This window comes from Aestuariimicrobium sp. G57, assembly GCF_050110855.1.
In the GTDB taxonomy this organism is placed as follows: Bacteria; Actinomycetota; Actinomycetes; order Propionibacteriales; family Propionibacteriaceae; genus Aestuariimicrobium.
Genome location: NZ_JBNINW010000008.1, coordinates 1 through 56188 on the forward strand (window position 1 = coordinate 1; position 56188 = coordinate 56188).

Here is a 56188-nt window from a genome sequence, read left to right on the forward strand (position 1 = left end):
GAGCTTGTCAAGATGTCTGTGTAAGTGTTGTGGGTCGGGTTGGGTTTAGAGGTGGGCGTTGATGCGGTCGGGGTAGACGAGGGCGAGCTCGCCGAGGGCTGCTTTCCAGCCGGTGACGAGTTGGCCTTCGACGAGCTTGCCTGGGGCCTTGCGTTTGGTGGGGGGCAGGCCTGCTTCCTTGGCGCGTTGCCGGGCCCTCTTGTCCTCGATGTTGCGGATCGCGAGCCAGAGCAGCTTGATCGCGGCGGCGTCGTTGGGGAAGTGGCCGCGGTTCTTGATGATCTTGCGTAGCTGGTAGTTCAGCGACTCGATGCTGTTGGTGGTGTAGATGACCTTGCGCAGCGCGGGCCCGAACGCGAGGAACGGGGTGAACCGGTCCCAGGCGTCTTCCCAGGAGCGGACCGCGGCCGGGTACTTCTTGCCCAGGTTGGAGTCGGCGAACGTGGTCAGCGCCATCAGCGCGGCGTCCTCGTTGGCAGCGGTGTAGATCGGGCGCAGCATCGCCGCGACGGCCTTGCGGTCGCTGTAGGACACGAACCGCATCGAGGCCCGGATCAGGTGGACCACGCAGGTCTGGACCAGCGCCCCGGACCAGGTCGCCTCGATCGCCTCGGGGAAACCGGTCAGTCCGTCGCAGCAGACGATCAGGACGTCCTTGAGGCCGCGGTTGGCGAGCTCGGCGCACACGCTCGCCCAGAACCTCGCACCCTCGGAGGCCTGGACCCAGATGCCCAGGACGTGCTTGACCCCGTCCATGTCGACACCGACGCCGATGTGCGCGGCACGGTTGGCCACGTGCGCGCCGTCGCGGATCTTGACCACCAGCGCGTCGAGGTAGATCACCGGGTAGAACCCCTCCAGCGGGCGGGTCTGCCACGCGGTGACCTCCTCGGCCACGGCGTCGGTGACCTTGCTGATCGTCTCGTGCGACAGCTCGGTGCCCAGCGTCGCCTCGAGGTGGTGCTGGATGTCACGGATCGTCATCCCGCCGGCATACAGGGAGATGATCATGTCCTCCAGCCCGCCCAGCCGCCGGCTGCCCTTGGGGACCAGCTTCGGGGCGAACGTGGAGTTGCGGTCCCGCGGCTGGTCCAGGGCGATGTCGCCGATCTCCGACCCGACGGTCTTGGGCGTGGTCCCGTTGCGCGAGTTGCCCGACCCGTGCCCGGCCCGGTCGCCCCTCTCGTACCCGAGATGGTCGCTCAACTCGGCGTCCATCCCGCGCTCGAGGACGGCCTTGATCATCTCCGGCAGGAAACCGCCCTCACCGGTCAGCGCAACGCCACGCTCGTCCGTCGCGGCCATCAACTTGTCGAGCATGTCGTCGTCGAACAGCTCCCGCCGCAGCTTCCGAGCCTCCGGCTCAACCCCGGAATCCTTCTTCGGATTGGTCATGGTCACAGTCAATCTCCTTCAAGTAGGGAGACCCTCACTTACACAGACCATCTGACACGTCCCGGCCCCACACCCCGGCACCCCCAGTGGACCAGCACGGGCTCGTCCACCCGGTCTGCCTGAGGTGGCGGAACCTGCACTCGTGACACCAGCGTCACCACCGCAACCCGAACCCGCGCCGCCGGCTGCAGAACTGGCACCAGTGCCAGTTCCGCAACATCACCCCCCACCCGGTGTCCGGCCCAGAGCTGGACGAGGCAACCGCCCGGCCCTAACCCCTGGACCGACCCCGTCCGGCCCCGCAGCTCACCAGCCGCCGCCACCACCGCCGCCGGCGCCGCCACCACCGCCAAAGCCCGATCCAGAACTCGACTGGTTCGCCGCATTGACCGACGACTGCATGGCCGACTGCATCGACTGCGTCACAGAATTCACGGTCGAGGCAATGCCGTACATGTACCCATGCCCGTAGGCATTGCCGACATACCACGAGGTATCGCCGTAGTAGCGGCCCTCGGCGGCCAGCTTCTCGAAGATCCTGGCCCACCGGTCGGCCACCCCGAAGGCGATCGCATAGGGCAGGTAGCGCGAGAAGACATCGATGTCCTCTTCGAACCTGATCTGCTCTGCGTCGGCCGTCTTCAGGTAGAGCTCGAATCCCTTTGCCTCGGCATACACCGCCGAGCCTGCCGGCGTGCGTGAGGGGATGCGTCCACTCAGGACCATCAACACGACACCTGCGACGACCACGCCCAGCGGCACGATGCCCCAGCCCACCAGTCCACCCAGGAACATCAACCCGCCGCCGGCCAGCACCAGCAGCATGCCCGCCAGCACCGCCACTGTCCGCGCGGTGTTCGGGTTCTCGCGGAACCACTTCTTGGGTTCCGTCGAGACGGTCCGGTACAGGTTCGCCTGGGCCTCCATGAAGACTTTGCCGCGCTTGTCCTTCTTCAACTGTTCCGTGGTGACCACCCGCGCCCCGCTGAACAGCCCGTTCAGCAGCTGCGTCTCGACACTGTTCAGCTGGTCACGCCCGGGCGTGCGGTGGTAGATCTGGTTCTTCGGGTCGCTCTGCTCGATCTTCACGTGCCCACGCACCGCCAGGTCGATCAGCGTTGCGGTGACATCCTTGAGGTCGGCCTTCTCGTCGACCAGGGTGCCCACCTCACCGGGTGTGGCCCCCTTCGGCGGGCGGAACGCCACCGCCACGGTCTCGTTACGCCGGTTGACGACAGGCGCCGACTGCCCAGCGAGCGGCATGGTGCCGGGGGTCAGCCCCGCCCACGCCTTGTCAGCGCCCCTGCGCCGGACGAGCACGCCGACGCCACCAATGGCTGCGGCGCCCACGACGCCGGCGCCACCGAGGGTCACCGGGGTGACCGGGAACATGTTGCCGACGTGGTAGCGCTTGGTGGTGCGGAACTCGGCATTGGTGAACGTGCCCACGGGGTATCCGGCGACCACCTGCAGGCCCTGGCCCTTGGCCAGCCGGTCACGCTGCCACACCATGGTCGTCGAGGGGGCGGGTGCCTCGCACTCGGTCTGGTACGAGCTGCCCCACCAGCAGGCGGTGCGCCGTGGCTCGGCCGGGCTCTTCAACGTCACCTGCACATTCGACATCGGCACCTGCCACGCGTTGCCCACGGCATTCCAGTTGAACTCGTCCATCTTCGAGGTCGGGTGGTCGGGGTAGAGGATGCCATGCACCGTGTACGTGATGCGGTAGTTCTGCACACCCCGGAAGGTACGTCCCTCAGTGCCGAGGCGCAGCAGCATCGCGCCGTTCTCGTGGGTGATCTGCTGGGCAACGTTGGCGCCGGTGCCGCTGCTGACCGAGATGATCTTCGTGTCGAGCATGCGCCAGACGTCGGGGTCATCGAGTCGTTGGCGCTCGACCAGCACGATGAACGGCCCGTGGCCGGGGTCATTGGCGAAGTCGAAGTCCATGTCGATCTCGACGGTGGTGGTGCCGCCGTCCTTGGACGGGGTCGCGGTGACGTGGTACTTCGAGATCCGCCACGATGAGGGCGTGTCATCCTCGGCATGGGCGGTGGGGACGGCCGCGACCGACCAGCCCACTGCAAGCAGAAGGGCCGCCAGGCCCAGCACGAGACGCCGAACAGCACTGCGCAGGTCGTTCATGCATCAAGGCTAGTCCGCAGCCGTGGCACCCGGATCAGCCGCACGGATGAATTGCGCACCTGCCGCGGCCCCGCCGCTTCAGGCCTCGACCCCCAGCACGGCGGCGACCTCGCCGCGCAACCGCGTCAGGTCGGCGTCCACCTCGGCCCTCGCCGCGGCCAGGTCAGCCTGCGCTGCCTGGGCCGTGCCGCGCACCTCGAGGTAGCACTTGAGCTTCGGCTCGGTGCCCGAGGGGCGCACGACCAGGTGCAGCCGTCGTCCCGAGATCTCGACCGCGTCGGTGGGCGGCAGGTGCGAGCCCGGCGCCGGCGTCGACAGGTCGACCACCTCGACCGGCTCGTCCAGCAGCATGCTCGGCGGGTTGGCCCGCAGCCGGGCCATCGCCTCACCGATCAGCGACAGGTCGGTCACCCGCACCGTCAGCGGCCGGGTGGCGTGAACCCCGAACCGGCGCGTGATCTCGTCGAGCCGGTCGGCGACCGTGAGCCCTTCGGCCCGCAGGCCCGCGACCAGCCGCAGCACGTTGACCAGCGCCGTGATGCCGTCCTTGTCGGGCACCCGTGCAGGGTCGGTGCAGTAGCCGATGGCCTCTTCGTAGCCATAGGCCAGCCCGGGCACCCGCCCGATCCACTTGAAACCGGTCAGCGTCGTGGTGAAGTCGCGTCCGGCGGCAGCGGCCATTCGCCCCAGCAGCGTGGACGAGACCACCGAGTTGGCGTAGACACCTTCAACACCCCGGCGCAGGAAGTCATCGCCCAGCAACGCACCCAGCTCGTCGCCGCTGAGCATGCGCCAGCCGCCGTCGACCCTGGCCGCCACCGCACACCGGTCGGCATCGGGGTCGTTGGCCACGACCACGTCGACGTCGTGCTCGGCCGCGAGCGCCAGCGCCAGGTCGATGGCCCCCGGCTCTTCGGGGTTCGGGAACGCCACCGTCGGGAACGCCGGGTCGGGCTCATCCTGCTGCGCCACCGCGATGCCCTGGGCGAACCCTGCGGCCGCCACCGCCCGGGTCACCACCCGCGCCCCGACGCCGTGCATCGCCGTGTACACCCAGCGCACGTCGCGCGGCGCGCCCGCGGGCACGATCTCGGCGCAGCGTTGCACGTAGCCGGTGACCAGTTCGTCACCCAGCAGCGTGAAGTTCTCGTCGTGATCGATGTCGTCGAGCGGACGCTGCGCAACCTCGTCGATGCAGGCGGCGATCTCGGCGTCGGCCGGCGGCACGATCTGTGAGCCGTCGCCCAGGTAGACCTTGTAGCCGTTGTCCTGAGGCGGGTTGTGCGAGGCCGTGACCACGACAGCCGCGACGCAGTCGAACAGCCCGATGCCGAACGCCACCACCGGCGTCGGGGTGGGCTGGTCGGTCAGCAGGGCCTCGAAGCCGGCAGCCTGCATGATCTCGGCGGTGTCGCGGGCGAAGATGTCGGAGTTGTAGCGCGCGTCATATCCGATCACCACCCGGCCACCCTGCTTGCCCTGCCGCTGCAACCACAGCGCGAACCCGGCTGCCGCCTGCTGCACCACCACCCGGTTCATGCGGTTCGGGCCGGGGCCGAGCGCTGCCCGCAGCCCGGCGGTGCCGAACGTGAGGCGCCCGGCGAAGGAGTCGGCCAGCGTGGCCAGGGCATCGTCCTCGCCTGCCCGCGCGCGGTCGACGAGCTGGTCGAGTGCGGCCGCGGTCGCCTCGTCCGGGTCTTGCGCGCGCCACGCCTGCGCGGCGCGGAAGAGTGCGTCGTTCACAGCACACCCACCAGGTCGCGCACCAACCCAGCGAGCCGCGGGGCCGCAGCCTCACCGGCGGCGATCACCTCGGCATGGTCGAGCGGTTGGTCGGTCACGCCCGCGGCCGCGTTGGTCACCAGCGAGATGCCGAGCACGTCCATGCCGGCTTCGCGGGCAGCGATCGCCTCGAGCGCGGTCGACATGCCGACCAGGTCGCCACCGAGCACGCGCGCCATGCGCACCTCGGCGGGGGTCTCATACTGGGGGCCACGGAACTGGACGTAGACGCCGGTGGGCAACGAGGGGTCAACCTGCTGGGCGAGCGCGACCAGCGCCGGCGTCCAAGTGGTGCTCATGTCGATGAACGTGGGGCCGTGCAGCGGCGAGGCGCCGGTCAGGTTGATGTGGTCGCTGATGATCACCGGCTGACCGGGGGCCCATGCGGGGTTCACCCCGCCGGCCCCGTTGGTGAGCACCAGTGTCGTGACGCCCAGTTCGGCGGCGGTGCGCACCCCGTGGACGACCGCGTCGACACCGCGTTCCTCATAGAAATGCGTGCGGCCCGTGAAGACCAAGGCGGTCTTGCCGGTGGGGGTGGTCAACACCAGCAGTCGTCCACCGTGCCCGGCGACAGCCGGGATGTGGAAACCGGGCAGGTCGCCCAGCGGCAGGTCTGCAACCGGCGTGCCGAGCTGGTCGGCCCCGGACTTCCAACCGGAGCCGAGCACGAGCGCCAGGTCGGCGGACGCAGTGCCTGCTTGGGTGCGAATCTGGGCGGCGGCCTCGAGGGCCAGGGAGGTGGGGTCGTCGACGGTGGCGTTCACATCACCACTCTAGGGCGCTGACAAGGCTGGCGAGACACTTTGGGGGCGCTGTCCTGTGACAGAATGAGGGCCGTGACCAGCGTGGTGATTCTTGGTGGTGGACCCGGCGGCTACGAGGCAGCACTGGTGGCTGCACAGCTGGGCGGGCAGGTGACCCTGATTGAACGTGATGGGCTCGGCGGTGCGGCCGTGCTCACCGACTGCGTCCCGTCCAAGACGCTGATCGCGACCGCCGAGGTGATGAGCAGCCTGCGACGCGCCGACGAACTCGGCCTGCGCATCGTCTCGAACGGGGACGATTCGGTGCTCTCGAGCATCCAGGTGGACCTGGCCCGCATCAACCAGCGGGTCATGGACCTCGCGAGCGCGCAGAGTCGCGACATCACCGCCAAGCTGACCGCGCAGGGCATCCGCCTCATGAACGGCAATGGGCGCCTCGACGGCACCGAACGGGTAGTGGTGCAGCACGCGAACGGGACGGTCGAGTCGATCGACGCCGACATCATCCTGGTGGCGACGGGGACGACGCCGCGCGAACTGCCGACCGCGAAGTGCGACGGCGAACGCATCCTCAACTGGAAGCAGGTCTACGGGCTCACGGAACTGCCGAAGAAGCTGATCGTCGTCGGCTCGGGTGTGACCGGTGCCGAATTCGCCAGCGCCTATGACGAACTCGACGTCGACGTGGTGCTGGTCTCGTCGCGCGACAAGGTGCTGCCGGGCGAGGACGCCGATGCGGCCGAAGTGCTGCAGGACGTCTTCGAGCGCCGCGGCATGCAGATCCTGTCGCGCTCCCGGGCGGTGGCCGCCACCCGCGACGGTGACGAGGTCGTTGTCACGCTTGAGGACGGCCGCGAGGTGCGCGGGTCGCACTGCCTGATGGCGGTCGGGGCCACGCCCAACACCGCCGACATGGGGCTCGAGCAGGCCGGCGTCGCGCTGACCGCGAGCGGGCACATCGTGACCGACCGGGTCTCGCGCACCAGCGCGCGCGGCGTCTACGCAGCTGGTGACTGCACCGGCGTGTTTGCGCTCGCCTCGGTCGCCGCCATGCAGGGGCGCATCGCCATGTGGCACGCACTCGGCGACGCGGTGGCACCGCTTGACCTCAAGCGGGTCAGCTCAAACGTGTTCACCACCCCCGAGATCGCCACAGTCGGCATGAGCCAGGACGAATGTGACAAGTCAGAATTGCGCATCGCCCAGATCACGCTGCCGCTGTTCACCAATGCCCGCGCCAAGATGCAGGGTCTGCGAGACGGATTTGTGAAGCTGTTCTGCCTGCCCGTGACGGGCATCATCGTCGGCGGTGTCGTGGTGGCGCCGCACGCCTCAGAACTGATCCACCCCATCGCCGTGGCCGTGGGGGAGCGGCTGACCGTTGACCAGTTCAGCCACGACTTCACCGTCTACCCGTCGCTGTCGGGCTCGATCGCCGAGGCTGCGCGCCAATTGCACACCCACGACCAGATCGCCGACCTGACGGTCTAGGTGTTGCGGGTCTAGGACGCCTGCTGCCCGGCGTCGGGTGGGGTGACGGACTCACCGAGGCTGGGGAACGCCGTCTGGGCCTCGCGCCCGCTGGAGGAGTCGAGCCACGTGCGGTACCAGCCCCGGGCCCACGGCCGCACCGGCGAGCCGGCCTCCCACCAGGCCACCCGCGCGCCATCACGGGCGACGGTGCGCGAATAGGGGCTCGCCCCGGACCGCAGGCGCTCGGCGTCGGCGTCACAGCTGGGTACGCGCACCGACGATCCCGACGACGCCGTCCAGGCCACGACGGTCGAACTGGGGCCATGGTTGGGGTTGAAGAAGCAGGGTGGGCGGGTGCCGGGCAGGGCCTCGCCACTCACGCGGGCGGTGATCAGGCACAGCCCGCGACGGATGTCGGCCAGGGTGGCAGTGACGGCCTGTACGGCGGCCGGGTTCTCGGCTGCTGCCAGGTCGCCGGCCAGGCCGTCCGCCAGCCCGTTGAGGTGGGTGAGTTCCTGGTCGAGGTTCGCGGCGAGGTCGTTGTCGCCGAGATCGCGCACCGTGTCGATGAGCACTGGTTGGGCGTTGAGGTCGCTGTGCACCAGCGCGAGGTCTGCCTCGGCCAGCGACCGCGCGAGGGCAAGATCGTCATGCGGGCCGACCAGTTCATGTTCGGCCCGCATCTCTTGGCGTCGATACGCCACCAGGACGGCGGCAAGGCCCACCAATCCCAGCAACATCACGCCGAAAAGCACACCAGGCACAACCGCCAGTCTGAACGATCCCGGTCCCACAGGACAACCCCCTGGGTCGTTCTCACACGGTATTCACAGATTGACTGTGAATACCGCGTGAAAACTGAAATTTCCTCAGGATTCGGCGAGTGCGCCGTCCGCGATCTCGCCATCGACGATCTCGCAGAGCAACTGCCCGTTCGTGACGCTGGTGCCGGCCTCGACCGACAGCGCCTTGATGAAGCCCGTGCGGTGGGCATTGATCGGCTGTTCCATCTTCATGGCCTCGAGCACCACGACGAGCGCGCCTTCTTCGACCCGGTCGCCTTCAGCGACTGCGGTCTTGACGATGGTGCCCTGCATGGGTGCCACCAGCGAGTTGCCCGACGGGGCCGCCACCTTCGCGCCACCACGGTCGCGCTTGGTCGGCTTCTTCGTCTTGGCGGGGGCGGCACCGCGCGAGGCCACCAGGTCACCCGGCAGCTTCACCTCGATGCGTCGACCGTTGACCTCGACGGGCACGATGCGGGGCTCGACGCTGTCCTCGTCCTCACCCAGCAGGCCCGAGTAGGGGGCGATCTGGTTGTCGAACTCGGTCTCGATCCAGCGGGTGTGCACGCCGAACGTGCCGTCGGCCGCGGTGTAGGCGGGGTCGTTGATCACGGCCTGGTGGAACGGCACCACCGTGGGCATGCCGTCGATGACCAGTTCACCGAGCGCGCGGCGTGAGCGCTGCAGCGCCTCGCCGCGGTTCGACCCCGTGACGATGACCTTGGCGACCAGCGAGTCGAAGGTGCCCGGCACGGTCATGCCGGCGTGGTAGCCCTCGTCGACGCGCACGCCGGGGCCGGTGGGGGCATGCCATGTCAGCAGCGTGCCGGGGGCCGGCATGAAATTGCGGCCCGCGTCCTCGGCGTTGATGCGGTACTCGATCGAGTGGCCGCGGATCACCGGGTCGTCGAAGCCGAGCTCTTCGCCGGCCGCGATGCGGAACTGCTCGCGCACCAGATCCAGGCCGGTGACCTCTTCAGAGACGGGATGCTCGACCTGCAGGCGGGTGTTCACCTCGAGGAACGAGATGAGGCCGTCCTGGGCGACGAGGAACTCGCACGTGCCGGCGCCGATGTAGCCGGCTTCGGTGAGGATGGCCTTCGACGACGAATAGAGCGTGGCCAGCTGCTCATCGGTCAGGAACGGGGCCGGGGCTTCTTCGACCAGCTTCTGGTGGCGGCGCTGCAGCGAGCAGTCGCGGGTCGAGACGACCACGACATTGCCGTGGGCATCGGCCAGGCACTGGGTCTCGACATGGCGCGGCTTGTCGAGGTAGCGCTCGACGAAGCATTCGCCGCGGCCGAACGCGGTGACGGCCTCACGGGTGGCCGACTCGAACAGCTCGGGCACCTCGTCCATGGTGCGGGCGACCTTCAGGCCGCGACCGCCGCCGCCGAAGGCAGCCTTGATCGCAATCGGCAGGCCATGCTGCTCGGCGAACGCGATCACCTCGTCGGCTCCGGCGACCGGGTCGGGGGTGCCGGGCACCAGCGGCGCGCCCACCTTGAGCGCGATGTGGCGGGCCTTCACCTTGTCGCCGAGTGCGTCGATGGCGGCAGGCGGCGGGCCGATCCAGGTGAGCCCGGCGTCGATGACCGCCTGGGCGAACTGGGCGTTCTCGGCGAGGAAGCCGTAGCCGGGGTGGATGGCGTCAGCGCCGGAGCGCTCGGCGACGCCGAGGATCTTGGGGATGTTCAGGTAGGTCTCGGCCGGGGTGGCGCCCTCAAGCGAGAAGGCCTCGTCGGCCATCTTGACGAACAGCGACTTGGCATCCGTGTCTGCGTAGATGGCGACCGAGGCAATGCCGGCGTCGCGAGCGGCGCGGATCACGCGTACGGCGATCTCGCCCCGGTTGGCAATCAAAACCTTGCTGATGGCACCCATGTGTGGACCTCCACTCAACCCGAGCTCGGGGAGGCAACCGTCGTTGGTCGCCTGCTGGGATTCTAAATGGCGCCCATCCATCAGACCCCGGCATTGGACGCCGCTGGACGCGCAATCGTTGTGAAATGCCTCACAATCTTGCACAATGCAGGGATGTCCGACGCAACCCTGTTCGACCGCGACCTGCTCGCCCACCCCTCGATCGAGGTGGCGCCGCTGCTGTTGGGTGCCCGACTGACCTCGACCATCGACGGCGAACGGGTGGTTGTCGAGTTGACCGAGGTCGAGGCCTACCAGGGGGCGGACGACCCGGGCTCGCATGCCTACCGCGGCAGGACGGCGCGCAACGAGGTGATGTTCGGTGAGGCCGGGCACCTCTATGTCTATTTCACCTATGGCATGCACTGGTGCGCGAACATCGTGACCGACCGGCCGGGCGTGGCCTCGGGCATCCTGCTGCGCGGTGGACGCGTGGTCGCCGGTCTCGAGGCGGCCAGACGACGGCGTCCGGCGGCGAGGACCGACCGTGACCTGGCCCGTGGACCGGCGAGGTTGGCGTCCGCGCTCGGGATCGACAGCGCCCAGCTGGGGCACGACGTGGCGCTGCCGCCGGTGCGACTCGAAGTGGGTACCCCGCTCGACCCCGCCGTCATCAGCACCGGCCCGCGGGTCGGTGTCGCCGGCCAAGGTGGTGACCCGGTCGCCTTTCCCTGGCGGTTCTGGATCACGGGTGATGCGGGTGTCTCGGTGTACCGTCCGGCGGCCCCGCGCCGCAGGGGTGAGGGCAGGCGTGTGCGACAGTGAATGCCGTGCAGACCCCCGCCGTCGCGACCACGCTGGCCACCCTGATCCGTTTCGCCCCCGTGAACCACGGGGGTGGCCGCAGCGACGGTGAACGCGCCATCGCCGAATGGATCGCCGACCAGCTGCGGGCGGCCGGGTGGGCGCCGCTGCTGTTGCACCGTGCCGGTGGGCGTGACCGACTCAACGTGGTGCTGCGGGTGCCCGGGGCTGACCGCAGCCTGCCGGGCCTGCTGGTGCATGCCCACACCGATGTCGTGCCGGTCGAACCCGACCAGTGGACGGTGCCGCCGTTCGAGGGGCTGGTGCGTGCTGGCTATGTGTACGGCCGTGGGGCCATGGACATGCTCGGCACTGTCGCCGTCCTGGTCGAGACCCTGGTGGCGTGGGGCCGGGATGGCACCCGCCCACGCCGCGACGTGCTGTTCTGTTTCGTGGCCGATGAAGAGGACGCCGGGCACTGGGGCGCGGAATGGTTGGTGGGTGAGCACCCCGAGCTGTTCGAGGGCATCGAGGTCGCGATCGGCGAAGAGGGCGGCATGGGCGAGCTGATGCCGCACCGTGACGGCAGCACCCGGCGCGTCTACACGATCCAAGCCGGTGAACGCGGCACCCAGCACATCGCACTGACGGCGCGTGGCGATTCCGGCCACGGGTCGAGGCCCACCGGTGACGACGCCATCACGAGGCTGCTGCACGCCCTGGTGCGCATCAGCGACCACGAGTGGCCGTTGGCCGTCGGCGACGTCGTGCGGGGGCAGTACGAGGGCCTGGCTGCGGCGCTCGGGTTCACCGTCGACATCACCGACGAGGCCAGCATGCTGGCGCTGGTCGACCACCTGGGTCCGTTGGCAGGGCCCATGCGCTGGACGATCCGGCCCTCGGCCACACCGACGGTGGTGCAGGCCGGCTACAAGATGAACGTGGTCCCCGGCCAGGCCAGTGCCCAGGTCGACGTGCGCTGCCCGCCCGGCACGGTTGACCTGGTCGATGCGACGCTGCATGAGCTCATCGGGGACGGCGTCGAGTGGCACTACCTCGTCAACGGGGCGCCGCTCGCCTCGCCCACCAGCGGGCCCTGGTGGCAGGCGATGTGCGCCACGATCATGGCCCACGACCCCGCAGCGGTGGTCGTCCCCGGGTGCATGGGCGGTGGCACCGACGCCAAGGCGTTCGCCACACTCGGCATCACGACCTATGGGTTCACGCCGGCGCCGCCGGATGCCAGTGGCCGTTTTGCTGCGGGTTACCATGGAAGCGATGAGCGCTATCCGGTGGCCTCGCTCGTCGGGGCCCAGACGATGATGCGCCACTTTCTGGCAACAGTCTGAGGTACTGAATGAACATCTGGGGACTCGCAGGGGCAGCCGTCGGCATGGCCGGGCTGGCTGTGGCCGGCACCAACTTCGTGCGTGGGCGCATGGCCATCCAGTCACATGTGAAGGTCTATGCCGAGCACTGGGGGCTGCACCCCGACGAGGCACCAGACGATGCGCTGCGCTATGTGGCGCTCGGCGATTCGGCGGCCCAGGGCGTGGGTGCCTCGAGCGTCGACAAGAGCTATGTGTCGCTGCTGGGCGCCAGGCTGGCTGAGCAGTCGGGTCGTCCGGTCGTGATCACGAACCTGTCGGTCTCGGGCGCGGCCAGCGACGACCTGGTGCGCGACCAGCTCGACAAGTTCGAGAAGCTGCCGTTCGAACCCGACCTGGTCACCATGGCGATCGGTGGCAACGACGTGGTCTTCCCGCGGTGCACCCTCGACTCGTTCACCACCTCGATGAACACCATCCTGGGTGCCCTGCCCGCCGGCAGCTATGTCGGCGACGTGCCGTGGTTCACGGTGCCGGGGCTCGCCCAGCAGTCGACGAAGATGGCCCAACGGGCCGCCGAGTTGGTCGAGGGGTCCGACCATCACCTCGTGCCGATCCACCACGCTTCGCGTGAACTCGGCTACCTGAAGTACTTCAGCAATGTGGCGGGCGACCTGTTCCACCCCAACGACATCGGTTATGCCAAGTGGGCGCGGGTGTTCTGGCAGGTCATCGAGCAGACCTCGGGACTCGAGCGGTGGGTGCGCGCCGCGTGACCAGCCGTACCCGGCGCCCGGCCCCGATCATGGGGGCGGTCGCCATGGTGGCGCTGTCCGGGCTGGTGCTGTCGGGTTGTGCAGCCGCCGATTCGCAGGCGACGTCGAGCACCCATGCCGTGGCGACCAGCGCCCCGGCAGGCGGGCAACTGTTGCGTGAGCGGGGCATCGTCCACGGGCCGGCCGGCTTTTCACTGCCGGCCCGGGTGACACCGACCCGGGTGATCGACCAGCCGAACGTGGTGACGCTGGTGTTCCGGCCGGACGATGCACAGGCCGTGCTCGACTGGTTGTTGACCCACGGCGCGGGCATGGGCATCCAGGGCGTCGAGACCGGCAACGGTTCGATGGTCTTCACCGTGCAGGGCTGGGACGGCGGGTTCACGACCTCGACAGAGATCGCGGGGCTCACGCTGCGCCGGCAGCAGTAGCCAGCGCCGCCGCGCAGACCTCGGCCCGCAGCCGGTGCACCTGGTCGTCGCGGCGTCGCGGGTGCACCCGGTTGGCCAGCACCACCACTGACAGTTCGCGGTCCCTGTCGACCATGATCGAGGTGCCCGTGAACCCCGTGTGCCCCACGGCGGATGCGCTGCCCATCCAGTCCTGGCCGATGCGCAGCCCCAGCGAGTGGCCCCACGGGGCATCGGCCTCGTCGGCCAGGGGTCGTCCAAGAATGCCCGGCAGGGCATTGGCGACCAACGCCTCGCTGCGGCACGGCAGTTCGTCGGTGCGCAGCGCCTCGGCGAACGTCGCCAGCGCATCGACCGTGCCGAACAGCCCGGCGTTCGCACAGCGTCCGCCGAGCGCCCACGCCGTTTCGTCATGGACGATGCCCTGGACCACGCCACGACCGAACTCGGGCTCGTACTCGGTGGCGGCCACCGGACCGGCTGGCGAGAACGCGATGCCGGCGGACAGGTCGAGCGGGGCCAGCACGAGGTCTTCGACCAGGTCGCCCCATTCCCGGCCGGTCACGGTCTCGGCCAGCGCCATGGCGGTGTTGTAGCCGACGCAGGAGTACTGCCAGGCCGTCGCGGGGGAGTGGTCGAGCGGCAGCTGCAGCAGGTCGTCGAGCAGGTCATCGCGGGTGCGCCCGGGCGCGGCCGAGGTCTCGACATCGACGGCACCGAACCAGCCCATCCAGGTCGGGGGCAGGCCGGCGGTGTGGGTGAGCAGCATCCGCAGGGTGATGCGCTGCCGGTCGGGGTTGGTGGCGAATGACGGCAGGTGTGTCGCGATGGGCTCGTCGAGGTCGAGGCGGCCCGATTCGACCAGCGACAACAACGTGACGGCTGAGAAGACCTTGGTCACCGAGGCCAGGTCGAACCAGGTCAGCGCATCGGCGGCGACAGGGTTGGCGATCAGTCGTCCGCCCACCGGCGTGGCGGTGCCGTCGGGGTCGTGCTCGATGCGGCCCAGCACCCCGGCGCCGACACGCGCCAGCGTGCGTCCGGACTGCTTGACCACCACGGCGGCCGCGCTGCACCACTGGTCGTCAATTGCCCGCTCGACACGGTCGAGCACCACTTGCTGCAGGTCAGCTGCCATGGGACGACCCTAGCCGGTCGCTCAGGCAACCCGACCGCGGGTCTGGTGGCGGCAGGTGATTTCGCTAGTGTCGGCAGCATGAAACCTGCGGCAGCGTTGCCCGACCTCACCGATGACCAGCGCGCGGCGGCCCTGGGTGTGCTGATGCCCGGATTCGCCGGCACGAGCGTGCCCGCCTGGCTCGCAGCCCACGTGCGTGACGGGCTCGGCGGGGTGTGCCTGTTCGCGATGAACACCCCCGACATCGTCACGACGCGGGCACTGTGCGACGAGTTGTCGGCGCTCAACCCTGACCTTTGCATCACGACCGACGAAGAGGGTGGCGACGTCAGCAGGTTGCAGGCCGCCACCGGCTCGTGGCTGCCCGGCAACGAGGCGCTCGGGGCGCTCGACGATGCCGCGGTGACCCGCAGCGTCGGTGCCGCCATCGGGTCGCTGGTGCGGGCCGCGGGGGTGCACCTGACGATCGCTCCGGTGCTCGATGTCGCCTCGAACAAGCACAACCCGGTGATCTCGGTGCGGGCGTTCGGTGCCACGCCCGACCTGGTCGCCCGCCACGGCCGGGCCTTCATCGACGGGCTGCACCAGGCCGGTGTCGGCGGCTGCGCCAAGCACTTCCCGGGGCACGGTGACACTGCCGTCGACTCGCATGTGGGGTTGCCGGTCATCGACGTCGCGCAGGCGGTGCTGGCCGACCGCGACGTCGCTCCCTTCGCGGCGGTCGCCGATGCGGTCGATGCGGTGATGACGGCCCACATCGTGGTGCCCGCCCACGGGCCGCACCCGGCGACGCTGTCGGCCTGGGCCTATGACCTGCTGCGCAGCACCGGTTTCGACGGCCCCGTGATCACCGATGCGCTGGGCATGGCTGCGATCGCCGCCGGCGACGCCGACCACAGGGCGGGCATGGGCGAGGGCTGCGTGCGTGCCCTGGAGGCCGGCGCCGACCTGCTGTGCCTCGACGCGCCCCAGAACCGTGATGGCGAAGACCAGTTCGCCGAGGCCTACGCTGCCATCGGTGCGGCGTTGCTGTCGGGCCGGTTGTCGGTCGAACGGCTGCGGGCATCGGCCGGGCGCACCAGGGCATGCGTGCGGACGATCACGGCGCGGCCGGGGTGGCGTGCCGATGCCCCGGCCGACCTCGGTGCGATCCGCGACCTGGGTGACCGCGTCGCCGTTGCGGCCCTGGCCGTCACCGGCGACGTCCTCGTCCGCAACCGGGGCTGGCTGGTCGACCTGCGACGATCGACGAACTGGGCCGCCGGCGACCTGGGCTCAGTGGTGCTCGACACCCTCAACGAGGCCGCCGACGCCGCCGGGACGCCGCGGTTCACCCCGATCACCGCCTCGCACGTGCGCGAGGTGCCCGCCGATGACACGGTGGTGGTGGTCACCCGGCAGCCGTTGGTCGACGGGCACGAGTCGGCGGGGCTCGAGTCGCTGCTCGCGCTGCGTCCGGACGCCGTGGTGCTGCACACCGGCATGGCCCATGCGGCGCCCGCGGCCCGCCATGTGGTCTGCACGCACGGGTTGGGGCTGCCGAACCTGCGCGCCGCCGCCGCAGCACTGCAGAATCGAGGCAAGGATGGCAGGCATGACTGAGCAGCTCACCTGGAGCACCGAACAGCGCAACCCCGACACGATGGCCATCGACACCCTGCCGAGCGAGGGCATCGTCGAACTGGTCGTGGCCGCCGATGCCGGCGTGGCCGCCGCGGTGGCGGCACAGACGGCGCACATCGCTGCGGCGGTTGACCTGGCGGTGGCGGCGCTGTCGGCGGGCGGGCGCATCCACTATGTGGGGGCCGGCACGTCGGGGCGCCTCGGTGTGCTCGACGCCGTCGAGCTCTACCCGACCTACCGCGCCGGCGATGAGACCGTGGTGGCGCACCTGGCCGGTGGGCTCGACGCGATGATGCGTGCTGCCGAGGGTGCCGAAGACGACGTCGACGCCGGTGCCGCGCTGGTCGACGACGCTGGGGACCACGACCTGTTCGTCGGTATCGCCGCCAGCGGGCGCACGCCGTTCGTGCGCGGCGCGCTCGAGGCGGCCCGTGCGCGTGGGTTGGCGACGGTGCTGGTGGCCAACAACCCGGCCGCGCCGATCGCCGAGTTCGCCGACGTGGCGGTGCTCGTCGACACCGGCCCCGAGGTGGTCACCGGGTCGACGCGGATGAAGGCGGCCACCGCCCAGAAGATGGTGCTCAACACGTTCTCGACGGCCACGATGATCCGGCTGGGGCGCACGTACGAGAACCTCATGGTCAACGTGGTCGCCACCAACGCCAAGCTCGAGAAGCGCATGGTCAAACTGGTGGTGCAGGCCGCGGGGGTGGACGAGGCACTCGCCGAGCGACTGGTCAGTGAGGCGGGCGACCTGCGCGTGGCCGTCATCGCGGCGCTGTCGGGTGCTGAGGTCGTCCAGGCCCGTGCGGCGGCGGAGCAGTTCGGCCCCGACCCGCAACGGCTGGGCGACCCGTCGGGCATCCGGGCCGCGGTGGCGGCGTTGCAGGGCTGAGGTCGCGGCAGCGTCGTCCGGTTTGCCTGCTGGCGGGAAGTTTGCCGCCCGGCGCCGCACGGCAAAGTTCCCGTCGTGGGGCACGGTTCCCATGGGGCGGCAAACACTGGCGTTGGACGAGGCCCCGGCGCGGCCCTTCAGCAGCCAGCGCTCGTCCACGAACGCCGCAGGTTCAGTCGAGCGCGACCTTTGCCCACAGCGTCTGCCATGGCACCCCGAGGTCGAGCAGCATCTGGCGCACCAGCGGCAACGAGATGCCGACCACGTTGTGGGGGTCGCCCTGCATGCTGGTGACGAAGGCGCCGCCGTAGCCGTCGGTGGTGAAGCCGCCGGCGACGCGCTGCGGTTCGCCGGTGGCGGCATAGGCGGCGATCTCGGCGTCGGTGAGGTCGGCGAAGGTCACGACAGTCGAGGCGAGCCGGTTCATGGTGCGTGGTGCCCCCACCTCGTCCCAGACGGCCACGAAGTGGCCGGTGTGCAGCACACCGCGCTGGCCGCGGATGCGGTACCAGTGAGAGATGGCGGCCTCGGCAGTGCCGGGCTTGCCGTGCACCTGGCCGTTGAACTCCAGCACGGAGTCGCAGGCGATGAGCGCCGTCGGGGCGGTGATGGCCAGCCGCTCCATCACCGATTCGGCCTTCAATTGCGCGAGCACCTGGGCCAGGTCGCTGGGCTTGTCGGCGGTGACCGCGTCTTCATCGATGCCCGAGACGATGATCTCGGGACGCAGACCGGCCCGCCGGAGGGTCTCCTTGCGGGCCGGTGACTTGGAAGCGAGGATCAGGCGCACAGGGGCACCTTAGCCGCTCGTCGGGACTGCGGTTCAGCGCCCGCCGAAGATGCCCCCCAGGATGTCGCCGATGATGCCGCCGCCCTGCTGCTGCGTGGGCTGCTGCTGCGTGGATCGCTGCTGCTCGGAGCCCGCGCCGGGGTCCATGGTGAGGCCGCCGTCGCCGGTCCCGGGGGTGTTGAAGGTGCCGCCACCGGTCTGGGGCTGGGTCTGGGGCTGCTGCTGGGTCTGGGTGGGCTGCTCGGGCTGACCACCGCCGAGGATGCCGCCGCCCAGGATGCCGCCGAGGATCTGGCCCAGGATGCCGCCACCACCCTGCTCGCCCTGGCCGCCACCGGCCTGGTCGAGCACATCGCCCTTCTTCTTGGTGATCTGCTGGGCGATGTAGGCCAGCACGATCGGGGCCAGCAGCTTCAGCAGCTTGCCCATCATGCCCTGGTCGATGCCGGCAGCCTGCGCGCCGCCGAATTGGGCGATGCCGGCTTCAGCGTTGTCGCCGAGCACATGGCCCACGATGGCCTCGCCGTCCCGGGTGTCGACGTCGTCCAGGTTGACCTGGCCGCCCTCGAACAGGTTCGAGGCGGCGTGGTCGCTGAGTGCGCCGGCCAGCGAGGCTTCGCCACCGCCCGCCTGCACGTTCTGGTGCATGCCGCCGACCAGCGCGCGGATGGCCTGGGCCGCACCGGCCTCGGCCGTGGCGGGGTCGGTGCCCAACTGGGCCGCGAGCTGCTGGGTGTCGATCTGGCTGAGGATTTCGGATTCGAGGCTCATCGGTGTGCTCCTTGGCTGCGAACGAACATGGATTGAGCCCAATCTGGCACACAACGCCGTGGTGCCGGGCCGAAACCGACCCGGCACCACAGCAGTTCTGCAGCGTTGCTGCCTCAGTTGCGGGCTGTCCACGCCCCGAACCCGGGGCGGTGGTCGCGGCGCAGCGTGCGCCAGTAGGACGACCAACCCCCGGCCACCGGACGGTCCTTGGCAGCCTGCGGGTTCGGCAGCGGCGCCGTGACCACGCTCAGCACGGCGATCGCCGCCGCCAACTCGTCATCGGTGGGGTTGCCCTTGGCCACGCCGATGGGCTTCTGCGCGGGCGGGGTGGTCTGCTCGGTGTCGTCCATGATGTCCTTCCCGATCACAGCGGAATGTTGCCGTGCTTCTTGGGCGGCAGCGTCTCGCGCTTGTTGCGCAGCAGGCGCAGCACGCGGATGATTTCGGCGCGGGTCTCGTGTGGGTAGATCACCTGGTCGATGTAGCCGCGTTCGCTGGCGACGTAGGGGTTGGCGAGTTCATCGTTGTACTCCTGGACAAGCTCGGCGCGGCGGGCGGTCGGGTCGTCCATCTCGGCAAGTTCGCGCTTGTAGAGGATGTTGACCGCACCCTCGGCACCCATGACGGCGATCTGGGCGGTCGGCCAGGCCAGGTTGACATCGGCACCAAGGTGCTTGGAGCCCATGACGTCATACGCGCCGCCGTAGGCCTTGCGGGTGATGACGGTGACCAGAGGCACGGTGGCCTCGGCATAGGCATAGATCAGCTTGGCGCCGCGGCGGATGATGCCGTTGTACTCCTGGTCGGTGCCGGGCAGGAAGCCGGGGACGTCGACGAACGTCAGCACGGGGATGTTGAAGGCATCACAGGTGCGGATGAACCGCGCGGCCTTCTCGGACGCGTTGATGTCGAGGCAGCCGGCAAAGACCTGCGGCTGGTTCGCAACCACGCCGATCGGGCGGCCCTCGATGCGACCGAATCCGCAGATGATGTTGCCGGCGTAGAGCTCCTGCACCTCGAGGAACTCGTCATCGTCCAGCACCGTCTCGATGACCGTGCGCATGTCATAGGGCTGGTTCGGCGAGTCGGGAATGATCGTGTCGAGCTGGCGGTCGTGGTCGGTGATCGTCAGGTCGACCTCGGCGTCCTCATAGATCGGGGGCTCTTCGAGGTTGTTCTGCGGCAGGTAGCTGAGCAGGTCGCGCACGTATTCGAGGGCGTCGCGCTCGTCGGCGGCCAGGTAACTGGCAGTGCCCGACTTCGTCGAGTGGGTGCGGCCGCCGCCCAGTTCTTCGAGGGTGACGTCTTCACCGGTGACGGTCTTGATGACGTCGGGGCCCGTGATGAACATCTGCGAGGTCTGGTCGACCATGACGATGAAGTCGGTCAGTGCGGGGGAGTAGACATGCCCACCGGCCGCCGCACCCATGATCAGGCTGATCTGCGGGATCACGCCCGAGGCGTGGGTGTTGCGACGGAAGATCTCGCCGTACAGGCCGAGCGAGACCACGCCTTCCTGGATGCGGGCACCGCCGCCCTCGTTGATGCCGATCAGCGGGCAGCCGGTCTTGATGGCGAAGTCGATGATCTTGACGATCTTCTCGCCGTAGACCTGGCCCAGCGCGCCCCCGAAGATGGCGACGTCCTGGCTGAACACGCAGACCGGGCGGCCGTGCACCGAACCCATGCCGATGACCACGCCGTCACCGTAGGGGCGCTTCTTGTCCATGCCGAAGGCGGTCGAACGGTGGCGAGAGAACTGGTCCAGTTCAGCGAACGATCCCTCGTCCAGCAGGGCGAGCACCCGCTCCCTCGCGGTCATCTTGCCCTTGGCATGCTGCTTCTCGACGGCGGCCGGTGAGGCGGCATTGACTGCTTCGTCGATGCGGCGCCCCAGGTCGGCAAGCTTGCCGGAGGTGGTGTGGATGTCGATGTCCATGACGTGACCTTAGCTTTGGGGCAGCAGCGTGGACGAGCTGATGTGCAGCGATGGAACAGAGTTGCTGCACGCTTGTGAGAAATATCTCAACATCGAGAGAGTTTCGGTTCAGTCCGGCGCGGCACCCGGGTTGATCTGGCGCCAATCCGCACGCCGACACTGGCCGGGCGCTGTGATCGCCATCGGGCAACTACTCTGATCCCATGCCCGCCACCCCACCCGCCGATGCCGCCGCGATCACTGCACTGCTGTCCGGCAGCCGCAACGTGTGGCACGTCATCCGCACCACCCCCGAGACGGGCTCGACCAATGCCGACGTGGCCACCCTCGCGTCGACCGCTGCGGACGAGGGCCTCGTCCTCATCGCTGAACACCAGACCAGCGGCCGGGGCAGGCTCGACCGCACCTGGACGGCGCCGCCGGGGTCATCGCTGGCCATTTCTGCGTTGCTGCGCCCCGGCCGTCCGTTGCAGGACTGGACCTGGCTGCCGCTGCTGACCGGACTGGCGGTGAGCCGGGCCGTCCGACGGGCGGCACCCACGCCAGAACTGGCCAATCGCGTGCTGGTGAAGTGGCCGAACGACGTGCTGGTGACCGACGCGGCCGGGCCCGGCGTGCCGGGCAAGCTGTGCGGCATCCTGCTGGAGCGCCACGAAACGCCAACCGGGCCTGCGGCCATCATCGGGCTCGGGCTCAACATCGACCTCGCCCCGGACGACCTGCCCGTGCCCACCGCCACCTCTCTGGCCGGTGTCGGCTTTGATGCCGACAAGAACCGCATCGTGGCCGCGCTGCTCGACGAACTGGCCGAGCTGTACGGGCTGTGGCAGCGCCGGGGCCACCTGGTCGAGGCCTACCAGCGCGAATGCGGCACCATCGGCCAGCAGGTGCGGGTCGAACTGAGCCCCACCCAGTCGGTGCACGGCACCGCGACAGGCGTGGACGAGCAGGGCCGACTGCTGGTGCGTACGCCGGACGGGCTGCAGGCGTTCTCGGCCGGTGACGTGTACCACCTGCGTCCGTCCGGGTCGCAGTAACAGGCAGGACTACTTCGGCGGCAGCACCTGCATCACGCGGCGGGCGTGCTCGTCGAACTCGGCCATGAACGCCGCCAGGAAGTCACGGCTGGCGTCGTTGGCGTTGCCATCAGCGTCGATGAGGTCGTCGGTGAAGTGGATGTAGGCCTCGGGCGCAGTCATCAGGCGGGCATTGCAGAAGGCCATCACGGCGCGCAGGCTCTGCTGGGCCACGGCGGTGCCGATCACGCCGATCGAGGCGCCGATGATGGCGGTCGGCTTGTGGTCAAACGAGTTCTGGCCCCACGGGCGGCTGGCCCAGTCGATGGCGTTCTTGAGGGCGCCGGGGATCGAGCGGTTGTACTCGGGGGTGACGAACAGGATCGCCTGGGCCGAGGCGACGGCGTCCTTCAGCGCGCGGCCCTCGGCCGGGTAGTCGGCGTCGTGGTCGGGGGAGTACAGCGGCAGGTCCTTGATCGGGATCTCGAAGAACTCGACCCCCTCGGCGCCGAGCTTGACCAGGGCTTCGGCGAGCTTGCGGTTGATCGAGGTGCTGGACAGGCTGCCAACGAAATAGCCAACGCGGTACGACATGGAACAACTCCTCACTGAGCAGGTTGCCGGCGGCGGGCCGTCGCGCGGTGACTCAAGCGTAGGACCGCGCCACTGCTGGTGGAGGGGAGTCGTCGAAGGTGACCTGGGTCACTCGTCCCGGTCGAGTTCGCGTTCCTCCGGATCGCCGAAGAGCAACTCGGTCATCTGCACGTGCACGCGCTCGACATCGGGCACATCAGGCAGGGTCACGGGCGTCTCCGCGGCCGTGGTGAAGACCAGCGAGCCGCAGCCCAGCATGCGGTCGGTCAGGCTGCGCTCGTAGCTCACGTTGTTGATACGGCGCAGGGGCAGGTCGTGGCCGACCTTGTTGAAGACGCCCTTGCGGGTGATGATGCGCCGGTTCGTCATGGTGTAGGTGGTGGTGTTCCAGCGCGCGAACGGCACGAGCACCAGGGCAACCAGCGCGACCAGGGCGACCGCGATGAGCGCCCACGTGCCCCAGGGGTTCCAGGACGCCGGGATGAAGGCGAGCCCGACGCCGAGCGCGGCGGCGATGACAATGAGCCACATGGCCGGGAAGATCAGGGCCTTCGGGTGGGTGCGCATGTGCCGCACCACATGCTCGCCGTCGCCGAGCAACTTCGGGTCAAATCCCATGGGGCCAAGTCTGGCACGGTCGGGGCCGAGCCGGCGTCAAGGAAGCAGGCCGATGGGCGATCCGTCGGCCCGCACAAACCGCCGCGAGCCCAGTGGCTCGGCCAGGGTGAACCGGCTGTGGATCAGGGTACCGACCGGGGCCTGGTCCTTGCCCTGGTCCGGGTCTGGTGGGGCGTACGCGCGCAGGGTCACCGTGTCATTCGTCGCGGTCACAGTGAGCCGCACCTGCATTCCCTGGTAGCCATCGACGTAGGCAGTCCAATCGCGTTGCTGCCCTGCGACGTTTCTCACCTCGAACTCCTTCTCGGACGGCGTGCAGGCGCTCGCCGCGGTGAGGGGGAGGAAAGTTGCTGCCAGTACCGCTCGTCGAGGAATCATGGTCACTCCGATGGGGCGAATGCCGCGATGGCTGGTCTGCCGAGAGTAGGCAGCGGAAGGACGCAAGTCAAGGGGGGCGGCGAGACTGATGTGAAGTCCCCGGACCTGAGTTGGACCTCTCGGGCGTGATGTCGCTGCACCACGCCGGGTCAGGGCCGGTAGTCTCTCGTCCGTGAACGACACCCCCATCGGACGAAATGGTCGCTACGTCGTCGGCATCATCGGCGGGGGCCAGCTGGCCCGCATGATGCACCAGGCCGCCATCAGTCTGGGCATCACCGTGCGCCTGCTGGCCGAGGGCCCGGACGTGTCGGCCGCGCAGGTCATCGCCGACGTCACGGTCGGCGACTACACCGACCCCGCCACGGTTGAGGCGTTCGCCACCGGCTGCGATGTCATCACGTTCGACCACGAGCACGTGCCGACCACGATCCTGCACCACCTCGAAGAGCGCGGCATCGCCGTACGCCCCGGGCCGGATGCGCTCGTCCACGCCCAGGACAAGGCGATCATGCGGGCCCGGATGGAAGCCATCGGGGCACCCAACCCGACCTGGCGGGTCTGCGCCGACGCCGCCGAGTTGCGGGCATTCGGGGACGAAATCGGCTGGCCGATCATCGCCAAGACCAGCCGCGGCGGCTACGACGGCAAGGGCGTCTGGAAGATCGCCGGCCCCGACGGGGTCGATGAGCCGTTCGAGAACATGAAAGCGGTCTCGGCCGGTGAGCAGGTCGTGATCGTGGCCGAGGAGTTCGTGCCGTTCACCCGCGAACTCTCGGCGCTGGTCGTGCGCAGCCCCTCGGGCCAGGCCGCCGCGTACCCCATTTCTGAGTCGCTGCAGACCGGTGGCATCTGCGTCGAGACGCTGACGCCCGCTCCCGGGCTGTCGGACGAGGCTGCCGTGGCCGCCCAGCAATTGGCGCTGCGCATCGCCCACGAACTGGGCGTGGTGGGCATGCTCGCCGTGGAGCTGATGGAGCGCGCCGACGGCGCGGTGGTCGTCAACGAGCTCGCGATGCGTCCGCACAACACGGGCCACTGGACCATCGACGCGGCCGGCACGAGCCAGTTCGAGAACCACATTCGTGCGGTGCTCGACCTGCCGCTGGGCGAACCCGGGCTGCGGGCCCCGGTCGCGGTGATGGCCAATGTGCTGGGCGGCGACGAGGCCGACCTGACCGGGGCGCTGCTGCACTGCTTTGCCCGCGACCGCGAACTGCGGGCGCACCTGTACGGCAAAGAGGTCAAGCCGGGCCGTAAGGTCGGCCATGTGACGGCCTATGGCGACGACCTCGACGTGGTGCGCCGCCGGGCTGCGCACGCAGCCGGCTACTTGATGGGAGATCGCGATGCGTGAGGACAATCAGAAACGCGTCGGCATCGTCATGGGCTCGGATTCCGACTGGCCCGTGATGGAGGCCGCCGCCGCCGCCCTGGCCGAGTTCGGCATCGGCTACGAGGCCGACGTCGTCAGCGCCCACCGCATGCCGGAGGACATGGTGCGTTACGGCCGCGAGGCCCACACCCGAGGGCTGCGGGTGATCATCGCCGGCGCCGGTGGGGCAGCACACCTGCCCGGCATGCTGGCCGCGCTGACGCCGCTGCCGGTGATCGGCGTGCCGGTGCCGCTGAAGTACCTCGACGGCATGGACTCGCTGCTGTCGATCGTGCAGATGCCTGCCGGGGTGCCGGTGGCCACGGTCTCGATCGGCAATGCCCGCAATGCCGGGTTGCTGGCGGTGCGCATGCTGGCCTCGGGTGACCCTGAGCTGACCCAGAAGGTGCTCGACTTCCAGGCCTCGCTGCGTGATGTGGCCCTGGCCAAGGGCGAGGCGGTGCGGGCGTTCAACCCGTGAACCAGCCAGGGCCTCGTCCTATTTGACGAACTGCTCGATGCCGGCGCTGTTGCCCGATTTCACGATCGTGAACAGCTCCAGTGCCTTCTCCGTGTCCCAGAGCATGGACGAACCCGCGCTGGTGGTGGCGTTCGCGTTGGCGATGGGCACCATCAGCTGGTAGCCCCCGCCGCCCGAGACGGTCACGAATGCCCGGCCGGCGTCGGCGACGTCGAGCATCGACGTGCCCTGGTCGCGCACCAGCAGCTGGCCGGCCACCGAGTTCATCTGCCACCACGTCGGCGGCCACAGGGTGCGCGGTGACAGTGCCTTGTCGGCCACTTTGCCGATGACCTCTCGCTGGCGCGCCATGCGGCCGATGTCGCCGGTCGGGTCGGCCTTGCGCATGCGCACATAGGCCAATGCGTCGACGCCGTCGAACTGCTGGCAGCCGGCGGGGAAGTCCGCGTGGGAGTCCTTGTCCTTCATGGGCTTGTCCAGGCAGACCTCGATGCCGCCGACGGCGTCAACCATCTCGGCGAACCCGACCATGCCGACCTGCAGGTACTCGTCGACCCGCACGCCGGTGACCTGCTCGACGGTCTGCACCAGCAGCTTGGGCCCGCCGAAGGCATACGCGGCATTGAGCTTGTTGCGGCCGTGCCCCGGGATCGGCACGTAGGAGTCGCGCGGCAGGCTGATCAGTGCCGGCTTGCCGGTTTCGGGAATGAACAGCATCAGGATCGTGTCGGTGCGGGCACCCTCGGTGGTGCCGGTGCCGTACTTGGCCTGCTGTTCGGGCGTCAGGTTTTCGCGGGAGTCGCTGCCGACCAGCAGCACCACCTTGCCGGGCTGCTCGGCCGGGCGCTCACCAGCAGGCATGGCGTCGATCTTGCTGGCCACCCCGAAGTGGTAGACCGGCGTGGCCACCATGAACACGATGTAGGCGAGCACCAGGCCCAGGATGAGGCGTCCCAGCAGGAACCCCCGACGACGACGTGGACGACGCCCGCGCGGGGTCGGTGCGGCTGGGGGAGCGGCTGGCGGTGGGGTGTACTGCGGGGCCTTGTACTGCGGGGCGCCCTGGTACGGCGGCTGGTTGCCCGCCCTGGGCTCGTCCATGAACGCGGGCATCACCTGCGTCGGCTCGTGGGCCGGCGGGGGTGTGGCCTGCTCGCGGCGGTAGAGCCAGTCGAGGTCAGCCTTGTCGTCGTTCGGGTCGCTCACGCGTCCAAGGGTACGTGGGGCCGGGGGACCAGGGCCCGGGCGCGCCGCTGCGCCGCGGGGGCGATGACGCGTCCGGAGCGATGCAGCCACCGGGCACACGCGATCGTGAAGCAGGTGATCACCACGACAGTGACCAGGCTGGCCTCGATGCCGAAGCCGCCGCCGGACAGCAGCACGGGGCCGTGCGGGTGGCTGAGCAGGACGCTCGGGCTGTCCGCCGTGGCGCCAGAGACGACCGAACCAAAAATCGGGCCCTGCAGCGTGTTCCACGCGGCGTGGATGCCGATCACCAGCGCCAGGTTGCGGGTGGCGGCATAGACGATGCCGAACATGAGCCCGGCCTCGATGGCACAAGGTGGCGTCGGGGTTGATCAGGTGCACGGCGCCGAAGAGCACGCCGCTGGCGGCGACCGAGCCCCAGGTGCCCAACCAGCGTTCCAGCAGGCGGAAGACCACGCCGCGGAAGATGATCTCTTCAGAGACGCCGGCGACCAGGCCGACTTGCACCACCAGCGGCGCCAGCCCGGCCATCTCGGGGTTCGGGCCGTCGAAGACCCGCAGGCCGAAGACCGTGAGCAGCCCGGTGCAGACCACCATCATCGCCGTGCCGACCAACAGCCCCACCCAGGTGCCGTGCAGCGCGCGCCGGGGCAGCAGTTCGAACGGGGCAGGCAGGCGCCGCTCGACGGCCAGCATCGCGACGTAGCCGCCGAGCGAGCCGACGAGCTGGCCGAGCGCCAGCACCGTGGTGCGGGCCGGGCCCTCGGGCAGGGTGAAGCTGATCGCACCCCCGATGAGCGCCCCGATCAGCAGCACGCCGACGAACGCGATCCAACTGAGGTGGGTGCGGGCAGCGCCGAGGCTGCGTGGGTGGTCGGCGCTGAGGCCGTCGGCGGGTCGCAGGGCTGGTGCAAGCAGTGGGTCTCTGAGGTTCATGGTGTGACGCTTTCGTACGCCCAGCCCCGTTGGCCAGAGCAGCGGCCGACAATCAGGGTCGGCCCCGGGATGCATGGGGGTCGATCGGCCCACTGAAGCCGGCCACGGCGTGCCGTGCCCAGCCCTGGCCGTGTTGGCACACATACTGGATCAACGTCCTTTCTGCCTCGCCGACCGTGAGGTGCTTCCCCAGCCGGAAAGGCCATTCGTTGTGTCCCAGTCGTTGAAAGCCGCCGCGTCACAAGCTGTCGCCGACGCGCGCCGGCGTCGTCCACGCCCCGAGGTGGCGGCCCAACCTGCCGCCGACCGCGCCGAGCAGGTGGCGTTCCGCCGCGGCGTCGGCATGCTGTTGGCGACCCTGCTGCTGCCCGGTTCGGCGCAGCTGCAGGCCGGCAACAAGACGGTCGGCCGGGTGGCGCTGCGCACCTGGGGGGTGGTCATCGGGCTGGTGGTGCTGGCGCTGGTCGTCGGGCTCATCTCGCGTGGTGCGTTGGTGACCGTGCTTGCCAGCGGCGTCTTCTACAAGTTGATGCAGCCGGTGCTGGTGGCGCTGGCGATCGGCTGGGCGCTGCTGCTGCTCGATGCGTGGCGGCTCTCACAGCCCTTGCGGATGCCGCAGCGCAGTCGCCTGGGGTTCGGCGTGGCATCGCTCGGGCTGGCGGTCTGCGTGGCCTGGGCGGGCATCGGGCTGGGCTCGGCCGCCCATGCGCAGGGTGAGCTGCTGGGCAAGGTGCTGGGCGGGGGTGGCATTTCCAAGCCGCATGCGGGCCGCTACAACGTGCTGATGCTCGGGGCTGATTCGGGGGCTGACCGGGTGGGGCTTCGTCCGGACTCGATCATGGTCGCCTCGGTGGCGGCCGACACGGGCCGTGCGGTCATGTTCAGCCTGCCCCGCAACCTCGAGGGGGCGAGGTTCCCCGAGGGCAGCCCGCTGCGCGACCTGTACCCGGATGGGTACGAGTGCCCCGACCACTCATGCATGCTGAACGCGGTCTACACACTCGGGCAGCAGCACAAGGACCTCTACCCGGGTGTCGAGGACCCGGGGTTGCAGGCAATGCGCGAGGTGGTCACCGAACTGCTGGGGCTGCCGATCAACTACACGGTCATGGTCGACCTGCAGGGCTTCACGGCAGTCATCGACGCGGTGGGTGGCATCACCATGGACGTCGGCAGGCGCGTGCCCATCGGCGGCGGCACCTCGCCGATCACCGGCTGGATCGAGCCGGGCAAGGGCAAGAAGCTGGACGGCTACCACGCGCTGTGGTTCGCGCGCTCCCGGACGGGGGCCAGCGACTATGAGCGCATGCTGCGCCAGAAGTGCGTGGTCAATGCCATGCTGCAACAGCTCGACCCCGTGACCGTGCTGACCAAGTTCAACGACATCGCGGCCGCCGGGGGCAATGTGGCGTTCACCGATGTGCCGTCCAAGGATGTCAACAAACTGGCCACCCTGGCGCTGAAAACGCGGGCGCTGCCGATGAAGTCGATCTCGTTCACCCCGCCGCTGCTGTACCCGGGCAACCCGAAGCTCGAGGTCATTCGTGACACGGTGAAGACGACGATCGCGCAGTCGCGGGCGTTGGACGACGGCGCCGGGCAGCCGACGACGGCACCGGCGACGACCGCGGCACCGAAGACCGCAGCTACGGCGACGCCGAGCAGGGCGGCGAGCAGGGCGGCGAGCAAGGCGCCGGTGGCGACGCCGACGTCGCAGCCCACGAATGACGCCACGCCCGCGCCGCAGAACGAGGACCTCGGGGCGGTGTGCTCGGTCTGAGCCGGGTTGGTCTGAGCCGGGTTGGGCGGCGGCAGGCGTCGGCTGTAGACGTCAACGTGCGGCGCGGCGGGGCTTCCGGGCGGGTGTGCGTGGGGCGGGTGTGCCCTGCACCGTGCGCTGGGCCCGGCGGGGCGGTGCCGGTCGGGGGCCGATGAACCGCTCCTCGGCGAGTTCGAGCGTTCGCTTCTCGATCTGCCGGATGCGTTCGCGGGTGACCCCGAGCCGTTGCCCGATCACGTCGAGGGTCTCGGGTTGCCCGGTCAGCAGGCCATGACGGGCCCTGAGCACGAAGGCACCCTTGGGGTCCTCATGATCGAGCACGGCCATGACGGTCTCATAGCGTTCGCGCAGGTGCAGTGCCTCGATGATCTCGTCGGCGGTGGTGGGTCCATCGCCGAGGATGTCGTGCATGACGACGGAATCGTCCAGTTGTTCCTGGAGGGCCTGGGAGCTGATGATCGGTTGGGAGAGGGCTGCGGCGCGCTTCAGGTCGTCCCGACTCACGTTGAGTGCTTCGATGCCCTGCGGGTGGCGGATCAGGAGTTCGGACCAGGTCAGGTCGGCCGTGCGCCGGAACCGGTTGATGGTCGCCATGGCCTCATGGAAGTGGACCGGGACGCGGATGGTGCTGCCCTGGTCGGCGATGGCGCGGGTGATGGACTGCTTGATCCACCACGTCGCGTAGGTCGAGAACTTGTTGCCGATGCGGTAGTCAAACTTCTGCAGGGCGCGGATCAGGCCCAGGTTCCCTTCCTGGATGCGGTCGAGAAGTTCCAGGCCGCAGGTCGGGGGATACCGTTTGGCCAGGCTGACCACGAGCCGCAGGTTCGCGCAGACGAATTGCTCGCGGGCCTCGGCACCGTCGCGGGCGATGGCCTGCAGGCGCGCACGCGGAAAGCGGGCGTCGTCGGCGGCCAGCAGGTGTTCCGCGTACAGGCCTGCCTCGATGGCTTTGGCGAGTTCGACCTCCTGCTCAGCCGTCAGCAATGGGAAGCGGGCGATTTCCTGCAGGTACTGCTTCACGGGGTCGTCCGTCAGCGCCGCATCGCCGAGCTGGGGCAGGGGCTCGGCGTCACCTTCCTGCGCTGCGATCGCGGGGGCATTTTGTTGCCGTCGAACCTTCGGGGTAGTGACATCGGCTGGGGCTGGGGGCGCCACCGCGACGTCCGGGGTGCGGAACTCGCTCGCAATCGTGGCCGCAGCCTCGGTCGTACCGACGCCGAGAAACGCCAGGAGCCGCTCGTGGTCCGACTCGTCGGCAAGGTTGAACCGGGCCGTGGCCCGGGCATGCGGCAGGCATTCGCCGTAGAAGTCGGGAACCTGGTCGCGGGCGAACGGGTCCTCGACCGTGTCCGTCGCGTACAGCACGACGAAACGGGCGACCTTGTCGGGGCGCTTGCGCAGCACCCGGCCGAGCCGCTGGATCATCTGGCGTTTGCTGCGGTTCGAGGCGAGCGTGATTCCAAGGTCGGCTTCGGGGACGTCCACGCCCTCGTCCAGGATGCGCGGGGCGGCGAGCGCGCGCACCGAACCGTCCCGGAACAGGTCGATGCGTTCCTCGCGATCCTCCTTGTCCAATTCCCCGTGGACGGCGGCGGCGGTGCAGCCCTGCTGCTGCAGCACCTCGGCCGCCTGGGTGCTCGACGACTGGGTCTGGGTGAAGACGATGGTGCCCGAGGACGCCTCGATCGCCGGGGTCAGGCTGGCGAGGGCGACGCGTTTGACGGTGGTTTCAGCCAGGAGCGCTTTGCGCCGCGAGAACCGGGCCATGTATCGGCGGGCAAGGCGGACCCCACGGTTGCCGGTCGGGCCGTCGGCGAGGTTGCTGACGGCGGCAAGGAACTTCTGCACGGGGTCAGCGACGATGCCGTGGTTGAGCACCAGGTAGCCACGTGTTTCGCGCAATTCCTGGGTCAGGGTGTCGTACTCGGCCCGCTCAGCGGGGGTCAGCGGCACCCCCACCTGGGCGAACGTGAACGGTGCGATGAGGTCATCGGCGAGTGCTTGGCCATAGCCCAGGTCATGCACAACGCCCCCGAAGTACGCGGCGAGGATCTCGTCGCCGTCATCGCCACGGTGCAACGTGGCCGACAGGCCGAGGCGCCAGTCAAAGCCCGGCCGCAGGGCCAGCGAGAACTGCTCGGCCCCGTAGCGATGGCATTCGTCGGCCACGAGCAGGGCAGTCTCGCCGGGCGCCAGCGGGGAGCGTCGGCTCGCGGACTGCACGGTGGTGACCAGCACCTGCCATCCCCGACCCGCGCGAATCGCGTCGACGACGTCGACGCCGGGCAGCAGTTCAGTGATCGTGGCGACCCATTGCCGTGCCAGGACCAGGGATGGGACCATCACCACCGCGCGTCGTCCCGCGGCCAGGGCTTCGGCGACAGCGGCCACGCCGACGCGCGTCTTGCCGGCGCCGGTCACCGCCTGGACCACGCCGCGTCGATCCGCTGCCTGCCAGGATTCCAACGCGGCCGACTGCCAGCGGTAGAGGTCGACGGTGGGTGGGGGTGGTGCGCTTGCCCGGGCGCTCTGGGCCCACGAGCGCTTCGCCTGCAGGGCTTCGAGGTGTGCCATCGTGGCCGCGATGTCGGCATCCAACTTCGCCAGCGCTGCCCCGGCGGGCAGCCCGGGCCCCGCGGGCCGGGCAATGTGTGGGTTCATGAAGCATCCTCGTCGAGCCATCCATCGGTGGACGGTCCATCGGTGGAGGGTGATGCAGCAAACGCTAGCTGCCCCCACTGACAAAACTTCATGACGTCCTTCTGCGGACTGATATCGAAAACTCGTCCGAAAAATCTCGCATGAGGCCTTGTCTGTGCTATCGAACGAACGTACGATTGACTCATGGATGCGACAGAGTGGACCCGGCTCACCCGGGCAGCCGGAAACCTGGCTGGGCAACTGGCCCAGGTGCAGGCCGAGCTTGTCGCGCTCACGGCCGAGATCCTCGAGACCCACGGGTGGGCCGGTGATGGCGTCCGCTCGCCTGAACACTGGTTGCAGGTCTACACCGGGCTGTCGCTCACGCAGGCCCGTGAACTGGTGCGGGTGGCCGAGCGCGGCGAGGGTCTCGCGCCCGTCACCGAGATGATGGCCGAGGGTCGGTTGACGCTCGACCAGGCTGCGCTGGTCGCGGCCCACGTGCCCGACAACTCGGTCGCCGAGGTGGCGAAGCTGGCCGAGGCCGTCACGGTCACGCAGCTGCGCAGGGTGACCTCGCGCTATCCCTTTGACCGCGAGCAACCGCCCCACGAAGAGCCGCGTCGCAAACCCGAGCAGGTCGAGGCCACGCTGACCATGGGCGTGCGCAACGGCCGGTTCGAGCTGCGGTTCAGCGCCGACCCGCTGCAGGGGGCGCTCGTCGAACAGGCCTTCCGCGAGGCGAAGGACGCCCTGTTCACCGCGGGCCATGCTGCAGCCACCCTGGCTGACGGTTTCATCGAGGTCGCGTCCCGATCGTTGGCGGCCGTCGTGTCGACCTCGCGGCGCGACCAGTACCGCGTGCAGTTGCACCTGTCGACCGATGGGTCGGGTTGGCTCGGTGGTGGTGGTCACGTGCCGCCGGTGCTGATGGACCGCTTCGTGTGCGACGGTGCCGTGCGCCCCGTCTGGCTCACCGAGGGTGTGCCGGTGGCCGTCGGTCGCTCCCAGCGGATCGTCCCCGACCGCACCCGTCGGCTGGTCGAGGATCGTGACCAGGGCTGCCGGTTCCCCGGCTGTGCGGCGACGGGCTTCCTCGAGAACCACCACATCATCCCGTGGAGCCAGGGCGGGCCCACGGACCCGCAGAACCTGGTCTCACTGTGCCCGCACCACCACCGCGTCCACCACCTCGGCGACTTCGCCATCAGCGGTGACCCTTCCACGCCGGACGGGCTCGAGTTCACCGATCGCGGCGGCTGGGTGCTCGGCCGGGTCTTCGAGCCGCCGGACCCACCCATCAGACCCCTGCCCCTGCGGCAGGTCGAACTGGGTCACCGGCTCGACATGGGATCAGTGTGGTTCGCCAGCGCGGAACCCCAGCATGTGATGGCGGGACAGTATGGATGAGCCTGTCATGATGGTCAGCATGCACACCACCACCCGTCCCCGGATCAACGTCCTGGACCCCGTCAGCGTGATCATGCCGGTGCGCAACGAGGAAAGGCACCTGGAGACGTCGGTGCAAGGTGTGCTTGACCAGGCCTACCCCGGTGAGCTCGAGATCCTGCTGTCGGTGGGGCCAAGCCACGACCGGACCATCCAGATCGCTGAGCGGCTGGCTGCTGACAACCCGCACATTCGGGTGATCCACAACCCGAGCGGGACTACGCCGGACGCGCTCAACCTCGCGATCGCGGCGAGCCGATTCCCCGTGATCGTGCGGGTGGACGCGCACGGCGAGCTGACCCCCGGTTACATCGAGACGGCCGTCGAGCTGCTGCATGCCACGGACGCCGCCAACGTCGGTGGGCGCATGGATGCACAGGGCTCGACCAGCTTTGAGAAGGCCGTCGCCCTGGCCTACAACTCCCGGCTTGGGCTCGGCGGCGGCGGGTTCCACCTGGCCGAAACACCCCAGGGGCCGGCCGAGACCGTGTTCCTCGGCAGCTTCCGGCGTGATGCGCTGATCGCGGTCGGCGGCTACGACCCAGACCTGCTGCGCGCCCAGGACTGGGAACTCAACATGCGGCTGCGGCAGGCGGGTGAGAAGGTCATCTACTCCCCGAAGCTGTCAGTGACCTACCGGCCGCGCAGCACGGTGCGGGCGCTGGCCAGGCAGTTCTTCGCCACGGGGCGGTGGCGCCGTGAAGTCATCCGCCGCCACCCCGAGACAGCCAGCCTGCGATACCTCGCCCCGCCGCTCGCGGTCAGTGGCATCGGGGTCGGCATCGGGCTGGCCGTGGCGCCCCGGGTGCCGACGTGGTTGCGGGTGGTCGGGTTGATGGCACCGCTGGGCTACGCCGCGGTGGTCGGCATCGGCAGCCAGGTGCGGCTCGAGGGTGCTGAGGGGCAACACGTGGACGCGCCCACCCGGGCATGGCTGCCTGTGGTGCTCGCCGTGATGCACATGTGCTGGGGGGCCGGGTTCCTGCGGGGGCTGGCGCCGCATGAGCGTCACCGCACCGACGCTGCGCCCCGTCCGAGCTAGGGCGTTACGGCCTTCTCGGCCGCCGCAATTGCCGCGAGGCGTGCCGGGTCGATCGTGCCTTCGACGACGACGGCCGAACCACCGCCGGCAAGGGGGCCGAGCAACGCGTGGGTGATGATCGTCCACGGATCGAGGCCGTGGGTCGACACCAGCACCCGCCTGCTGTCGCCGCCGGCGGAGCCTGCGGCCGCGACCAGTTCCGCGTGCGTCCTCGTGCCCGCGTCGTCATGCCAGGCGGGGTCGTCCGGGTCGGGCAGTAGCGCGGGGGTGTGCACGTCGGGCTGGGCGAGCACCTCGTGGTAGTCGACGAGTCCCTTCGCCAGCGTGTCGAAGCCCCCGCCGAGCGGGTCGAGTGAGCAGGCAACGGTGTCGACGCCGGGCAGCGGGCGCGGCGAATCCGGTCCGATGACGGCGACGTCGACGGCCTGCACCCGGCGCGCCTCGACGGCCCGCACCTCACCGCCCAGCTGCCAGGTGGCGGCGGCCCACACCAGCGAGACCCAGTGGCCGGCGCGGTCGTGCAGCAGCGGGGCACCCACCACCGGTGCGTCGTCCCAGCCCAGGTCGCCCAGCAGGTTCACGGTCTTGTCGACCCAGTTGGCGAACGTGACCGCGCTCAGTTCGACGCGTTCGCCACCGGGGCCGTACCAGACGACCAGGGGACGGGCGCCGTCATCGCGGCGACGGTGTTCGAGCCAGTGTCCGACCGAGGCCGGCGACGACGAGTGTGACCGAGGGGCGCGCAACTGCATGAGGTCAGACTAGGCGGGCGATAGGGTCGGCTCATGCGCTACGTGCTGATCATGGCTGGTGGGTCGGGCAAGCGGTTGTGGCCGCTGTCGCGCCAGGGCGAGCCCAAGCAGTTGCTGAACCTCATCGAGGACAAGAGCCTGCTGCGGATCGCGTTCGAACGCATCCAGGGCTTCGTGCCCGAGGGCAACGTCGTGGTGTGCACCGGGGCCGCCTATTCCGACATCGTCGCCGCGCAGCTGCCCGAGGTGCCGGACGAGAACCTGCTGGGGGAACCTGAGGGCCGTGACTCGCTCAATGCCGTCGCGTGGGCGGCGGCGGTCATCGCGCGCCGCGACCCGGATGCCGTGATGGCCGTGCTGACCGCCGACCACATCATGGACCCGGTCGAGACGTTCCGCGAGCGGTTGGACGAGGGCTTCCGCCTCGCCGAGGCGCATGCGGACTCGTTCGTGACCTTCGGTGTCGTGCCGACCAGCCCGCAGACGGGTTTCGGCTACCTGCACCGCGGCGAGCCAATCGTGGGGTTCGACCACGCGTGCGTCGTGAAGGAGTTCAAGGAGAAGCCGGACCTCGCCACCGCAGAGGCCTACCTGGCCACTGGTGAGTACTGGTGGAACTCCGGCATGTTCGTCTGGCGCGCCGACACCTTCCTGTCAACGCTGCAGCAGCTGCAGCCGCGTTCATTCAGTCTCGTCAGCGAGTTGGCCGACCACCCCGACCGGCTGGCCACGATCTTTCCGAGGCTGCCGAAGATCTCGGTGGACTACGCCATCATGGAACCGGTCAGCGCAGGCGCGGTCGATGGACGCGTGATCGCGGTCGAACTGCCGATCCGTTGGCACGATGTGGGTTCGTTCCTGGCGCTCGCGGGCCAGTTGGACCACGACGCTGACGGCAATGCCGCGACCGGGGCCACTGTCAGCCTGGACGCCGCCAACAACCTGCTGATCAACCGGGCGGGGGCAGAACATGTGCTGGCGGTCGCCGACATTGACCACATGGCCGTGATCACCACACCGCACGCCACGCTGGTGATCCCGCTCGACCAGTCCGAGCGGGTCAAGGAACTGGTCGCCCGCGTCGTCGCCGCCCACGGCGAGCGGCACGGCTGAGCGCGCAGACGGCACTGACCCGCGTCGCACCTAGAGTGACGCGCGACCAACAGAAGGGGACACCCATGGACATCGTGGAGAAGAACAGGGAGCTCGTGGCCTGGGTGGCGTTGGGCAGCGCAACGCTGCTGCTGCTCGGCGGGCTGGTGAACATCATCCACATCAACAACACCTTCAGCAGCGGGGACTTCGGCGATGTGGCGTCGCTCACCGCCGGCAGCTTGCTGAGTCCGGAGGCCCTGATCGCCGCGTCGCTGGCGACCTGGCTCACCTCATGGTGGCGCACCCCCACCAACAATGCGAAGGTCATCGCCCTGATCGGGCTCATCGTGGCCGCCACCAGCACGGTGCTGTACCTGCTGTTCGCCCTGATCGGTCTTGGCGGGGCAGAAGACCTCGGGATCCTCGTCTCACTGCTTCGCCTGATCGGCTTCGCAGCTCTCGGGGCAGTCGCGACGGGCTTCTTCTACGCCACCTGGAAGAAGCTCGCGCCCGCACCGGCAGGCCAGGTTGCCCAGTACCCGGGCGGCCAGCAGCAGGTCCAGCCGTATCCCGGCCAGCAGTACCCGGCGCAGCAGTACCCCGCGCAGCAGTACCCGCCCCAGCAGCCCACCTGGCAGCCTGACCAGGCCTCGGGTGGGGCCTGGCAGCGTGCGGGTGACGCGGCCACCGGTGCCAGTGCCTCCACCTGGGGCGTCCCGGGACAGCAGTCCCAGGGCTGGGCGCCCCCGCAGTCGTCCTGGTCGCCCGAACCGGGTGACGACGGCGAGGGCACGGTGCTGCGTCCCAAGTAGGGCTCCCCGCGGCGTGTCGGGTTGTCATCTCTGAATGTTTCCTGTCTGAACTTGACCGCGAAGAATCACAAGCGTGTAACTTGGAACCAACGCTGGGTCGAGAGGACAAACATGAACGAGTTGCTGATGGTATTCAGCACCGCAGACGAAGGTCTCCTCGCGTGGCAGGAGCAGGCGCTGTGTGCACAGACTGATCCCGAGGCGTTCTTCCCTGAGAAGGGTGGATCGACGCGGGAGGCCAAGAAGGTCTGCGAGACCTGCACTGTGAAGCGAGAGTGCCTTGAGTATGCGCTGGCACATGACGAGCGCTTCGGCATCTGGGGCGGGCTCTCCGAACGGGAGCGCCGGCGTCTCCGCAAGCGGGCCTGATCGGCTGACGGGACGGGATGGCGCGTGACTTCCGGATCCGAGAACGGCGACACCCAGGACCTCTGGGCGTGGGCCCGGGACCCGGACGACCCCGCAGCTCCGGCGGCCCCGAGCTCACGCGTGCGTCCAGAGGACTGGGCGTGGGCGCACGGCCGCGACCCGGAGCCCGTGCCCGAGATCGACCCCCGCCGGGTCGCGGCCGTCATGGTGGTGCACAACGCCGCCGACTGGCTCGAGCGCACCCTGCGGGCGCTGGTCGCGCTTGACCCGAGCCCGGGTCGGCTCATCGCGGTCGACACGGGGTCCATTGACCGTTCCGCGCTGCTCTTGCAGCCCGAGAACACGCTGCACCCGGCGCTCGACGAGGTGCGCGAGCTCGGTCCGGTCGCCGGGTTCGGTGCCGCGGCCTCGAGCGTGGTCGACGACCTTGCCGAGGACTACGACTGGCTCTGGCTGCTGCACGACGACGTCGAGCCGCAGCCCGAGGCGCTGCACCACCTGCTGCTGCGAGCCTCGGCCGATGACCACCCCGACGTACTGTTCCCGAAGCTGCTCGCCCCCCACCGCCGCAACCACCCCGACCAGGTCGTCGAGGTTGGTTCGTCGGTCAGCCGTGGCGCCAGCCGGCACCTGTCGCATGCGCCGGGTGAGATCGACCAGGGCCAGGTCGACGCCACCCGCACGCTCGGCGGCTCCACCGCCGGTATGCTCGTCCGCCGCGCCGTCTGGGACGAACTCGGCGGGCTCGACCCCGCGCTGCCATTGTTCCGCGACGGGCAGGACTTCGGCTGGCGGGCCAACAAGGCCGGACACGTCGTTGTCACCGCGCCAGCGGCTGCCGTGCACCACCGCCAGGAGGGCCGCTTCGGCGAGCGGGACTCCGCGCTGATCGACGGCGGTGCGGCCACCGACCGTCGGCTGGGCATGCGCATGGTCGCCGCCCACGCCGACAAGCCGGCGTCGGCGATCAGGCGCCTGCGCGTCGAATCGGCGATGCGCGGTGTCGGCTACCTGCTGGGCAAGGCGCCGTCCGAGGCCATGGCCGAGTTCCGTGCGGTCGGCAGCATCACCCGCGACGCCTCGACGATCGAGGCCATGCGCTCCAGGCACACACCCGCTGTCGTGCCCGCGGACGAGCTGCTGCCCAGCACGCGCCAGGTCTGGGGCAGCCGCCTCGACCGGCTCACCCACAGCGCGGGGGAGTGGCGCGAGCGCGATGACGACTCCGACACCAGCATCGACGACCTGACCGGCGACGATTTTGTGGGTGGGCGACGCCGCGCCAGGGTCTTCACGGCAGGTCGCGTCTTCGCGCTCGTGCTGGTCGTGGCGGCCCTGCTCAGCTGGCGCCAGTTGTTCGGCCGGGGACGACTGGTCTCGACCAACCTCACCCCCGCCCCCGACGGGTTGACTGCCGCCTGGCAGGCATGGCTGCACCCGATGGCCGGCGAACCCGGCGCGAACCCCGGCTGGCTGGGGCTGACCGCACTCGGGTCGACGTTGACGTTCGGCCAGCCCGAGGTCTTCATCAGGTTGCTGGTGCTGGGGGCGCCGCTGCTGGGGGCACTGTTCGCCTACCGACTGGCCGCGCGACTGATCGGCCCCGGCTGGGTCGCCGTCGCCGTCGCCTCGGTGTGGCCGGCGCTGGCGATGCTGTCAGGGGTCACCTCGCGCGGTTCCGTCTCGGGTGCGCTGCTGGTGGCGCTGCTGCCGTTGACCGCGCTGGCGGGGCTGCGGTGGTTCTCGGCGGACGACGACCAGGGCGCGGGCGGTGACCACCTGCGGGCCCCGGCAGCGCTCGCCCTCTGGCTCGGGATCGCCGCCCAGGGTGAACCGCTGGCTGCCCTGCTCGGGCTTGGCGTCGCCGCGGCCTGGGCCCTCGTCCACCGCCGGGTCGGTGCGGGTGCACTCATCGTCGCACTGGGGCCGCTGCTGATGCTGCTGCCGTGGTCCCGCCGCCTGGCCGCCCACCCGGGGCGCCTCGTGACGGGCAGTGACCCGACAGCTTCACTGCCGTCCGACGGCGGCCCGGCATGGCAGGTGCTGCTCGGCCGGGCCGGCCTTGGGGGGCTGCCCCCGATCGGGGTGTCGATCGGGGCCCTCGTCGGGCTTGCCCTGGTCACCGCGATGGCCGTGCTGCTCGGGCGCAGACGCCTGAGCCCGGTGGTCGTGGCGTGCTTCACCATCCCCGCCTCATTGGCCGTGGTGGTCGCCGCCTGGTCGACCCGCGTATTGGTGCGCATCGACGGCCAGCAGGTGCGGCCCTCGGTCGACCTGTGGCTGCTGCTCGCCGGTGGTCTGGTGATGGTGCTGGCGCTGTTGGCGCTGCGCCCCGTGCACCTGCGCCGCCGTGAGCACCTCACCCAGGGCACGCTGGCCACCGCGCTGGCCGCGGCACTCGTGGGGGCGCTCGGACTGGTCTGGGGCATCGTGGGCCAGTCGTCCTCGCCTCTGCAGGTGCGCCCCGACCCGCTGCCCGCCTATGTCAGCGATGTGCAGTCGTCGACGCGCGCGAGCCGGGCGCTCGTCGTGCAGGTGGACGGCACCTCGCACCGGTGGACCCTGACCGAGCAGGGGCGTCCCGGCTGGGGATCGGGCGAGGCATACCCCGTGCTTGGCTCACCCACACAGGCCACCGGCCTCGCCGGTCTGGCGGCCCGCGTCGCGGGCGGCAGCCCCGGTGACGACCTCGCCGGCCAGCTGTCCGGGTACGCCATCAGCCACCTCGTCGTGCGCGGCGCCGACCAGCAGACGGTGCTCGGCATCTCGAACGCCCCGGGCCTCACGGCCGCCACGCTCGATGCGAACACCACGGTCTGGACGGTCCAGGGCCTGGTCAGCCGGTTGAGCATGACCAACCCGGACGGCACCACCGTCTCGCTGCCGGACGCCCGGGTGGGGCGCGCGGGTGAACTGCGGCTGGCCGAACCCGCCGACGACCGGTGGGTCGTCACTGTCGGCGGCACCGACATCGACATGACCGCGGCCCCGTCGGGGTTTGGACTGACGGGCCAGATGGCGTCCGGGGTGACCGGCGAGGTCGTCTGGCGCACCCGCACCGACTGGGCTGCGGTGATCGGCCACGGGTTGGTGCTGGCTGGGTTGCTGGTGCTCACAGCACCGACGGTGCGCCGCCAGGGTGCCAGGCCGCCGACCCGCAGCCTGGAGACCCCCAGGAGGGGCCAGTGAAAACCATCCTGCGTCGTTTCGGCCCCCTGCTCGCCGTGGTGGGGCCCATGATGCTCGCGTTCGTGCTCGTCGGCATCGCCAGCCTGGTGCCGGCACAACGCCCGCGTCCTGTGCAGGTCGTGCCCACCCAGCCGCTGCGCTCACTGTCCTGCGCCTTCGGCGGGGCCCCCGGCTCATTGATCACCACGGCACCGGATTCGGTGACCACCGACCTGACCGGCGCAGTCGTCGACAACCCCTCGACCAACGGCTCGATCCGGGGCTCGGTGCTGGTCGACCAACGTGCCGTTGGCGTGCTGGCCGCGGGCGTGCGGGCGCAGTCGAGCGCCGGGCTGTCGTGGTCGGAATGCGCGCCGGCCACCACCGGTGGCGCCGTGATCGTGCCCGACCCGGCCACTGCCGAGGTGCTGCTGGTCAATCCCGACAGCCCCGATGCCGGCGTGAACATGTCGCTGAGCGGCCCCTCGGGCGAAATCCAGTCGCCCGGCCTGCGCGGAGTGGTCGTGCCTGGCCGATCGATGGTGCGGGTGCCACTCAACGTGCATGCGCCGGCGGGTTCCCCGGTGACGCTCTCGTACGAGGCGAGCCAGGGCCGGGTGCAGGTCGCCACCCGCACCACGTCGGGGGCTCCCGAACAGGCCGTCACCACCTCGGCCAAGTTGGTCAGCGTGTTCGCCTCGACCCCCGCGGGTGCCAGCCAGACGAGGCTGCTGTTGCACAACCCCAGCGACCAGCGCGTCGAGGCGCGGGTCGAGATGCTGGGCGTCCGTGGCCGGTTCGCGCCACCCAACGGTGAGGTCTCGCTGCAGCCGAACACCACCGTGGCCCTCGACCTGACCCAGACCGTGCAGGGCACTGCCATGGGTGTGGTGGTGACGGGCTCCGACGAACTCGTCGCCATGGTGGCTGCTGTCGTCGGCCCCGACATCGCGTGGGTGCTGCCGCAGCAGCCGGCACACGAACTCACCGATGCCACCCCGGCTGGCACGCTGCAACTCGTGAACCCCTCGGCGCAGGACGTCACCGCCTCGGTCACGATGCACACGCTCGGCGGCACCGGTGGCGGCGCGTTCACGGTGCAGATCCCGGCCGGTGCCAGCGTCGAGCGCTCGATCGTGGCGGGGGAGGTCAACATCAATGCCACCGGCGAGGTCGCGGCAGCCGTGCGGTTGACCGGTTCGGGCGCTGCCGTGAGCAGGGTGCGGCCCCAGGTGCAGGACGTGGCCCCGGCACCGGGCACCCTTGACCCGCAGCTGGGTCAGTAGCTAGTCGTCGTCATCGGCCAGCGGGTCGATCTCGGTGACCGAGCGACCCGTCAGCGCAGCCAGCTGTTCGACGAGCGTGCGGTGCACCAGGATGCGCAGGCCCCGTCGGGTGGCCGACCGGTGTTCCAGTGGACGTCGGTAGACCACGATCCGTGCCGGGAACCCGGCGGTGGCCTCGGTCGCGGCGGCCAGTGGCACACCGCCCCCGGTCGACTGGGACGCCGGCACGTCCTCGACCCCGATGTCGATGCCGACCAGCGCCTCGGGGCAGGACTGCTGCACGCGCGAGATGGCTTCGGAGACCGCGTCGAGGAATGCCTCGCCACGTGTCACCGCCCCCGGGGTGCGCCGGGCCGGGCCCCAGGCCGACGGCTGGGCCAGCGGGCCGCGCAGGCCGCGGGCGTGGCGGTCGCGTCGCTTCACCATGGGGCCAGACTAGCGATCCGCGATCACCTTGAGGTGCCCGCGCTCGGCCAGCACCACCACATTGTCGGCAAACTGGGGGAACTCGGGCGCGGCCGCCGGGGCGGGGTCGTCGTGGCGCAGCCCCACCTCACGGATGGCATCGGCCAGCGCCAGCAGGTCATCTGCCGGGGGTGCGGTGGTCGGCTCGTCGGACTCCGGCAGCCGCAGGACGTCCCAGCCCTGGGGCACCGAGGTGCGCTCGGCATGGGCCCGGCACAGGTCGTAGCTGTTCGGCTCGGGGCTGGGCGCCAGCGGCCCGAGCACCGCGAGCTGGCCGGCGTAGTCGAAGGTCAGTGTGACAACGGCTCGCTGGGCACACGCGGTGCGGGAACAACGACGCCTCATCATCACCCTGTGAGGCTACGACGCACGCGCCGCCAGACCCAACCGCCATGCCGGGTGTGGACGAAATGGCTAGGCTGAACGCGTGATCACCGAAGGCATCTTCAAGGCGAACGACATCCGCGGCGCAGTGCCCGACCAGTGGGACGAGCAAGGTGCCGCCGCTGTCGGCGCCGCCTTCGTCGAACTTGCCGGGCTAGAAGGCAAGAGCTTCGTGATGGGCCGCGACATGCGCCTGCGCGGATGGGACATGTCGAGGGCCTTCGCCGCCGGTGCCGCCAGCCGGGGCGCCCACGTGCTCGACACCGGGCTGGCCAGCACCGACCAGCTCTGGTTCGCGTCGGGCTCACTCGACCTGCCCGGCGTGCAGTTCTCGGCCAGCCACAACCCCGCCCGCGACAACGGCATCAAGTTCTGCCGCGCCGGTGCGCGGCCGGTCGAGTCAGACTTCCTGGCAAGGCTGCGCGAGCGTGCGGTCCAGATCGAGGACGAGTCCGCGGGCGGGATGCCGACCACGCCCCGCGACGGCGACATCGACGAGGTCGACACGCTCACCGACTACGCGAACTACCTGCACCAGCTGGTGCCGCTCGAGGGCCTGCGCCGGCTCAAGGTCGTCATCGATGCCGGCAACGGCATGGCCGGGCACACCGTGGGCCCGGTGCTGGGTGGGGCGAACCTCGACATCATCCCGCTCTTCCTCGACCTCGACGGCAGCTTCCCCAACCACCAGCCCAACCCGCTCGAACCCCAGAACCTCGTCGATGCGCAGGCGGCCGTCCGCGACCATGGCGCCGACCTGGCGCTGGTATTCGACGGCGACGCCGACCGCTGCTTCATCATCGACGAGCGCGGCGTCGTGGTGAGCCCCTCAGCGATCACCGCGCTCATCGCCAAGGCCGAACTCGACCGCGAGCCCGGCGGGGTCATCGTCATCAACACCATCACCAGCGGCACCGTCGCCGACGTGGTCGCCGAGGCCGGTGGCACCACGGTCACCAGTCGCGTGGGGCACACGTTCGTCAAGGCCCTCATGGCCGAACACGACGCGGTCTTCGGCGGTGAACACTCCGCCCACTACTACTTCCGTGAGTTCTGGGGTGCCGACACCGGCATGCTCGCGGCCCTGCATGTGCTGCGCATCCTCGGGCGCCAGGATCGTCCTCTCTCGGAACTCATGCACGACTACGAGCGTTACGCGGCCTCGGGCGAGATCAACTCGCAGGTCGCAGACGCGGGCGCCGTGATGGAAAAAGTGGATGCCGCCTTCATCGGACGCGGCGAGGCCGACTTCACCGACGGCCTCACGGTGCGCGGGCAAGACCCGCAGGGCGGCTTGTGGTGGTTCAACCTGCGCCCGTCGAACACCGAGCCCTACCTGCGTCTCAACGTCGAGGCCGCCGACCCGCAGGTCATGACAGCCGTGCGCGACGACGTGCTCGACCTCGTCCGTGAGAATTCCGACAAGCCGACCCCGACCGAACGCTGAAAGGCACCCCGATGAGCATGCCCGACCTGGACCTGTCACCCGAGTTCCTCGAGATCGCCGCCTGCCCGGCGTGCCACTCGAAGTTCGCCGTCGACTACGACTCCCACGAGCTGGTCTGCACCAACAGCCAGTGCGGACTGGCCTACCCCGTGCGCGACGGCATCCCGATCCTGTTGATCGACGAGGCCCGCAACACCCGCGGTGAGTGACGTGGACTTCGACGATTCCCGGCTGGCTGAGACCACCGTCAGCCCCCGCGCCGACGAAGCGCTGCGCCACCTGGCTGGTGCCGGTGCGCGCATCCGCCGCGAGGCCGGGGCGCCGGCCGAGCAGCTGGCCGGCGGGTTCGAGGCCGGACGCCGCCCCCGTGGTGTCGTCGCCATCGGGCGCGGCGCGCGGCTGATCAGGGCGGTGCTCGAACCCTTCTGCCCAGCACCGTTCGTGGCCTGGCCGTTCCCGGGCCTGCCGGCCTGGGTCGGGGCGCTCGACCTGGTGGTCGTGCTCGCCGCCGAGGGCTCGGAGCCGGCGCTGATGTCAGCAGTGCATGAGGCGGTGCGCCGGGGGTGTGCCGTGGTGGTGGCGGCGCGTCCGGGCTCACCGATGGCCGAAGCGGCGGCGGGCAGCTCGACGCTGCACGTGCCGGTCGAGACCGCCGACGAACTGGCAGCCGTGGTGCAGGTGCTCTCGGTGCTGCACCACCTGGGCCTGGGGCCATTCGTCGACCCGCAGGTCGTCGCCGAGGCGGCGGATGCGGTCGCCAACGTCTCGTCCCCGCACCGCGACCTGGCGATCAACCCGGCCAAGGACTTCGCGCTGCACCTGGCCGACGCCCAGCCGCTCGTCTTCGGGGGCACGGTGCTGGCCGCCCGGGCCGGACGCCGCCTGGCCGAGGCACTGCGCCGCGCTTCGGGGCGTGCGGCGCTCGCTGCCGACCTCACCGAGCTCGAGCCGATCATCACCGCGATCGATGGCCGCGACGTGTTCGCCGACCCGTTCGACGACCCGGGCTCGTCGTTGCGACCGGTGCTGGTGGTGCTCGACGACGGCACTGATGACCCGGGGGCGCGGCGCCAGACCGGCGAACTGGTGAGCCTGGCCGGTCGCCACGAGGTCACCGTGGTGACGCTCGTGGCCGGCGACCCCGGGGTCTCGCCGATGGACCGCTATGCCTCACTGCTGTACCAGGGCCTGTTCGGGGCCACCTGGCTGCAGGTCGGGCTGGGACGGCTGTGATGGGGCAGACGAGGATGGGGGAGCAGATGACGAACACCGTGCTGGTGCTGAACGGCCCGAACCTGGGGCGCCTCGGCAGGCGTGAACCCGACGTCTACGGCCACACCACGCACGCCGACCTGGCAGCGCACCTGGTCGAAACCGGGACCGGGCTGGGGCTCGCCGTCGAGGTGCGCCAGACCGATGCCGAGGCCGAGATGATCGGCTGGCTGCACGAGGCCGCCGACCTGGGCTGCTGGGTGGTGCTCAACGCCGGCGCGTGGACGCACTATTCCCACGCGATCGCCGACGCGGCGGCACAGACGGCGCACTACCTCGAGGTGCACATCAGCAATGTGCACGCCCGCGAGCAGTTCCGCCACCACAGCGTGCTGTCGGCGAAGGCGTCCGGGGTGCTCGTCGGGCTGGGGCTGGGCGGCTACGACCTGGCGCTCGCGCATGTGGCGGCGCAGGTGGGCAGCATCACAGCTCGTTGAGCGAGGCCCAGATCTCTTTGCACTCGGGGCAGACGGGGAACTTCTCGGGGTTGCGCGTGGGCACCCACACCTTGCCGCACAGCGCCACGACGGGGGTGCCGTTGACCATGGCCTCCATGAGCTTGTCCTTCGGCACGTAGTGCGAGAACCGCTCGTGGTCGCCGTCCTCGGCATTGAGGCCGTCGGTCTGGGTGCGCTCGTCGAGCAGGGTCTTCGACCCCGGGGCCAACTGCTGGTTCATGCAGGCCACTCTAGTGAGCCGCGCAAGGCGCGGAACAGATAGTGTGACCCGGTGCACGAACCGACCACAGCCCCACCCCGCAGCCTCGTCATCGGCCTGCTGATGTCGGTGGTGGCCATCGCGTTCGAACAGGTGGCCGTGGCGACGGCCATGCCTGCTGCGGCCGACGACCTGGGCCACAAGTCGCTCTATGCATGGACGTTCACCCTGTTCGTCATCGGCATGGCGCTCTCGACCGTGCTCGGCGGGCGGGCCAGCGACCGGGTCGGCCCAGTGCGCCCGCTGCTGCTGGGGCTGGCGCTGTTCGGGTTGGGCCTGCTGGTGGCCACCCTGGCCCCGAACATGTACGTGTTGCTGGCCTCGCGGTTCATCCAGGGCTTCGGTGGCGGCGCATTCAACGTGGCGCTCATGGTGGTCGTGGCCCGCACATTCCCGCCCGTGCAGCGTGCTTCGATGATGACCGCGTTCAGCGTCTGTTGGGTGCTGCCCGCCTTCATCGCCCCGCCGGTGGCCGCGTGGGTGACCCGCGAGCTGAGCTGGCACTGGGTCTTCGCGCTGATGATTCCCGTGGTGGTCGTGACGGCGGTGCTGAGCCTGCCGGTGCTGCGCAGCCTGGGCGACCAGCTGGGACCCGCCGATGTCGGCGATGAGAACCCCGTGCCCGTCTGGGCCGCGTTCGTGGCGACGGCTGGTGTGGCTGCCCTGCAGGTCGCGGGCCAGCAGGTCGACCTGCTCTCGGTGCCGATCGCGGTGGTCGGGCTCGCGATGCTCGCGGTCTCGCTGCCATTGCTGATGGCACCGGGCTTCTTCAAGTTCCGCCCCGGTATCCCGGCGGTGTCGTGGGTGCGGGCGCTGCAGGCCGGGTCGTTCTTCGCCGCCGAGGCGTTCCTGCCGCTGAGCCTGGTCGAAACCCGGGACATGTCCCTGTTCAATGCCGGGCTCATGCTGACGGTCGGCTCGTCCGGGTGGATGCTCGGCTCGTGGCTGCAGGCCCGCAGCTGGCTGCTGTTGCGCCGTGACCAGTTGATCCAGATCGGCACGGTGTTCTCGATGTTCGGTATCGCGGTGATCGCGGTGGCATTGTGGTTCGGCTGGTCGGTGGTCGTCATCGGCGCGGGCTGGACGGTCGGCGGCCTCGGCATGGGTCTGGCGACCGCCTCGGGCACGCTGGCGATCATGCAGTTGTCGTCGCCGGCACAACTCGGCCGCAACACCAGCTCGTTGCAGGTGAGCGAGGCGCTGGGCAACTCGCTGTTCACGGGCATGGCGGGTGCCGTGTACGCGAACCTGCGGCTGCGTGAAGAGCCGGTCACCACCTTCACGGTGTTGTTCGTCGCGGTGTTCGTGGTCTCGATCGCGGCCCAGGTGGTCTCGATGCGCATCGGCCGGGTCGCCAATGCGACCTCGGGCGCCGGCATGGGGGACTGAGCCCGGCTCAGGTCAGGTACGTCACCGTGAGCCACATGACCAGGGCGAACGTGACCACCACGCTCAGCCCGACGTACACATAGAACATCGCCGAGTGGCGTTCCTTGACCTGTTCGGGCACATAGCGCCCCTTGCCCAGGTAGTTCTCGAGCATCGAGGCGGGCGTCTCATTGCCGAAGCTGCCCATCGAGGTCGGCGTCCACGACTCGTAACCGCTGCTCGGCATCGGCGCCGTGGGCCGGTCCGGGACCCCCGTGGCCGGAGGGGCGGGGGCGACGGGCACCGCACCGATCAGCGAACCGGGGCTGACCGAGCTCATCGGGTGCAGCACGGCCGGTCGGGGGCCGACCTCGCCACCCGGCATCACCTCGGCCAGGGCGTCGAGCGAGGCGGCCAGGTGGGCGGCCGACTGGGGACGACGATCGGGATGCGGTGACAGCGCGCTCGCCAGCAGCGCGTCGAGCTCGACCGGGGCACCCAGCCGGGCGCTCAACGGCGGCGGGTCGACATTGGGGTTGCGCGACAGCAGGTCGCCGAGCGTCCTGATTGGGAACGGCGGGTTGCCGCCCAGCACGGCATAGGTCACCGCGGCCATCGAATAGATGTCGGAGCGGTGGTCGAGCGGCTGGCCGGTGGCCTGTTCGAGCGCCATGAATGCCGGGGTGCCGGCGGTCACCTGTTCACCGGTGTGGGTGACCAATGACTCGGCCACACCCAGGTCGGCCAACAGCACCTTCAGCCCGCTGGTCGAATGGGTCAGCAGGATGTTGCCGGGGGTCACATCGCGATGGATGACGTTGTGGCGGTGCAGCACGTCGAGCGCGCGGGCGGCGTCGGCGCACAGGCGCAGCGCCCGGCCCGGGGCGATCGGGTTCTTGCGCAGCCGGTCGAATGAGCCGCCGTCGGCATAGTCCATGACGAAATAGGGCGCGCCATCGGGGGCCCGGCCAATGTCGTAGACCCGCACGATGTGCTCGTCCTTGATGCGGCGCAGCAGCCGGGCCTCGGTGAGGAAGCGGGTTTCCACGTCGGCGTTGTTCGCCCATTTCGGGTTCAGCACCTTCACCGCGACAGGCACGTCCAGTTCGTCGTCGTGCCCCTTGTACACGGTCGCAAACGAGCCCGCGCCAATGCGTGCTGTGAGTCGATAGCGGCCGATGCGTTCCATGTCACGGCCAGTCTTGCATGCAAGGCGCGCGTAAGCGTAGCCCTGTTCAGGGTCATTTCGACCAACTTTGGCCGTCTGACATCATGGAGGGGTGACTTCTCAGATGCTGCCCCCGCCCGGCTGGTACGTCGACCCCGCAGGCAGCCCCGAAGAACGTTACTGGGACGGCACCGGTTGGACGCGCAACCTGCGCGAGCCCCTGACCCCGTTGGACGCCGCCGGCGCCGCCGACTCGCAGCCTGCGCAGCGACAGACGGCCCCACAGCCGCAGTACTACCCGCAGGGCACCCCCGGCCCCACGCCGGGCCCGGGTGGCAGGCCGCAGGCCTACCAGGCGCCATGGCCCACCGGCCAGCCGCCGCTGGTGGCGCACAAGTTCGTCCGCGCGACGGCCGACGGGGTGCCCCTGGCCGCGTTCGGCTGGCGGGCCCTGGCCACCATCATCGACTGGGTGTTGATGACCGTCGTGGGCGCGCTGGTGGGCTTCCCCTGGTTCCGCCGGGTGGCCGCCGCGTTCGAGCAGATGATGACCTGGTCGATGCAGAACCCGGGCCAGCAGGTCGACGTCACCGCCTACGACTACACCACCCCCGCCATGATCATCGCGTTCATCACCATGGGCGTCGCGTTCGTGGTGCAGGTGGTCATGGTGCGGCTGTTCGGCGGCACCGTGGGCCAGCTGCTGCTGGGGCTGCGCGTCGTCCCCTCAGAACAGGGGCTCGTGCCGCGGGTGTCGTGGGCCACCAGCCTGCAGCGTTCGGCGGTCTGGCTGGCGATCATGGCGATCAGCCAGGTGGTGCTGTTCCCCGCGTTGCTCAGCTACCTGCGCCCGCTGTGGCACCCCCGCATGAAGACCTGGCATGACTCATTGGCGGGCACCCAGGTGATCACCACCCGCGGGCCGCTCGCCCGGGCGGCGCTGCAGCGCTCCTGATCATCCCCTAGGCTGGCCGACGTGGCATTGGAAGACCCCGCACTGGCCGAACTCGCCGACCACTTCGGTATCTCCCAGGAATTCTGGGACTGGAAGGGACGGCACACCACCATCTCGCCGGACACAGTCCGTACGATCCTCGCCGCCCTCGAAGTGGACGCGTCCACGCCCGAGACGGCCTGGGCCGCGGTGCAGGAGGTGCGTACCAAGCCGTGGCGTCGCACCCTGCCCACCTGTGTGGTCCTCGAGCAGGGCCAGCCCCGCATCGTCAACGTGCACGTGGCCGCCGGCGCCGATGCCCACCTGGTCGTGCGCACCGAGGACGGCCAGGACTTCGTCTGCCAGCAGGTCGACAACACCGAACCTGATCGCGAGGTCGACGGGGTCCGGCTCGGCCGGGCCACGTTCGAACTGCCCACCGACCTGCCGCTGGGCTACCACCGGCTGGTGCTGTACACCGTCGGGCGCACTGTGGAATCGCCGCTGATCGTCACCCCCGCGACGCTGCCGTTCCCGCCGGCGATGGGTGAGAAGCGGGTGTGGGGCTATGCCACCCAGATCTATTCGGTGCGCTCGTCGAACAGCTGGGGGCTGGGCGACCTGGTCGACCTGTCCGACCTGTGCGTGTGGGCCAGCACCCAGCAGTTCGCCGACTACCTGCTGATCAACCCCCTGCATGCGGCCCAACCGGTGCCGCCGATCGAGCCGTCGCCGTACCTGCCGAGTTCGCGGCGCTACACCAACCCGATCTACCTGCGCCCCGAGGCGATCCCCGAATATGCGGCGCTGGACGACCGGACCCGTGCTGACATCGAAGCATTCCGCACGACGCTGCACGACCAGATCAAGGATGCCGACCAACTGCGCCGCAACGAGGCCTACGCCGCCAAGCTCGGCGCCCTCGAGGTTCTCTACCGGGTTGGCCTGCCCCCCGCCCGCCAGATGGCATTCGAAGGTTTCCGCCGCCGCGAAGGCCGTGCGCTGCGCGACTTCGCCATCTGGTGTGCCCTGTTCGAGTTCTTCGGGCCGGACTGGCGCACGTGGCCGGCCGAATACCAGCGCCCCTCGTCCCCCGAGGTGGCCGATTTCTACGCGCAGAACGCCGACCGGGTGCATTTCTTCGAGTGGTTGCAGTGGAACTGCGAGCACCAGTTGTCGCTGGCCCAGCAGGCGGCCCGTGACGCGGGCATGAAGGTCGGGCTGGTGCAAGACCTGGCGGTCGGGGTGAACAAGGCCTCGGCCGACACCTGGATGCTCGCGGATGTGTTTGCCCAGGGGGTCAGCGTCGGCGCGCCGCCCGACCAGTACAACCAGGCCGGCCAGGACTGGGGCCAGCCCCCGTGGCGTCCCGACCGGCTGGCCGAGCTCGCCTACGCGCCATTCCGCGAGATGGTGCGCAGCGTGTTGCGCCATTCCGGGGGAGTGCGTGCCGACCACATCATCGGGTTGTTCCGGTTGTGGTGGGTGCCTGAGGGCGCCGGGCCGCAGCAGGGCTGCTACGTGCGCTACGACCACGAGGCGCTCATCGGCATCCTGGCGCTCGAGGCGCACAGGGCTGGCGCGCTGGTGGTCGGTGAAGACCTGGGCACCGTCGAACCGTGGGTGCGTGACTACCTGACCCGCCGGGGCCTGCTGGGCACCTCGGTGCTGTGGTTCGAGAACGACGAGCACGGCCGGCCGCTGTCCCCCGAGGACTGGCGCACGCTGTGCATGGCGTCGGTCACCACCCATGACTTGCCGCCGACCGCCGGGTACCTCGCCGGTGACCACGTGCGTCTGCGCCACCGGCTGGGCCTGTTGACCGAGTCGCTGGACGACGAACTGCAGCATGCCCGCCACGAACACGAGGCGCTGCTGGGGGTGCTCGCCGCGCGGGGCTACCTGCACGATGACGACCTGACCCAGGGCGCCGACGAGGTGGAACGGCTGGTGCTCGGCATGCACCGCTTCTTGCTGGACACCCCGTCCCGGGTGTTGAACGTGGCCCTGACCGACGCCGTCGGTGACCGGCTCACCCAGAACCAGCCCGGCACCATCGACGAATACCCCAATTGGCGGGTGCCGCTCAGTGGGCCCGACAACAGGCCGATGCTGCTCGAGGACGTCTATGCCAGTGCCCGGGCGATGCGCATCTCGGCGGTGATGAACGGTTTCGAGCAGGTGCCCGAGCCGTGGGGCGCCCGGTCAGCGGGGCAGTAGCGCTGCCGCGTCGCGCTCGTCCACGACCGTGACGTGGGGACCGTGGGCGAGCACCGCCACATGGTCGCGCACCGGCGGGTGCAGGACGGTGAAGACCGGTGCCTCGAGGCCCGACTTGAAGGCGGCCTCGCGGCGCACCCAGGCGTCTGTCCCGGCGCGCTGCACATCGATGCCAAGCGGCTCGTGCCCGACGGCGACGGCCGTCACCAGTCCCGAATGTGACACCGAGACGTACAGTCCGCTGCCTGCGGGTGTGACCACCCGCGGACGACCGTGCTGGGCCCCGCAGTCGGCGCAGGTGCGGTCGATCCGCACGGACAGGGGGTCGGTGCCGGTCTCGGCCGCCACGGCGAGCCTCAGCACCGCGGCACCCAGCAGCCACCGGGCCCGGTCAGCCTGGCGGGTGGTGCGTCCGAGCCGCGCGAGTTCGGTCTCGTCCAACAACGTGTCGAGGCGCACGTCAGCGAGGTGTAGCGGTGCCCACCACACGATCATCCTGGTTGGCTCCTGACCGGCTTGCAGTGATTAAGTTAGTGCAGGCTATCCTAATTGCCGTGCAGTCAGTCCTGACCGGCGAGGCCGGTGTGCTTGCCACCTCACTGGTGGCGGACGACCGCCCGGTCACCCACGGGGAACTCGCCGGGCTGGTGGCCGAGCGCGCCGCGAGCCTGCCGGACTCGCTCGACGGCCGCTGCCTGGTGCACCTGCACCTCGAGCGCACCCTGGACGCCGTCGTCAGCTACTTGGCGGTGCTCGAGGCCGGGCACGTCGCCCTGGTGCTGCCACCCACCGGCGCCGAGCAGGTCGCGGCCGCCTATCCCGCCGACTTCACCCACGAGCCCGGTGGCTTCCGCCGTGATGGCTACGACGGACGCCCGCAGCACCTGCTGCACCCGAGCCTGGCCGTGCTGCTCAGTACCTCGGGCAGCACAGGCTCGCCCAAGCTCGTCCGGTTGTCGCACGAGAACCTGCGCGCCAACGCCCAAGGCATCGTGGCCGCACTGGGCATCACTGCCGCCGACCGGGGCATCACGTCATTGCCGCTGCACTATTGCTACGGGCTCTCGGTGCTGCATGCGCACCTGCTGGCGGGGGCCTCGGTGGTGCTGCACGACGGTTCGTCGGTGCACGACCAGTTCTGGCAGGTGGTGCGCGACCACGACGTCACCAATGTGGCGCTGGTGCCGCATTCGGCACAGTGGCTGCTCGACCACGACGGTCTTGCTGATGAATTCCCCCGCCTGCGGCTGCTGACCCAGGCCGGTGGCCGGCTGCCTGCGCGCAGCGTGCGCCAGCTGGCCGACGTCGCCGCCCGGCAGGGCTGCGAGCTGCGCGTGATGTACGGCCAGACGGAGTCGACGGCCCGCATCTGCATCGCGCCGGCCGGGGCTGCGACCACCTCCAGCGACAGCGTCGGACGCGCCATCCCCGGCACCACCCTGCGCCTCGACAAGGGCGAGCTGGTGGTGCGTGGTCCGAGCGTCATGCTGGGCTATGCGGAACACCCCGACGACCTGGCGCTGGGCCGCATGCTGCGCGAACTGCACACCGGTGACCTGGCCACCATCGACGAGTCCGGCATGGTGCGCATCGTCGGGCGCCGCCGCAACTTCGTCAAGATCATGGGCCTGCGCATCGACCTCAACAGGGTTGAGGCGGCACTGGGCGAGGCCGGGTACGAGGCCGTCGTCACCGGCGATGACGAGGGCCTGCGGGTGCTCGTCGCGCCACCTGCCCAGGCAGCGCGGGTGCGCCGGACGGCCGCCACTGCGAGCGGTGTCGGCCCCGGCGTGATCGACGTGATCGTGGCTGACCTGCCGCTGCTCAGCAATGGCAAGGTCGACCGCAGCGCCGCCGACGTGCTGGTGCGGGCTGGCACCAGGGATGACTGCCGCGACACGCGCCGCACCGTGGACGGCACCGGCTTGTCCGTCACCGTCACGGCAGTGGCCGATGTGCTGGCGCAGGTGCTGGCCGTCGAGGCCCTCGACCCCGACAGGTCGTTTGTCGAACAGGGCGGTGACTCCCTGACCCACGTGCCCGCGGCCGCCCGGCTCTCGGCACTGGTGGGCCAGCTGCCCCCCAACTGGCACCACCTGCCCATCAAGCAGCTGGCGGGCACCAGCCCGGCCACGGGCAGCCGCGTCGAGACGTCGGTGGTGCTGCGTGCCCTGGCCGTGCTGGCCATCTGCTTCTCGCACACCCGGGTCGTCGACCTGCCCGGTGGGGCCCACGTGCTGCTCGCCATCGCCGGCTGGAATGCCGCCCGCTTCGGGTTGTCGCTGCCTGACGCCGCGCGGCGGATCAGGTCGGTGGCTGCCTCGATCTTCGGCATCTGGGTGCCGACCGCCGCCGCGGCGCTGCTCGGCATCCTGGTGACGGGGCGCTACGGCTGGGAGAACTTCTTCATGGCCAACTGGCTGTTCGGCGGGCTGGCCGACACCAGGGTCGAACTCTGGTTCGTCGACTCGCTGGTGGCCTGCCTGGTCGTGCTCACCGCATTGTGCTGCGTGCCTGCCGTGGCCCGGGCCCGCGCGGCCGATCCCTGGCGCGTGCACCTCGTCATCGCGGCGGTGGCGCTGGTGCCCAGGTTCGTCGTCCACGCACTCAGCGATGCCCCGATCGGCGGCGTGCCCTACACCGTCTTCTTCATCTTCGCCGCGGGTGCCGCGCTGGCCCACGCCCAGACCACCCGGCAACGGCTCATGACCCTGGCCGTGCTCGCCATCGGCATCGCCACCTACTTCCCCGACCCGCAGCGCAACCTGTCCATCCTGCTCGGCGTGTGCCTGTTGGCCTTCGTGCCCGACCTCCGCGTGCCGCGGTGGCTGGTGTCGGCCATCGTGGTGCTGGCCTCGGCCTCGCTCTACATCTATGTCTTCCAGTTCCAGGCTTTCCAGCTCGTGCCCCGCTGGCAGCCCGGCCCGATCCCCGGAGCCCTGCGCTCACTCACCGCGCTGGCGGTCGGTGGCGTGCTGTGGTGGCTCGCCGACCCCTGGGTGCGCAGGCTGCGCTCCCGACTCACGAAGGACTGACCATGCACCGTCGTACATTCATCGCCCTCGGGGCCGCCGCCCTCGGGTTGTCTGCCTGCAGCAAGGCCGCCGATGACAGCTTCCAGGCCGACCCCGACGCGCTGGTGATCTATTCCTCCCAGCACGAGAACGTGACCCGCGAGTGGCTCGACGCGTTCACTGCCGTCACGGGCAAGAAGACCCAGGTGCGGCAGGGTTCGGATGCCGCCATGGGTCACCAGATCGTCGCCGAGGGTGACAAGTCACCCGCCGATGTGTTCCTGACCGAGAACAGCCCCGCGATGACGCTGGTGCAGCGTGCCGGGCTGCTCGCCCCGGTGGGTCAGGCGACCCTCGACCAGCTGCCCACCACCCTGGTGCCGTCCAGCAAGGACTGGACGCCCATCGCGGCCCGCTCGACCGTGCTGATCTGGAACCCGTCGAAGATCGGCGAGGCAGACCTGCCCGCCTCGATGATGGACCTGCAGGACGCCTCGTGGAAGGGCCGCTGGGGCGGCGCGCCGGGCGGCGCCGACTTCCAGGCCATTGTCGCCGGCATGCTCGCCATGGTCGGTGAGCAGAAGACGTCGGCCTGGCTCACCGCGCTGAAGGCGAACGCGAACATCTACCAGAACAACATCGCCACCATGAAGGCCGTCAACGCCGGCGAGGTGCCCGTCGGCATCATGTACCACTACTACTGGTACCGCGACCAGGCCGCCACCAAGCAGGGCAGCCAGAACACCCGGCTGCACTACTTCAAGGGCGAGGACCCCGGCGCATTCGTCAGCCTGTCCGGCGGCGGCGTGCTGAAGTCGTCGAAGAAGCCCGAACTGGCCCAGCAGTTCCTGCGCTACATCACCTCGGCACCGGGCCAGCAGGTGCTCACCACCTCGGGCTCGATGGAATACGCCGTCGGCAAGAGCTCTGCCTCGGACCCAGTGCTGCCCCCGCTGACCAGTCTGCAGGCGCCCAAGGTCGACCCGACCAGCCTCAACTCCGAGACGGTGATCAAGATGATGACGGATGCCGGCATCCTCTGAGCCCCGCCCCCGCGGCATGACGACGGTCGCGATGCTCGCGGCTGCCGTCGCCGCGCTGATCCTGTTGCCACTGGTCGTGGTGGTCGGCCAGGCACTCGGCCTGGGCTGGGCGCGGGCCGGCGAATTCCTCTTCCGCCCCCGCATCGGTGAACTGCTGGGACACACTGCGGCGCTCATGGCCTCGACACTGCCGCTGACGCTGGTGATCGGGGTCGGTGCCGCATGGCTGGTCGAACGCACCGACCTGCCGCTGGCCGGATTCTGGCGAACGATGATGTTGGCGCCGCTGGCCGTGCCCGCGTTCGTCAGCGCCTATGCCTGGGTCTCTGTGCGCCCGCAACTGGCCGGCTTCTCCGGCGCCGCGCTGGTCACCACGCTGGCCTACCACCCGTTCGTCTTCCTGCCCGTCGCGTCGATGCTGCGCGTGCTCGACGGCGCGGACGAGAACATTGCCCGCTCGCTGGGGTTGGGG

General features: G+C 69.8%; 50 protein-coding genes and 2 pseudogenes (1 of these 52 cut by a window edge). 28 read left to right on the plus strand and 24 right to left on the minus strand.

Annotated features, from left to right (window positions below; genetic code table 11):
- Nucleotides 1-45 precede the first annotated feature (45 nt).
- The 4 genes from ACQCX5_RS13980 to ACQCX5_RS13995 all read right to left on the minus strand — a co-directional run bounded on the left by ACQCX5_RS13980 (nucleotide 46) and on the right by ACQCX5_RS13995 (nucleotide 6089).
- Complete coding sequence (locus tag ACQCX5_RS13980) at nucleotides 46-1320, minus strand: IS256 family transposase (RefSeq protein WP_434541906.1); 1275 nt, start codon at nucleotides 1318-1320, stop codon at nucleotides 46-48.
- A gap of 381 nt (nucleotides 1321-1701) precedes the next feature.
- Complete coding sequence (locus ACQCX5_RS13985) at nucleotides 1702-3540, minus strand: DUF2207 domain-containing protein (RefSeq protein WP_434542657.1); 1839 nt, start codon at nucleotides 3538-3540, stop codon at nucleotides 1702-1704.
- Nucleotides 3541-3618: 78 nt separating this feature from the next.
- On the minus strand, nucleotides 3619-5283 hold the full coding sequence (locus ACQCX5_RS13990) for a phospho-sugar mutase (protein WP_434542658.1): 1665 nt from the start codon (nucleotides 5281-5283) through the stop codon (nucleotides 3619-3621).
- The gene (locus ACQCX5_RS13995; protein ID WP_434542659.1) at nucleotides 5280-6089 is read right to left on the minus strand and encodes a purine-nucleoside phosphorylase; all 810 of its coding nucleotides are present in this window, start codon (nucleotides 6087-6089) and stop codon (nucleotides 5280-5282) included. Before ACQCX5_RS13995 ends, ACQCX5_RS13990 begins: the two co-directional genes overlap by 4 nt.
- 72 nt (nucleotides 6090-6161) lie before the next feature.
- Here ACQCX5_RS13995 and ACQCX5_RS14000 point away from each other — a divergent pair, with 72 nt between their 5' ends.
- The gene (locus ACQCX5_RS14000; protein ID WP_434542660.1) at nucleotides 6162-7580 is read left to right on the plus strand and encodes an NAD(P)H-quinone dehydrogenase; all 1419 of its coding nucleotides are present in this window, start codon (nucleotides 6162-6164) and stop codon (nucleotides 7578-7580) included.
- Nucleotides 7581-7591: 11 nt separating this feature from the next.
- Here the strand turns inward: ACQCX5_RS14000 and ACQCX5_RS14005 are convergent, their stop codons facing one another.
- On the minus strand, nucleotides 7592-8326 hold the full coding sequence (locus ACQCX5_RS14005) for a hypothetical protein (protein WP_434542661.1): 735 nt from the start codon (nucleotides 8324-8326) through the stop codon (nucleotides 7592-7594).
- Nucleotides 8327-8431: 105 nt separating this feature from the next.
- Nucleotides 8432-10231: an acetyl/propionyl/methylcrotonyl-CoA carboxylase subunit alpha gene (locus tag ACQCX5_RS14010; protein ID WP_434542662.1), complete on the minus strand. Its 1800-nt coding sequence runs from the start codon at nucleotides 10229-10231 to the stop codon at nucleotides 8432-8434.
- Between the two features lie 153 nt (nucleotides 10232-10384).
- On the opposite strand from ACQCX5_RS14010, the gene ACQCX5_RS14015 reads away from it, so the two are divergent.
- The 4 genes from ACQCX5_RS14015 to ACQCX5_RS14030 are packed head-to-tail and all read left to right on the plus strand — an operon-like array spanning nucleotide 10385 to nucleotide 13549.
- A complete protein-coding gene (locus tag ACQCX5_RS14015) occupies nucleotides 10385-11035 on the plus strand; it encodes a DNA-3-methyladenine glycosylase (protein ID WP_434542663.1) in 651 nt (216 codons plus the stop codon).
- A 5-nt stretch (nucleotides 11036-11040) separates the two neighbouring features.
- Nucleotides 11041-12363 carry a M20/M25/M40 family metallo-hydrolase gene (locus ACQCX5_RS14020; protein WP_434542664.1) on the plus strand — a complete coding sequence of 441 codons (1323 nt, stop codon included), beginning with the start codon at nucleotides 11041-11043 and terminating at the stop codon, nucleotides 12361-12363.
- 8 nt (nucleotides 12364-12371) lie between these two features.
- Entirely contained in the window at nucleotides 12372-13118 is a 747-nt protein-coding gene (locus ACQCX5_RS14025; RefSeq protein ID WP_434542665.1) for an SGNH/GDSL hydrolase family protein, read from the plus strand.
- Entirely contained in the window at nucleotides 13115-13549 is a 435-nt protein-coding gene (locus tag ACQCX5_RS14030; RefSeq protein ID WP_434542666.1) for a hypothetical protein, read from the plus strand. Before ACQCX5_RS14025 ends, ACQCX5_RS14030 begins: the two co-directional genes overlap by 4 nt.
- On the opposite strand, the gene ACQCX5_RS14035 is transcribed toward ACQCX5_RS14030, so the two are convergent.
- The gene (locus tag ACQCX5_RS14035; RefSeq protein ID WP_434542667.1) at nucleotides 13527-14666 is read right to left on the minus strand and encodes a serine hydrolase domain-containing protein; all 1140 of its coding nucleotides are present in this window, start codon (nucleotides 14664-14666) and stop codon (nucleotides 13527-13529) included. The genes ACQCX5_RS14030 and ACQCX5_RS14035 overlap by 23 nt on opposite strands.
- Before the next feature lie 78 nt (nucleotides 14667-14744).
- Here ACQCX5_RS14035 and ACQCX5_RS14040 point away from each other — a divergent pair, with 78 nt between their 5' ends.
- On the plus strand, nucleotides 14745-16268 hold the full coding sequence (locus tag ACQCX5_RS14040; protein WP_434542668.1) for a glycoside hydrolase family 3 N-terminal domain-containing protein: 1524 nt from the start codon (nucleotides 14745-14747) through the stop codon (nucleotides 16266-16268).
- Complete coding sequence (locus ACQCX5_RS14045; RefSeq protein ID WP_434542669.1) at nucleotides 16261-17184, plus strand: N-acetylmuramic acid 6-phosphate etherase; 924 nt, start codon at nucleotides 16261-16263, stop codon at nucleotides 17182-17184. Before ACQCX5_RS14040 ends, ACQCX5_RS14045 begins: the two co-directional genes overlap by 8 nt.
- A 172-nt stretch (nucleotides 17185-17356) precedes the next feature.
- On the opposite strand, the gene ACQCX5_RS14050 is transcribed toward ACQCX5_RS14045, so the two are convergent.
- The 4 genes from ACQCX5_RS14050 to ACQCX5_RS14065 all read right to left on the minus strand — a co-directional run bounded on the left by ACQCX5_RS14050 (nucleotide 17357) and on the right by ACQCX5_RS14065 (nucleotide 20684).
- Nucleotides 17357-17974, minus strand: a complete 618-nt coding sequence (locus tag ACQCX5_RS14050; RefSeq protein ID WP_434542670.1) for a Maf family protein — start codon at nucleotides 17972-17974, stop codon at nucleotides 17357-17359.
- 33 nt (nucleotides 17975-18007) lie between these two features.
- The gene (locus tag ACQCX5_RS14055) at nucleotides 18008-18745 is read right to left on the minus strand and encodes a DUF937 domain-containing protein (RefSeq protein ID WP_434542671.1); all 738 of its coding nucleotides are present in this window, start codon (nucleotides 18743-18745) and stop codon (nucleotides 18008-18010) included.
- Nucleotides 18746-18858: 113 nt separating this feature from the next.
- On the minus strand, nucleotides 18859-19113 hold the full coding sequence (locus tag ACQCX5_RS14060; RefSeq protein ID WP_434542672.1) for an acyl-CoA carboxylase subunit epsilon: 255 nt from the start codon (nucleotides 19111-19113) through the stop codon (nucleotides 18859-18861).
- Entirely contained in the window at nucleotides 19110-20684 is a 1575-nt protein-coding gene (locus tag ACQCX5_RS14065) for an acyl-CoA carboxylase subunit beta (RefSeq protein ID WP_434542673.1), read from the minus strand. Before ACQCX5_RS14065 ends, ACQCX5_RS14060 begins: the two co-directional genes overlap by 4 nt.
- Nucleotides 20685-20887: 203 nt before the next feature.
- Here ACQCX5_RS14065 and ACQCX5_RS14070 point away from each other — a divergent pair, with 203 nt between their 5' ends.
- A complete protein-coding gene (locus tag ACQCX5_RS14070) occupies nucleotides 20888-21721 on the plus strand; it encodes a biotin--[acetyl-CoA-carboxylase] ligase (RefSeq protein ID WP_434542674.1) in 834 nt (277 codons plus the stop codon).
- A gap of 9 nt (nucleotides 21722-21730) precedes the next feature.
- Here the strand turns inward: ACQCX5_RS14070 and ACQCX5_RS14075 are convergent, their stop codons facing one another.
- The 3 genes from ACQCX5_RS14075 to ACQCX5_RS14085 all read right to left on the minus strand — a co-directional run bounded on the left by ACQCX5_RS14075 (nucleotide 21731) and on the right by ACQCX5_RS14085 (nucleotide 23203).
- Nucleotides 21731-22294, minus strand: a complete 564-nt coding sequence (locus tag ACQCX5_RS14075) for an NADPH-dependent FMN reductase (protein WP_434542675.1) — start codon at nucleotides 22292-22294, stop codon at nucleotides 21731-21733.
- A 108-nt stretch (nucleotides 22295-22402) separates the two neighbouring features.
- On the minus strand, nucleotides 22403-22912 hold the full coding sequence (locus ACQCX5_RS14080; protein ID WP_434542676.1) for a PH domain-containing protein: 510 nt from the start codon (nucleotides 22910-22912) through the stop codon (nucleotides 22403-22405).
- 36 nt (nucleotides 22913-22948) lie between these two features.
- Complete coding sequence (locus ACQCX5_RS14085; protein ID WP_434542677.1) at nucleotides 22949-23203, minus strand: hypothetical protein; 255 nt, start codon at nucleotides 23201-23203, stop codon at nucleotides 22949-22951.
- 259 nt (nucleotides 23204-23462) lie between these two features.
- Here ACQCX5_RS14085 and ACQCX5_RS14090 point away from each other — a divergent pair, with 259 nt between their 5' ends.
- Entirely contained in the window at nucleotides 23463-24647 is a 1185-nt protein-coding gene (locus ACQCX5_RS14090) for a 5-(carboxyamino)imidazole ribonucleotide synthase (RefSeq protein WP_434542678.1), read from the plus strand.
- Entirely contained in the window at nucleotides 24640-25146 is a 507-nt protein-coding gene (gene purE / locus ACQCX5_RS14095) for a 5-(carboxyamino)imidazole ribonucleotide mutase (protein WP_434542679.1), read from the plus strand. The genes ACQCX5_RS14090 and purE overlap by 8 nt, the downstream gene beginning before the upstream one ends.
- A gap of 18 nt (nucleotides 25147-25164) precedes the next feature.
- Here the strand turns inward: purE and ACQCX5_RS14100 are convergent, their stop codons facing one another.
- From ACQCX5_RS14100 to ACQCX5_RS14110, 3 genes and pseudogenes are all read right to left on the minus strand, one after another.
- Nucleotides 25165-26352: an LCP family protein gene (locus tag ACQCX5_RS14100; RefSeq protein ID WP_434542746.1), complete on the minus strand. Its 1188-nt coding sequence runs from the start codon at nucleotides 26350-26352 to the stop codon at nucleotides 25165-25167.
- Nucleotides 26349-26684, minus strand: coding sequence for a hypothetical protein (locus tag ACQCX5_RS14105; protein ID WP_434542747.1), 336 nt, complete (start codon nucleotides 26682-26684; stop codon nucleotides 26349-26351). The genes ACQCX5_RS14100 and ACQCX5_RS14105 overlap by 4 nt, the downstream gene beginning before the upstream one ends.
- Nucleotides 26685-26778: 94 nt before the next feature.
- A pseudogene (locus ACQCX5_RS14110) lies at nucleotides 26779-27432 on the minus strand (hypothetical protein); the annotation flags it as partial.
- Nucleotides 27433-27499: 67 nt separating this feature from the next.
- Here ACQCX5_RS14110 and ACQCX5_RS14115 point away from each other — a divergent pair.
- Entirely contained in the window at nucleotides 27500-29068 is a 1569-nt protein-coding gene (locus ACQCX5_RS14115) for an LCP family protein (RefSeq protein WP_434542680.1), read from the plus strand.
- A 51-nt stretch (nucleotides 29069-29119) separates the two neighbouring features.
- On the opposite strand, the gene ACQCX5_RS14120 is transcribed toward ACQCX5_RS14115, so the two are convergent.
- Nucleotides 29120-31732: a sigma-70 family RNA polymerase sigma factor gene (locus ACQCX5_RS14120; protein ID WP_434542681.1), complete on the minus strand. Its 2613-nt coding sequence runs from the start codon at nucleotides 31730-31732 to the stop codon at nucleotides 29120-29122.
- 183 nt (nucleotides 31733-31915) lie between these two features.
- Here ACQCX5_RS14120 and ACQCX5_RS14125 point away from each other — a divergent pair, with 183 nt between their 5' ends.
- The gene (locus ACQCX5_RS14125; RefSeq protein ID WP_434542682.1) at nucleotides 31916-33121 is read left to right on the plus strand and encodes an HNH endonuclease; all 1206 of its coding nucleotides are present in this window, start codon (nucleotides 31916-31918) and stop codon (nucleotides 33119-33121) included.
- 19 nt (nucleotides 33122-33140) lie between these two features.
- Nucleotides 33141-34202, plus strand: coding sequence for a glycosyltransferase family 2 protein (locus tag ACQCX5_RS14130; RefSeq protein ID WP_434542683.1), 1062 nt, complete (start codon nucleotides 33141-33143; stop codon nucleotides 34200-34202).
- Here the strand turns inward: ACQCX5_RS14130 and ACQCX5_RS14135 are convergent.
- Nucleotides 34199-34954 carry a TIGR03089 family protein gene (locus ACQCX5_RS14135; protein WP_434542684.1) on the minus strand — a complete coding sequence of 252 codons (756 nt, stop codon included), beginning with the start codon at nucleotides 34952-34954 and terminating at the stop codon, nucleotides 34199-34201. The two genes, ACQCX5_RS14130 and ACQCX5_RS14135, sit on opposite strands and share 4 nt — an antisense overlap.
- Nucleotides 34955-34987: 33 nt before the next feature.
- On the opposite strand from ACQCX5_RS14135, the gene ACQCX5_RS14140 reads away from it, so the two are divergent.
- From ACQCX5_RS14140 to ACQCX5_RS14160, 5 genes are all read left to right on the plus strand, one after another.
- Entirely contained in the window at nucleotides 34988-36067 is a 1080-nt protein-coding gene (locus ACQCX5_RS14140; RefSeq protein ID WP_434542685.1) for a mannose-1-phosphate guanylyltransferase, read from the plus strand.
- A 65-nt stretch (nucleotides 36068-36132) separates the two neighbouring features.
- Nucleotides 36133-36861, plus strand: a complete 729-nt coding sequence (locus tag ACQCX5_RS14145; RefSeq protein ID WP_434542686.1) for a hypothetical protein — start codon at nucleotides 36133-36135, stop codon at nucleotides 36859-36861.
- A gap of 111 nt (nucleotides 36862-36972) precedes the next feature.
- Nucleotides 36973-37230, plus strand: coding sequence for a WhiB family transcriptional regulator (locus tag ACQCX5_RS14150; protein WP_434542687.1), 258 nt, complete (start codon nucleotides 36973-36975; stop codon nucleotides 37228-37230).
- A 24-nt stretch (nucleotides 37231-37254) separates the two neighbouring features.
- Complete coding sequence (locus ACQCX5_RS14155; protein ID WP_434542688.1) at nucleotides 37255-40419, plus strand: glycosyltransferase; 3165 nt, start codon at nucleotides 37255-37257, stop codon at nucleotides 40417-40419.
- Nucleotides 40416-41684, plus strand: a complete 1269-nt coding sequence (locus tag ACQCX5_RS14160; RefSeq protein WP_434542689.1) for a DUF5719 family protein — start codon at nucleotides 40416-40418, stop codon at nucleotides 41682-41684. The genes ACQCX5_RS14155 and ACQCX5_RS14160 overlap by 4 nt, the downstream gene beginning before the upstream one ends.
- On the opposite strand, the gene ACQCX5_RS14165 is transcribed toward ACQCX5_RS14160, so the two are convergent.
- Nucleotides 41685-42110 (minus strand): metallopeptidase family protein, encoded by a 426-nt coding sequence (locus tag ACQCX5_RS14165; protein WP_434542690.1) that lies wholly within the window; start codon nucleotides 42108-42110, stop codon nucleotides 41685-41687.
- 9 nt (nucleotides 42111-42119) lie between these two features.
- The gene (locus ACQCX5_RS14170) at nucleotides 42120-42497 is read right to left on the minus strand and encodes a DUF3499 family protein (RefSeq protein WP_434542691.1); all 378 of its coding nucleotides are present in this window, start codon (nucleotides 42495-42497) and stop codon (nucleotides 42120-42122) included.
- Between the two features lie 79 nt (nucleotides 42498-42576).
- Here ACQCX5_RS14170 and manB point away from each other — a divergent pair, with 79 nt between their 5' ends.
- The 4 genes and pseudogenes from manB (at nucleotide 42577) to ACQCX5_RS14190 (ending at nucleotide 45689) form a co-directional block, all read left to right on the plus strand.
- Nucleotides 42577-43980 (plus strand): phosphomannomutase/phosphoglucomutase, encoded by a 1404-nt coding sequence (manB, locus tag ACQCX5_RS14175; RefSeq protein ID WP_434542692.1) that lies wholly within the window; start codon nucleotides 42577-42579, stop codon nucleotides 43978-43980.
- 11 nt (nucleotides 43981-43991) lie between these two features.
- Nucleotides 43992-44171, plus strand: a pseudogene (locus tag ACQCX5_RS14180) (Trm112 family protein); the annotation flags it as partial.
- A gap of 19 nt (nucleotides 44172-44190) precedes the next feature.
- Complete coding sequence (locus ACQCX5_RS14185; protein ID WP_434542748.1) at nucleotides 44191-45213, plus strand: SIS domain-containing protein; 1023 nt, start codon at nucleotides 44191-44193, stop codon at nucleotides 45211-45213.
- A gap of 26 nt (nucleotides 45214-45239) precedes the next feature.
- A complete protein-coding gene (locus ACQCX5_RS14190; protein WP_434542693.1) occupies nucleotides 45240-45689 on the plus strand; it encodes a type II 3-dehydroquinate dehydratase in 450 nt (149 codons plus the stop codon).
- Here the strand turns inward: ACQCX5_RS14190 and ACQCX5_RS14195 are convergent.
- A complete protein-coding gene (locus tag ACQCX5_RS14195; RefSeq protein ID WP_434542694.1) occupies nucleotides 45676-45930 on the minus strand; it encodes a DUF3039 domain-containing protein in 255 nt (84 codons plus the stop codon). The two genes, ACQCX5_RS14190 and ACQCX5_RS14195, sit on opposite strands and share 14 nt — an antisense overlap.
- A gap of 51 nt (nucleotides 45931-45981) precedes the next feature.
- Between ACQCX5_RS14195 and ACQCX5_RS14200 the strand changes: the two genes are divergently transcribed.
- Nucleotides 45982-47358, plus strand: a complete 1377-nt coding sequence (locus tag ACQCX5_RS14200) for an MFS transporter (protein ID WP_434542695.1) — start codon at nucleotides 45982-45984, stop codon at nucleotides 47356-47358.
- A 7-nt stretch (nucleotides 47359-47365) separates the two neighbouring features.
- Here the strand turns inward: ACQCX5_RS14200 and ACQCX5_RS14205 are convergent, their stop codons facing one another.
- On the minus strand, nucleotides 47366-48526 hold the full coding sequence (locus ACQCX5_RS14205; protein WP_434542696.1) for a serine/threonine-protein kinase: 1161 nt from the start codon (nucleotides 48524-48526) through the stop codon (nucleotides 47366-47368).
- Between the two features lie 103 nt (nucleotides 48527-48629).
- Between ACQCX5_RS14205 and ACQCX5_RS14210 the strand changes: the two genes are divergently transcribed.
- Both ACQCX5_RS14210 and malQ read left to right on the plus strand, forming a co-directional pair.
- Entirely contained in the window at nucleotides 48630-49460 is an 831-nt protein-coding gene (locus ACQCX5_RS14210; RefSeq protein WP_434542749.1) for an RDD family protein, read from the plus strand.
- Nucleotides 49461-49481: 21 nt separating this feature from the next.
- On the plus strand, nucleotides 49482-51659 hold the full coding sequence (gene malQ / locus ACQCX5_RS14215; RefSeq protein ID WP_434542697.1) for a 4-alpha-glucanotransferase: 2178 nt from the start codon (nucleotides 49482-49484) through the stop codon (nucleotides 51657-51659).
- On the opposite strand, the gene ACQCX5_RS14220 is transcribed toward malQ, so the two are convergent.
- The gene (locus tag ACQCX5_RS14220) at nucleotides 51645-52154 is read right to left on the minus strand and encodes a 4'-phosphopantetheinyl transferase family protein (protein WP_434542698.1); all 510 of its coding nucleotides are present in this window, start codon (nucleotides 52152-52154) and stop codon (nucleotides 51645-51647) included. The genes malQ and ACQCX5_RS14220 overlap by 15 nt on opposite strands.
- A 59-nt stretch (nucleotides 52155-52213) precedes the next feature.
- Between ACQCX5_RS14220 and ACQCX5_RS14225 the strand changes: the two genes are divergently transcribed.
- The 3 genes in view from ACQCX5_RS14225 to ACQCX5_RS14235 are tightly spaced (at most 2 nt apart) and all read left to right on the plus strand, a layout consistent with a single transcriptional unit that may run on beyond the window.
- The gene (locus ACQCX5_RS14225; protein WP_434542699.1) at nucleotides 52214-54694 is read left to right on the plus strand and encodes an AMP-binding protein; all 2481 of its coding nucleotides are present in this window, start codon (nucleotides 52214-52216) and stop codon (nucleotides 54692-54694) included.
- 2 nt (nucleotides 54695-54696) lie between these two features.
- A complete protein-coding gene (locus ACQCX5_RS14230) occupies nucleotides 54697-55716 on the plus strand; it encodes an iron ABC transporter substrate-binding protein (RefSeq protein ID WP_434542700.1) in 1020 nt (339 codons plus the stop codon).
- Nucleotides 55700-56188, plus strand: the 5' end (the start) of a protein-coding gene (locus tag ACQCX5_RS14235; protein ID WP_434542701.1) for an ABC transporter permease. It continues 1053 nt past the right edge of the window; 489 of the gene's 1542 nt are visible here — the first part of the coding sequence; it begins with the start codon at nucleotides 55700-55702; its stop codon lies beyond the right edge, outside the window. Before ACQCX5_RS14230 ends, ACQCX5_RS14235 begins: the two co-directional genes overlap by 17 nt.

What these genes read in the sequence shown, in the direction of transcription:
- ACQCX5_RS14130 (WP_434542683.1), top strand. Translation starts at nt 33,141, where the DNA reads ATGCACACCACCACCCGTCCCCGGATCAACGTCCTGGACCCCGTCAGC.
- purE (WP_434542679.1), top strand. Translation starts at nt 24,640, where the DNA reads ATGCGTGAGGACAATCAGAAACGCGTCGGCATCGTCATGGGCTCGGAT.
- ACQCX5_RS14125 (WP_434542682.1), top strand. Translation starts at nt 31,916, where the DNA reads ATGGATGCGACAGAGTGGACCCGGCTCACCCGGGCAGCCGGAAACCTG.
- ACQCX5_RS14165 (WP_434542690.1), bottom strand. Translation starts at nt 42,110, where the DNA reads ATGGTGAAGCGACGCGACCGCCACGCCCGCGGCCTGCGCGGCCCGCTG.
- ACQCX5_RS14195 (WP_434542694.1), bottom strand. Translation starts at nt 45,930, where the DNA reads ATGAACCAGCAGTTGGCCCCGGGGTCGAAGACCCTGCTCGACGAGCGC.
- ACQCX5_RS14065 (WP_434542673.1), bottom strand. Translation starts at nt 20,684, where the DNA reads ATGGACATCGACATCCACACCACCTCCGGCAAGCTTGCCGACCTGGGG.
- ACQCX5_RS13980 (WP_434541906.1), bottom strand. Translation starts at nt 1,320, where the DNA reads ATGCTCGACAAGTTGATGGCCGCGACGGACGAGCGTGGCGTTGCGCTG.
- ACQCX5_RS14140 (WP_434542685.1), top strand. Translation starts at nt 34,988, where the DNA reads ATGCGCTACGTGCTGATCATGGCTGGTGGGTCGGGCAAGCGGTTGTGG.
- ACQCX5_RS14120 (WP_434542681.1), bottom strand. Translation starts at nt 31,732, where the DNA reads ATGAACCCACACATTGCCCGGCCCGCGGGGCCCGGGCTGCCCGCCGGG.
- ACQCX5_RS14025 (WP_434542665.1), top strand. Translation starts at nt 12,372, where the DNA reads ATGAACATCTGGGGACTCGCAGGGGCAGCCGTCGGCATGGCCGGGCTG.
- ACQCX5_RS14015 (WP_434542663.1), top strand. Translation starts at nt 10,385, where the DNA reads ATGTCCGACGCAACCCTGTTCGACCGCGACCTGCTCGCCCACCCCTCG.
- ACQCX5_RS14040 (WP_434542668.1), top strand. Translation starts at nt 14,745, where the DNA reads ATGAAACCTGCGGCAGCGTTGCCCGACCTCACCGATGACCAGCGCGCG.
- ACQCX5_RS14145 (WP_434542686.1), top strand. Translation starts at nt 36,133, where the DNA reads ATGGACATCGTGGAGAAGAACAGGGAGCTCGTGGCCTGGGTGGCGTTG.
- ACQCX5_RS13985 (WP_434542657.1), bottom strand. Translation starts at nt 3,540, where the DNA reads ATGAACGACCTGCGCAGTGCTGTTCGGCGTCTCGTGCTGGGCCTGGCG.
- ACQCX5_RS14205 (WP_434542696.1), bottom strand. Translation starts at nt 48,526, where the DNA reads ATGGAACGCATCGGCCGCTATCGACTCACAGCACGCATTGGCGCGGGC.
- ACQCX5_RS14045 (WP_434542669.1), top strand. Translation starts at nt 16,261, where the DNA reads ATGACTGAGCAGCTCACCTGGAGCACCGAACAGCGCAACCCCGACACG.
- ACQCX5_RS14010 (WP_434542662.1), bottom strand. Translation starts at nt 10,231, where the DNA reads ATGGGTGCCATCAGCAAGGTTTTGATTGCCAACCGGGGCGAGATCGCC.
- ACQCX5_RS14055 (WP_434542671.1), bottom strand. Translation starts at nt 18,745, where the DNA reads ATGAGCCTCGAATCCGAAATCCTCAGCCAGATCGACACCCAGCAGCTC.
- ACQCX5_RS14075 (WP_434542675.1), bottom strand. Translation starts at nt 22,294, where the DNA reads ATGTCGTACCGCGTTGGCTATTTCGTTGGCAGCCTGTCCAGCACCTCG.
- ACQCX5_RS14170 (WP_434542691.1), bottom strand. Translation starts at nt 42,497, where the DNA reads ATGATGAGGCGTCGTTGTTCCCGCACCGCGTGTGCCCAGCGAGCCGTT.
- ACQCX5_RS14070 (WP_434542674.1), top strand. Translation starts at nt 20,888, where the DNA reads ATGCCCGCCACCCCACCCGCCGATGCCGCCGCGATCACTGCACTGCTG.
- ACQCX5_RS14035 (WP_434542667.1), bottom strand. Translation starts at nt 14,666, where the DNA reads ATGGCAGCTGACCTGCAGCAAGTGGTGCTCGACCGTGTCGAGCGGGCA.
- ACQCX5_RS14230 (WP_434542700.1), top strand. Translation starts at nt 54,697, where the DNA reads ATGCACCGTCGTACATTCATCGCCCTCGGGGCCGCCGCCCTCGGGTTG.
- ACQCX5_RS14135 (WP_434542684.1), bottom strand. Translation starts at nt 34,954, where the DNA reads ATGCAGTTGCGCGCCCCTCGGTCACACTCGTCGTCGCCGGCCTCGGTC.
- ACQCX5_RS14220 (WP_434542698.1), bottom strand. Translation starts at nt 52,154, where the DNA reads ATGATCGTGTGGTGGGCACCGCTACACCTCGCTGACGTGCGCCTCGAC.
- ACQCX5_RS14150 (WP_434542687.1), top strand. Translation starts at nt 36,973, where the DNA reads ATGAACGAGTTGCTGATGGTATTCAGCACCGCAGACGAAGGTCTCCTC.
- ACQCX5_RS14210 (WP_434542749.1), top strand. Translation starts at nt 48,630, where the DNA reads ATGCTGCCCCCGCCCGGCTGGTACGTCGACCCCGCAGGCAGCCCCGAA.
- ACQCX5_RS14105 (WP_434542747.1), bottom strand. Translation starts at nt 26,684, where the DNA reads ATGTTCGGCATCGTCTATGCCGCCACCCGCAACCTGGCGCTGGTGATC.
- ACQCX5_RS14080 (WP_434542676.1), bottom strand. Translation starts at nt 22,912, where the DNA reads ATGGGATTTGACCCGAAGTTGCTCGGCGACGGCGAGCATGTGGTGCGG.
- ACQCX5_RS14190 (WP_434542693.1), top strand. Translation starts at nt 45,240, where the DNA reads ATGACGAACACCGTGCTGGTGCTGAACGGCCCGAACCTGGGGCGCCTC.